58 protein-coding genes and 3 tRNA genes (1 of these 61 cut by a window edge) are annotated in these 55,574 nt (G+C 64.6%); 29 read left to right on the top strand and 32 right to left on the bottom strand.

Annotated features, from left to right (window positions below):
- Positions 1-679, bottom strand: the 5' portion of a protein-coding gene (locus KF857_05515; protein MBX3111451.1) for a serine hydrolase. It extends 239 nt beyond the left edge of the window; only the first 679 of its 918 coding nucleotides appear in the window; the start codon lies at positions 677-679; its stop codon lies off the left edge, out of view.
- A 124-nt stretch (positions 680-803) separates the two neighbouring features.
- Positions 804-1,706 (bottom strand): hypothetical protein, encoded by a 903-nt coding sequence (locus tag KF857_05520; protein MBX3111452.1) that lies wholly within the window; start codon positions 1,704-1,706, stop codon positions 804-806.
- Positions 1,707-1,804: 98 nt separating this feature from the next.
- Here KF857_05520 and KF857_05525 point away from each other — a divergent pair, with 98 nt between their 5' ends.
- The 4 genes from KF857_05525 to thrB all read left to right on the top strand — a co-directional run bounded on the left by KF857_05525 (position 1,805) and on the right by thrB (position 7,967).
- Positions 1,805-2,878, top strand: coding sequence for a 3-deoxy-7-phosphoheptulonate synthase (locus KF857_05525; GenBank protein MBX3111453.1), 1,074 nt, complete (start codon positions 1,805-1,807; stop codon positions 2,876-2,878).
- Positions 2,879-2,941: 63 nt separating this feature from the next.
- The gene (locus tag KF857_05530) at positions 2,942-5,938 is read left to right on the top strand and encodes a hypothetical protein (protein MBX3111454.1); all 2,997 of its coding nucleotides are present in this window, start codon (positions 2,942-2,944) and stop codon (positions 5,936-5,938) included.
- A gap of 56 nt (positions 5,939-5,994) precedes the next feature.
- On the top strand, positions 5,995-7,053 hold the full coding sequence (locus tag KF857_05535; protein MBX3111455.1) for a threonine synthase: 1,059 nt from the start codon (positions 5,995-5,997) through the stop codon (positions 7,051-7,053).
- Positions 7,050-7,967 (top strand): homoserine kinase, encoded by a 918-nt coding sequence (thrB, locus tag KF857_05540; GenBank protein ID MBX3111456.1) that lies wholly within the window; start codon positions 7,050-7,052, stop codon positions 7,965-7,967. Before KF857_05535 ends, thrB begins: the two co-directional genes overlap by 4 nt.
- Here the strand turns inward: thrB and KF857_05545 are convergent.
- On the bottom strand, positions 7,957-8,829 hold the full coding sequence (locus KF857_05545) for a hypothetical protein (GenBank protein ID MBX3111457.1): 873 nt from the start codon (positions 8,827-8,829) through the stop codon (positions 7,957-7,959). The two genes, thrB and KF857_05545, sit on opposite strands and share 11 nt — an antisense overlap.
- Before the next feature lie 66 nt (positions 8,830-8,895).
- Between KF857_05545 and KF857_05550 the strand changes: the two genes are divergently transcribed.
- Entirely contained in the window at positions 8,896-9,438 is a 543-nt protein-coding gene (locus tag KF857_05550) for an AAA family ATPase (protein ID MBX3111458.1), read from the top strand.
- A 33-nt stretch (positions 9,439-9,471) separates the two neighbouring features.
- Positions 9,472-10,011 carry a TlpA family protein disulfide reductase gene (locus tag KF857_05555; protein MBX3111459.1) on the top strand — a complete coding sequence of 180 codons (540 nt, stop codon included), beginning with the start codon at positions 9,472-9,474 and terminating at the stop codon, positions 10,009-10,011.
- Here KF857_05555 and KF857_05560 read toward each other — a convergent pair.
- Positions 10,008-11,177 (bottom strand): esterase family protein, encoded by a 1,170-nt coding sequence (locus tag KF857_05560; protein MBX3111460.1) that lies wholly within the window; start codon positions 11,175-11,177, stop codon positions 10,008-10,010. The genes KF857_05555 and KF857_05560 overlap by 4 nt on opposite strands.
- A 75-nt stretch (positions 11,178-11,252) precedes the next feature.
- Here KF857_05560 and KF857_05565 point away from each other — a divergent pair, with 75 nt between their 5' ends.
- Together KF857_05565 and KF857_05570 are read left to right on the top strand one after the other, a co-directional pair.
- Positions 11,253-11,936 carry a hypothetical protein gene (locus tag KF857_05565; GenBank protein ID MBX3111461.1) on the top strand — a complete coding sequence of 228 codons (684 nt, stop codon included), beginning with the start codon at positions 11,253-11,255 and terminating at the stop codon, positions 11,934-11,936.
- Between the two features lie 119 nt (positions 11,937-12,055).
- Positions 12,056-13,141, top strand: coding sequence for a DUF2961 domain-containing protein (locus tag KF857_05570; GenBank protein ID MBX3111462.1), 1,086 nt, complete (start codon positions 12,056-12,058; stop codon positions 13,139-13,141).
- Between the two features lie 28 nt (positions 13,142-13,169).
- Here KF857_05570 and KF857_05575 read toward each other — a convergent pair whose 3' ends face one another.
- Genes KF857_05575 through KF857_05590 form a run of 4 tightly spaced genes read right to left on the bottom strand, consistent with a single transcriptional unit; the run spans position 13,170 to position 16,569 of the window.
- Positions 13,170-14,300 carry a DUF4185 domain-containing protein gene (locus tag KF857_05575; GenBank protein MBX3111463.1) on the bottom strand — a complete coding sequence of 377 codons (1,131 nt, stop codon included), beginning with the start codon at positions 14,298-14,300 and terminating at the stop codon, positions 13,170-13,172.
- A 49-nt stretch (positions 14,301-14,349) separates the two neighbouring features.
- A complete protein-coding gene (locus tag KF857_05580) occupies positions 14,350-14,529 on the bottom strand; it encodes a hypothetical protein (protein ID MBX3111464.1) in 180 nt (59 codons plus the stop codon).
- Positions 14,530-14,563: 34 nt separating this feature from the next.
- On the bottom strand, positions 14,564-15,433 hold the full coding sequence (locus KF857_05585) for a prepilin-type N-terminal cleavage/methylation domain-containing protein (GenBank protein MBX3111465.1): 870 nt from the start codon (positions 15,431-15,433) through the stop codon (positions 14,564-14,566).
- A gap of 44 nt (positions 15,434-15,477) precedes the next feature.
- On the bottom strand, positions 15,478-16,569 hold the full coding sequence (locus tag KF857_05590; GenBank protein MBX3111466.1) for a GntR family transcriptional regulator: 1,092 nt from the start codon (positions 16,567-16,569) through the stop codon (positions 15,478-15,480).
- A 121-nt stretch (positions 16,570-16,690) separates the two neighbouring features.
- On the opposite strand from KF857_05590, the gene KF857_05595 reads away from it, so the two are divergent.
- The 6 genes from KF857_05595 to KF857_05620 all read left to right on the top strand — a co-directional run bounded on the left by KF857_05595 (position 16,691) and on the right by KF857_05620 (position 23,379).
- Positions 16,691-18,049 carry a sugar ABC transporter substrate-binding protein gene (locus tag KF857_05595; GenBank protein MBX3111467.1) on the top strand — a complete coding sequence of 453 codons (1,359 nt, stop codon included), beginning with the start codon at positions 16,691-16,693 and terminating at the stop codon, positions 18,047-18,049.
- Entirely contained in the window at positions 18,049-18,930 is an 882-nt protein-coding gene (locus KF857_05600) for a sugar ABC transporter permease (GenBank protein ID MBX3111468.1), read from the top strand. Before KF857_05595 ends, KF857_05600 begins: the two co-directional genes overlap by 1 nt.
- The gene (locus KF857_05605; protein MBX3111469.1) at positions 18,921-19,757 is read left to right on the top strand and encodes a carbohydrate ABC transporter permease; all 837 of its coding nucleotides are present in this window, start codon (positions 18,921-18,923) and stop codon (positions 19,755-19,757) included. The genes KF857_05600 and KF857_05605 overlap by 10 nt, the downstream gene beginning before the upstream one ends.
- A complete protein-coding gene (locus KF857_05610; protein ID MBX3111470.1) occupies positions 19,754-22,000 on the top strand; it encodes a hypothetical protein in 2,247 nt (748 codons plus the stop codon). Before KF857_05605 ends, KF857_05610 begins: the two co-directional genes overlap by 4 nt.
- Before the next feature lie 75 nt (positions 22,001-22,075).
- Positions 22,076-22,873 (top strand): class I SAM-dependent methyltransferase, encoded by a 798-nt coding sequence (locus KF857_05615; GenBank protein MBX3111471.1) that lies wholly within the window; start codon positions 22,076-22,078, stop codon positions 22,871-22,873.
- A 44-nt stretch (positions 22,874-22,917) separates the two neighbouring features.
- Positions 22,918-23,379: a DinB family protein gene (locus tag KF857_05620; GenBank protein ID MBX3111472.1), complete on the top strand. Its 462-nt coding sequence runs from the start codon at positions 22,918-22,920 to the stop codon at positions 23,377-23,379.
- Positions 23,380-23,391: 12 nt separating this feature from the next.
- Here the strand turns inward: KF857_05620 and KF857_05625 are convergent, their stop codons facing one another.
- The 13 genes from KF857_05625 to KF857_05685 all read right to left on the bottom strand — a co-directional run bounded on the left by KF857_05625 (position 23,392) and on the right by KF857_05685 (position 35,330).
- On the bottom strand, positions 23,392-23,904 hold the full coding sequence (locus KF857_05625) for a hypothetical protein (GenBank protein MBX3111473.1): 513 nt from the start codon (positions 23,902-23,904) through the stop codon (positions 23,392-23,394).
- Positions 23,904-24,344: a lytic transglycosylase domain-containing protein gene (locus KF857_05630; protein ID MBX3111474.1), complete on the bottom strand. Its 441-nt coding sequence runs from the start codon at positions 24,342-24,344 to the stop codon at positions 23,904-23,906. Before KF857_05630 ends, KF857_05625 begins: the two co-directional genes overlap by 1 nt.
- Before the next feature lie 182 nt (positions 24,345-24,526).
- Positions 24,527-24,946: a flagellar export protein FliJ gene (fliJ, locus tag KF857_05635; protein ID MBX3111475.1), complete on the bottom strand. Its 420-nt coding sequence runs from the start codon at positions 24,944-24,946 to the stop codon at positions 24,527-24,529.
- Positions 24,939-26,240 (bottom strand): FliI/YscN family ATPase, encoded by a 1,302-nt coding sequence (locus tag KF857_05640; protein ID MBX3111476.1) that lies wholly within the window; start codon positions 26,238-26,240, stop codon positions 24,939-24,941. The genes fliJ and KF857_05640 overlap by 8 nt, the downstream gene beginning before the upstream one ends.
- Positions 26,237-26,905, bottom strand: coding sequence for a hypothetical protein (locus KF857_05645; protein ID MBX3111477.1), 669 nt, complete (start codon positions 26,903-26,905; stop codon positions 26,237-26,239). Before KF857_05645 ends, KF857_05640 begins: the two co-directional genes overlap by 4 nt.
- Entirely contained in the window at positions 26,892-27,902 is a 1,011-nt protein-coding gene (fliG, locus tag KF857_05650; GenBank protein ID MBX3111478.1) for a flagellar motor switch protein FliG, read from the bottom strand. The genes KF857_05645 and fliG overlap by 14 nt, the downstream gene beginning before the upstream one ends.
- Positions 27,899-29,626, bottom strand: coding sequence for a hypothetical protein (locus KF857_05655; GenBank protein MBX3111479.1), 1,728 nt, complete (start codon positions 29,624-29,626; stop codon positions 27,899-27,901). The genes fliG and KF857_05655 overlap by 4 nt, the downstream gene beginning before the upstream one ends.
- Before the next feature lie 34 nt (positions 29,627-29,660).
- Positions 29,661-29,966, bottom strand: a complete 306-nt coding sequence (gene fliE / locus KF857_05660; GenBank protein ID MBX3111480.1) for a flagellar hook-basal body complex protein FliE — start codon at positions 29,964-29,966, stop codon at positions 29,661-29,663.
- 32 nt (positions 29,967-29,998) lie between these two features.
- Positions 29,999-30,388: a flagellar basal body rod protein FlgC gene (flgC, locus tag KF857_05665; GenBank protein MBX3111481.1), complete on the bottom strand. Its 390-nt coding sequence runs from the start codon at positions 30,386-30,388 to the stop codon at positions 29,999-30,001.
- Entirely contained in the window at positions 30,388-30,771 is a 384-nt protein-coding gene (flgB, locus tag KF857_05670; protein ID MBX3111482.1) for a flagellar basal body rod protein FlgB, read from the bottom strand. Before flgB ends, flgC begins: the two co-directional genes overlap by 1 nt.
- A gap of 118 nt (positions 30,772-30,889) precedes the next feature.
- Positions 30,890-32,173, bottom strand: a complete 1,284-nt coding sequence (locus KF857_05675; GenBank protein MBX3111483.1) for a hypothetical protein — start codon at positions 32,171-32,173, stop codon at positions 30,890-30,892.
- Complete coding sequence (locus KF857_05680) at positions 32,170-33,222, bottom strand: LacI family DNA-binding transcriptional regulator (protein ID MBX3111484.1); 1,053 nt, start codon at positions 33,220-33,222, stop codon at positions 32,170-32,172. The genes KF857_05675 and KF857_05680 overlap by 4 nt, the downstream gene beginning before the upstream one ends.
- A gap of 80 nt (positions 33,223-33,302) precedes the next feature.
- A complete protein-coding gene (locus tag KF857_05685) occupies positions 33,303-35,330 on the bottom strand; it encodes a DUF4965 domain-containing protein (GenBank protein ID MBX3111485.1) in 2,028 nt (675 codons plus the stop codon).
- A gap of 181 nt (positions 35,331-35,511) precedes the next feature.
- On the opposite strand from KF857_05685, the gene KF857_05690 reads away from it, so the two are divergent.
- Positions 35,512-36,039, top strand: coding sequence for a hypothetical protein (locus KF857_05690; protein ID MBX3111486.1), 528 nt, complete (start codon positions 35,512-35,514; stop codon positions 36,037-36,039).
- Here the strand turns inward: KF857_05690 and pyrE are convergent.
- The 4 genes from pyrE to KF857_05710 form a co-directional block, all read right to left on the bottom strand.
- Positions 36,036-36,632 carry an orotate phosphoribosyltransferase gene (gene pyrE, locus KF857_05695; protein ID MBX3111487.1) on the bottom strand — a complete coding sequence of 199 codons (597 nt, stop codon included), beginning with the start codon at positions 36,630-36,632 and terminating at the stop codon, positions 36,036-36,038. The genes KF857_05690 and pyrE overlap by 4 nt on opposite strands.
- On the bottom strand, positions 36,607-36,969 hold the full coding sequence (locus tag KF857_05700; protein MBX3111488.1) for an aspartate 1-decarboxylase: 363 nt from the start codon (positions 36,967-36,969) through the stop codon (positions 36,607-36,609). Before KF857_05700 ends, pyrE begins: the two co-directional genes overlap by 26 nt.
- A complete protein-coding gene (gene ccsA, locus KF857_05705) occupies positions 36,911-39,319 on the bottom strand; it encodes a cytochrome c biogenesis protein CcsA (GenBank protein MBX3111489.1) in 2,409 nt (802 codons plus the stop codon). The genes KF857_05700 and ccsA overlap by 59 nt, the downstream gene beginning before the upstream one ends.
- Before the next feature lie 109 nt (positions 39,320-39,428).
- Positions 39,429-39,504: transfer RNA gene (locus KF857_05710), tRNA-Arg, on the bottom strand.
- A gap of 52 nt (positions 39,505-39,556) precedes the next feature.
- Here KF857_05710 and KF857_05715 point away from each other — a divergent pair.
- Entirely contained in the window at positions 39,557-40,318 is a 762-nt protein-coding gene (locus tag KF857_05715) for an alpha/beta hydrolase (GenBank protein ID MBX3111490.1), read from the top strand.
- The gene (locus KF857_05720; GenBank protein ID MBX3111491.1) at positions 40,315-41,331 is read left to right on the top strand and encodes an aminotransferase class I/II-fold pyridoxal phosphate-dependent enzyme; all 1,017 of its coding nucleotides are present in this window, start codon (positions 40,315-40,317) and stop codon (positions 41,329-41,331) included. Before KF857_05715 ends, KF857_05720 begins: the two co-directional genes overlap by 4 nt.
- Here the strand turns inward: KF857_05720 and KF857_05725 are convergent.
- The 3 genes from KF857_05725 to KF857_05735 all read right to left on the bottom strand — a co-directional run bounded on the left by KF857_05725 (position 41,328) and on the right by KF857_05735 (position 43,581).
- Entirely contained in the window at positions 41,328-42,092 is a 765-nt protein-coding gene (locus tag KF857_05725) for a ribonuclease H-like domain-containing protein (protein MBX3111492.1), read from the bottom strand. The genes KF857_05720 and KF857_05725 overlap by 4 nt on opposite strands.
- Positions 42,093-42,101: 9 nt before the next feature.
- On the bottom strand, positions 42,102-42,659 hold the full coding sequence (locus tag KF857_05730) for a hypothetical protein (protein MBX3111493.1): 558 nt from the start codon (positions 42,657-42,659) through the stop codon (positions 42,102-42,104).
- A gap of 64 nt (positions 42,660-42,723) precedes the next feature.
- Positions 42,724-43,581, bottom strand: a complete 858-nt coding sequence (locus KF857_05735; protein MBX3111494.1) for a hypothetical protein — start codon at positions 43,579-43,581, stop codon at positions 42,724-42,726.
- A 50-nt stretch (positions 43,582-43,631) separates the two neighbouring features.
- On the opposite strand from KF857_05735, the gene KF857_05740 reads away from it, so the two are divergent.
- The 7 genes from KF857_05740 (at position 43,632) to KF857_05770 (ending at position 47,212) form a co-directional block, all read left to right on the top strand.
- Complete coding sequence (locus KF857_05740) at positions 43,632-43,940, top strand: hypothetical protein (protein MBX3111495.1); 309 nt, start codon at positions 43,632-43,634, stop codon at positions 43,938-43,940.
- 21 nt (positions 43,941-43,961) lie between these two features.
- Complete coding sequence (locus KF857_05745) at positions 43,962-44,471, top strand: GNAT family N-acetyltransferase (GenBank protein MBX3111496.1); 510 nt, start codon at positions 43,962-43,964, stop codon at positions 44,469-44,471.
- An 8-nt stretch (positions 44,472-44,479) separates the two neighbouring features.
- Positions 44,480-44,932, top strand: a complete 453-nt coding sequence (bcp, locus tag KF857_05750; protein MBX3111497.1) for a thioredoxin-dependent thiol peroxidase — start codon at positions 44,480-44,482, stop codon at positions 44,930-44,932.
- A 23-nt stretch (positions 44,933-44,955) separates the two neighbouring features.
- The gene (panB, locus tag KF857_05755) at positions 44,956-45,729 is read left to right on the top strand and encodes a 3-methyl-2-oxobutanoate hydroxymethyltransferase (protein ID MBX3111498.1); all 774 of its coding nucleotides are present in this window, start codon (positions 44,956-44,958) and stop codon (positions 45,727-45,729) included.
- Positions 45,726-46,556 carry a pantoate--beta-alanine ligase gene (panC, locus tag KF857_05760; protein ID MBX3111499.1) on the top strand — a complete coding sequence of 277 codons (831 nt, stop codon included), beginning with the start codon at positions 45,726-45,728 and terminating at the stop codon, positions 46,554-46,556. Before panB ends, panC begins: the two co-directional genes overlap by 4 nt.
- 101 nt (positions 46,557-46,657) lie before the next feature.
- On the top strand, positions 46,658-47,059 hold the full coding sequence (locus KF857_05765) for a hypothetical protein (protein ID MBX3111500.1): 402 nt from the start codon (positions 46,658-46,660) through the stop codon (positions 47,057-47,059).
- 78 nt (positions 47,060-47,137) lie between these two features.
- A tRNA-Thr gene (locus tag KF857_05770) sits at positions 47,138-47,212 on the top strand.
- On the opposite strand, the gene KF857_05775 is transcribed toward KF857_05770, so the two are convergent.
- A complete protein-coding gene (locus KF857_05775) occupies positions 47,200-48,465 on the bottom strand; it encodes an MFS transporter (GenBank protein MBX3111501.1) in 1,266 nt (421 codons plus the stop codon). The two genes, KF857_05770 and KF857_05775, sit on opposite strands and share 13 nt — an antisense overlap.
- Before the next feature lie 105 nt (positions 48,466-48,570).
- Between KF857_05775 and KF857_05780 the strand changes: the two genes are divergently transcribed.
- Positions 48,571-49,629 carry a glycosyltransferase family 4 protein gene (locus tag KF857_05780; GenBank protein MBX3111502.1) on the top strand — a complete coding sequence of 353 codons (1,059 nt, stop codon included), beginning with the start codon at positions 48,571-48,573 and terminating at the stop codon, positions 49,627-49,629.
- Here KF857_05780 and KF857_05785 read toward each other — a convergent pair.
- Positions 49,626-50,063 carry a hypothetical protein gene (locus tag KF857_05785; GenBank protein ID MBX3111503.1) on the bottom strand — a complete coding sequence of 146 codons (438 nt, stop codon included), beginning with the start codon at positions 50,061-50,063 and terminating at the stop codon, positions 49,626-49,628. The two genes, KF857_05780 and KF857_05785, sit on opposite strands and share 4 nt — an antisense overlap.
- 71 nt (positions 50,064-50,134) lie before the next feature.
- On the bottom strand, positions 50,135-51,142 hold the full coding sequence (locus tag KF857_05790; GenBank protein ID MBX3111504.1) for a deoxyguanosinetriphosphate triphosphohydrolase: 1,008 nt from the start codon (positions 51,140-51,142) through the stop codon (positions 50,135-50,137).
- A gap of 145 nt (positions 51,143-51,287) precedes the next feature.
- On the opposite strand from KF857_05790, the gene KF857_05795 reads away from it, so the two are divergent.
- From KF857_05795 to ppk1, 4 genes are all read left to right on the top strand, one after another.
- Positions 51,288-51,375: transfer RNA gene (locus KF857_05795), tRNA-Ser, on the top strand.
- Positions 51,376-51,384: 9 nt separating this feature from the next.
- A complete protein-coding gene (locus KF857_05800; protein ID MBX3111505.1) occupies positions 51,385-51,783 on the top strand; it encodes a hypothetical protein in 399 nt (132 codons plus the stop codon).
- 2 nt (positions 51,784-51,785) lie between these two features.
- Positions 51,786-52,697 (top strand): hypothetical protein, encoded by a 912-nt coding sequence (locus tag KF857_05805; GenBank protein ID MBX3111506.1) that lies wholly within the window; start codon positions 51,786-51,788, stop codon positions 52,695-52,697.
- A complete protein-coding gene (gene ppk1 / locus KF857_05810; protein MBX3111507.1) occupies positions 52,682-54,775 on the top strand; it encodes a polyphosphate kinase 1 in 2,094 nt (697 codons plus the stop codon). The genes KF857_05805 and ppk1 overlap by 16 nt, the downstream gene beginning before the upstream one ends.
- Here the strand turns inward: ppk1 and surE are convergent, their stop codons facing one another.
- Complete coding sequence (gene surE / locus KF857_05815; GenBank protein MBX3111508.1) at positions 54,776-55,543, bottom strand: 5'/3'-nucleotidase SurE; 768 nt, start codon at positions 55,541-55,543, stop codon at positions 54,776-54,778. It abuts the gene before it with no gap.
- Positions 55,544-55,574: the final 31 nt, after the last annotated feature.

Here is a 55,574-nt window from a genome sequence, read left to right on the forward strand (position 1 = left end):
CTCGCGCCTGGCCGTCGGTGTCGGCCTTGTCGGCGGGCACGTCCCGCTTGAGCACCTTGAGTGCCCATGCCGTGCGCTCCGGGCCGACGATCTTTCCAAGCATCAGTTCCGACATCAGCCGGGCGCAGGCGTTGGGGTTCAAGGAGTTCCGGTTCTCCAGTTTCTCGCCCAGTATCTGCGACTCACGACCGTAAGGCCCCTCGTTGAAGGTGCGGTTGCAGGCGTTGACGCCGGTGTAGTGGAGGCTCTTGTACCAATTGTTCACCGCCTGCCGTTTGGCCACCCACTTCTTGAGTTCGTCGGGGGGCAACTCCGGCCCGGGGGTCGTGCCGCACAGCCAGTCCACGACATAGCCGGTGGCGTCGTTGTTGGAGTCGACGATCATGTCGTGCACGGCCCGGGCCGCCTCGTCGCTAAGCTTGAGCTTGCCCTGCTCCAGCTGATGGGCGGCGAACACCAGGTAGAAGAACTTGATGACGCTCGCCGGGTACATCGAGTCGGCGCCATGGTAGTCCCCGTGGGCCCAAGTCTTGGTTTTCGGGTCCAGGTGGTGGACGGTGACGGCGACGTCACCCTCGGCGAGTTTCTCGTCGGGGAACGCCTTGGCGGCGGCCGCCACCGTTTCTCGGCAGGCCAGGTCTAGGTCGATGCTCTTGGTCTGCAAGACAGTCAGCGTCATGGCGAGGGCCCCTGGGATCACCGGGTCCCCTCCTGCCCCGGTCCGGTGCCATTCATGGAGGTCTCAGTCTGTCTCATCAAGTCCAGTTTGGCCGGACCGGAGCCGGATTGAGCGCTTGGGGCGGTCAATCCTCGTCGAGGGCCTCCACCTTCTTGGCCCAGTCGGGGCCCAAGAGGCGGCTAAGGGCGCGGTCGGCAAGGACCTTGCCGCCGCACTGGCACGTCGGACAGTAGTTCGTCTCGTTGTCGGCGTAGCGGATGCGCTCGATCTTGTCGCCGCAGACCGGGCATGGACACCCAAACTTGCCGTGGGCGGCGAAGTCGGGTCGGAACGCGGTGACCTGGCCCCGGCCGGGAAACTTTCCCTTCCGTTCGGCACGGAGTTTGTCGCGCCAGTAGACGAGGGTGGACTGAGTCGCCAAGTGCAGGTCGACCCATTCGGCGTCCGTCATCTGCCGCGTCTGGCGGACCGGGGAGACCCGGGCGGCATGGAGGATCTCGTCAGAGTAGGCGTTGCCAATGCCCGCCACGTAGCGCGGGTTGGTCAAAGCCCGTTTGACGGTGTGGTTCTCGGGGGTCAGGGCAGCCCGGAACTCCTCCAGCGTCGCAGTGAGCGGCTCGACGCCCCCGGGGTCAAGAGAACTCAGTTCAGACGTTCTGACGACGTGGACGGACGCCCGGCGCTTGCTCCCCGCTTCGGTGAGCAGAAGGTGTCCCGCCGGGAACTGGAACAGCGCCAGCGTGTTCCGACCGCCCGGTTGACGGACCTTCGGTTCGCCTGCCGCCCACAAGAAGCGTCCGGCGACCATCAGGTGCACGACCAAACAGAGACCACCCTCGACGTGGATGACCACCCGTTTGCCCAGCCGGCCGATTTCGGTGACCTCCTTCCCCGACAGTTCGGCCGCCTTCGGCGTCACCGTGCGCAAAACGAACGGGTTGAAGAACTTGGTCTCGACAAGCGGCGACCCGACCACACGCTCGGCGATCGCGTCGCGGTAGAGCTCGATGTCGGGCAACTCCGGCATAGAGAGGACGATATCTGGTCGTCCCCGTCAATGTCCTGGTTTGTCGCGAAGAACCGGGACGCCTAAGTTCAAACCGGTACACTTTGAACCTGGCTGAAATGGACCATCGGAGCGCGACCAGGGGCAAGCAGACCAACCGTGTCGACGACGTGCGGATCGACGCGACCCGCCCGCTCGTGTCGCCGGCGATCCTGATGGAAGAGGTGCCGAACAGCGAGTCGAACACCGCGTTCCTCGCCCAAAGCCGCGAAACGGCCCGCGCCATCGTCTCGGGCGAAGACCGCCGTCTCTTGGTCGTCGTCGGCCCGTGCAGCATCCACGACCCGGTGGCCGCCCGCGACTACGCCGAGTGGCTCAAGGAGCGGGCCGACCGGTACGCCGACAAGCTGTTCGTCGTCATGCGGACGTACTTTGAGAAGCCGAGGTCCACGGTAGGTTGGAAAGGGTTCATCAACGACCCGGAACTGGACGGTAGCCACCGGATCAACAGAGGCCTGCGTGAGGCCCGGACCCTGCTCCGCGACGTGGCCGACCTTGGCCTGCCCTGTGCGACCGAGTTCCTGGACATGATCGCCCCGCAATACATCGCGGACTTCGTGACGTGGGGCGCCATCGGGGCCCGGACGGTCGAGTCCCAGCCCCACCGCGAACTGGCCAGTGGCCTTTCGATGCCGGTGGGGTTTAAGAACGGGACAGACGGAAGGATCTCGTCGGCAGTCGAGGGTGTCATCGCGGCCCGAGAGCCGCATTGGTTTGCGTCCGCCACCAAGGACGGTGTCGCCGCCCACTTCCGCAGCACCGGCAACGACACGTGCCACATCATCCTCCGCGGCGGCAGCAAGACCGGCCCGAACTACGGGGCTTCCCACGTCGCCGACGCCTGCCGGGCGCTGGGCAAGGCTGGTTTGGCCGAGCGGGTGATGATCGACTGCTCCCACGCCAATTCGGGCAAGGACCCCGCCAGGCAGCCCGAAGTGCTGGCCGACGTGGTCGGTCAAATCAAGTCCGGCTCACGGGCCGTCCTCGGGGTCATGGTCGAAAGCAACCTTGTCGCCGGCCGCCAAGACGTCGTCGAGGGCCAGACCCTCGTCTATGGCCAAAGCATCACCGACGGGTGCGTCGGGCTCGACACCACCGACGCGATGCTGGAGTCCCTTGCTTCGGCCAAGTGACGGACAATATCTCGCCCGACCGCTAGCAATCTTGCCGGGGGCGACGGACATACTGGTCGCGCCATGACGATTCCCGCACTCGTGCTCGTCGCGCTCATGCCGGGGCTGGGGACCCCGCATGTCCAAGACCGGGGACAACAAGTCACCGAACAACAAAGGGAGATTGACGAGGAACTCCGCCGCGAGGCTGAAGAACGCGAACAGTACCGTGACGGCACCAATGCCAAGGAGCAGCGGGCCAAACTCCACAAGACGGTCATTGGCAGCCCGGCGAGCCTCCGGGCCAAGGCCTGGGCGCAGCGCCAAGAGATGGTCCTCGACACACAGACCCGGGGCGTCACTTGGCAGCAGATCGGACCCGTGAACCAGGGGGGCCGGATCATCCACATCGAGGTCCCCGCCAAGACCCCAGACACCGTCTTGGTCGCCTACGCGACCGGCGGTCTTTGGCGGACCGACGCGGCGGGCCTGAACTGGACGCCGATCTTCGACGACCAGAGTTCCTATGGCATCGGTGCGTTTGACGTGACCGCCGACGGCAAGACGATTTGGGTCGGTACCGGCGAGGTGAACAGCCAGCGCACCAGCTACGCCGGGACCGGGATGTTCGTCAGCCGTGACGGGGGCAAGACGTGGCGGCACTCCGGCCTGGACGAGAGCCACCACATCGGCAAGGTCATCATCGACCCCAAGCACCCGGACACCGTTTGGGTCGCCGTCTTGGGGCACCTCTACAGCCAGAACTCCGAACGCGGGGTCTACAAGACCACTGACGGTGGCAAGACTTGGCAGCACGTGCTCAAGGTCGATGACTGGACCGGCGTCCACGACATGGCGATGGACCCGCGCAACCCCAAAGTCGTCTATGCCTGCGCATGGGACCGCGACCGGCGCGCCTGGGACATCAGCGAGTCTGGGCCGGGTTCGGCGGTCTATAAGACGACCAACGGCGGCAAGTCGTGGGACAAGGTCACCGGTGTGCCGAGCGGTTGGGACGGCGGCCGCTACAGCATCGCCGTCGCCCCGAGCAAGCCGGACCGGGTGTACGTGTTCATGGAGAACATGGGCTCGGACCCCGAGACCGACAAAATCGACGAGTTCACGCCTCCGGGCCGCTTGACCATCCAGCGGTACCTCCGGACGCCCTGGGACGTGGTCAAGCAAGTCCCCGACGCGACCCTCAAGACGTTCCTCCAACGCTACCTACCGAGGACGGAGAAGCCGGACGACGTCATCAAGAAAGTCAAAGACGGTTCCCTCAGCCAAGAGGCCCTGAACGAACTGTTCTTGAAGGCCAACAAGAAAGTCTTCGACCTGGCTGAGGCGGGATCACAAGTGTGGCGCTCCGACGACGGCGGCAAGAAGTGGACCAAGATGACCGCCAACGTCGGGGTCCTCGGCGGCTACTACTTCAACAGCACCGTCGTCGACCCGAACGACCCGGACACCCTCTATGCGACGGGCACGTTGCTCTACAAGTCAAAGGACGGCGGCAAGACATGGGAGACGACGGCACGCACGGTCCACGTCGATTTCCATGCCCTGTGGATCGACCCCAAGGACTCCAAGCGGCAGTATGTCGGCGAGGACGGCGGTTTCGGCATGAGCATGGACGGCGGCGATACCTGGACGGCGGTCAACCGTGTCCCGGTCGGCCAATTCACCACCATCGCGGTCGACAACAAGACGCCGTACAACGTCATCGGGGGTCTTCAGGACAACGGCACCCTGATGGGGCCGAGCACCCACCGCACCGGGATCAGCGACCCCGACCAATGGAAGTCGATCGGCGGCGGGGACGGGAGCCAGGTGGCCGTCGACCCGCGTGGCGACGGTGACACTCTCTACACCGCCTCCCAGTTCGGGGCCTTCTCGCGGTTGGAACTGGGTTCGGGCTCGCGACGGGGCGCGTTCATCCAGCCGCGCCCCCGCCAAGGCGAGACCCTGCGGTGGAACTGGCTGGCCCCGATCATCATCTCGCCGTTCCACCCCGACGTCATCTACGTCGGGTCGCAGAAACTGCACCGGTCGTGGAACCAAGGCCGGAGCTGGGAGACCCTGAGCGGCGACCTGACCAAAGACTTGCCGAACGGGAACGTGCCGTTCTCGACCCTCACCCAGATTAGCGAAAGCAAGTTCCACTTCGGACGCCTCTACGTCGGGGCTGACGACGGGACAGTCAAGACGACGCCGGACGGGGGGATCACCTGGCAGGACATCTCGACCCCGGCCAAGGACAAGTGGGTGACGCGGCTCACCGCCAGCGTCCATGTCGACGGGCGCCTGTACTGCAGCCAAAACGGCTACCGCGACGACGACTGGACGCCTTACGTGTGGGTCAGCGAAGACAATGGCAAGTCTTGGAAGTCCATCGCCGACGGACTTCCCTCCATGCCGGTCAACACCGTCCGCGAGGACCCCGACCACGCCGACGTCCTGTACGTCGGTAACGACGACGGCGTCTACGTCTCCATCGACCGGGGCATGTCGTGGCAGTTCCTCGGCTCGGGCCTGCCCAACACGCCTGTTCACGACTTGGCGGTCCAGTCCCGGGAACGGGAGATCGTCATCGCCAGCCATGCCCGGAGCGTTTACAAGCTCGAGCTCAAATGGCTGGACGAGATCGTCAAAGGGACCTTCAAAGACAAGGGCCTGACCATCTATGAGGCGGGGAACCTGTCCGGCCAGAAGGACTGGCCGTACTCCCGTTACCCGGCCTACAGCGCGGGAACGCCTAACGAACACGACCTTAACGTCACGGTGTGGTCGACTGCCCGCGGCGAAGGGACCCTTGAGTTGGTGGACAAGGACGGTAAGGCCGTCGCGAGTAAGAAGGTCGAAGTCAACAACGGCATCAACTTCTTCGCCGTCTCGACCCTGGTCAAGGCGGGCGACCGGTTTGCCCCGTTCACGGCCCCGGAGAAACCGACCTCACCGGACGAGGCGCTACAGGACCCCTACGCCGCCCGTCGCCCGACGTACGTGCCGGCCGGGGAGTACAAAGTCGTCCTGACCGTCAATGGCCAGAAGGCGGAGAAGTCCGTCAAGGTGAACGCGTAGATTCCCCATAATCCACTTGTCGGGCCCGACGTCGCGCCTGCAGAGAGGACGCGGATATGGCCTGGAAAGGGATTGTCGAAGAGTTCCGCCCGCGCCTGGACTTGGCTCCAGGCGCGGCGGCGGTCACCTTGCTTGAAGGCCAGACTCCACTGGTCCCCTTGCCCAAGATCGCCCGGCTCATGGGGGGCGGTTTCAACTTGTATGCCAAGTTCGAAGGCCTCAATCCGAGCGGTTCGTTCAAAGACCGGGGGATGACCGTCGCCGTCACTCAGGCTGTCCACGAGGGGGCGGCGACCGTCGTCTGCGCCAGCACGGGCAACACCGCCGCGTCGGCGGCGGCCTACGCCGCGCGGGCCGGGTTGAAGTGCGCCGTCGTGATCCCCGAAGGCAAAGTCGCCTTGGGCAAACTCGCCGGGGCCATCGCCTATGGGGCGCAGGTCGTCCAGATCCGAGGGTCGTTCGACGACGCCCTCCGCATTGTGCGCGAGGCGTCGGACCGGGCTCCGCTTTGCCTGGTTAACTCCGTGAACCCCGCCCGCATCGAAGGGCAAAAGACGGCGGCGTTCGAGGTCGTCGACCAACTGGGTGACGCGCCAGACGTCCTCTGCCTACCCGTCGGCAACGCGGGAAACACGACCGCGTATTGGAAGGGGTTCCGCGAAGACTTCGCCGCGGCCCGGTCCACTAGACTCCCGGTGGTCGTCGGCGTCCAGGCGGCCGGGTCGGCCCCCATGGTGGTCGGCCACGTGGTCGACGACCCTCAGACCGTGGCCACCGCGATACGCATCGGCAACCCCGCGCGCTGGTCCGAAGCCGCCGAGGCGTTCCGCGAATCTGGCGGCCACGTCCGGTCGGTCAGTGACGAGGCGATCCTCGGGATGGCCCGGACATTGGCCGAACATGAGGGTGTGTTCTGCGAACCTTCGTCCGCGACCGGACTGGCCGGGTTCGCCGCCGCTGTGGCCGAGGGTTCCCTCGATGTCCACGGCAAGTCGGTCGTCACCGTCTTGACCGGCCACGGGATGAAGGACCCTGACAACGCGATGACGGGCCGGGCCGCACCGGTCACCGTCGACGCCTCCACCGACGCCTTCTTGCGCGAGGTCACGGGATGATCAGGGTCAGGGTGCCGGCCACCACCGCGAACCTCGGCCCGGGGTTCGACTGCATGGGAATGGCCCTGGACCTGTGGAACACTTTCACCGTCGAGGAGACCGGGCCGCGCGGCGAAGTCGTGGTCGAGAACACGGGCGAAGGCGCCGACCGACTGCCCACCGACCGGACGAACCTGGTCGCCGAGACGACCCTGGCTTTGTTGGGGAAGCGTTACGACGACCTTAAGCGCGGACTAAAGTTCACCAGCCACGCCGAGGTGCCGTGCGGGAGCGGGCTGGGCTCCAGTTCGACCGCCGTCGTCGCCGGGGTCACGTTCGCCGAAGCCCTTTTGGGCGACATCGACCGCGACCGGATCCTCCGCCGCTCGGTGCAGATCGAGGGCCACGGCGACAACGTCGGCCCGGCGATCGTCGGCGGCTTACTGCTCATCATGCCCCACGACGGCGGCGTTGTCGTGCGCAGCGTCCTCACTGAACCGATGCGCGTGGTCGTGTGCGTGCCCGACTTTGACTTCCCGACCTCGGTCGCCCGCGCCGCGTTGCCCCAAGAGGTGCCGCTCAAGGACGCGATCTTCAACCTGGGCCGGGCCATGTTCGCCCTCCAAGCGTTCCGCAACGGTGACGACGACCTCCTCAGCATCGCCCTCGAAGACCGTATCCACCAGCCCTACCGGCTCGGCCACATTCCCGGCGCCGCCGACGCCATCGAGGCGGCGCGCCAGCAGGGGGCGGTCGGCAGTTGTCTCAGCGGAGCCGGGCCGGGGATCATCGCCTTTGCCCGGAAAGACCACGGGCTGATCGGGCAGGCGATGGTCGAGGCCTATGCGCAGGCCGGCCTCCAGGCTCGTGCATGGGTCCTGGACACCACCCAGGAAGGCGTCTCGTTCGAACGCTCGGTCAGCGTCACTTCTTGACGCCAAGGACGAACACCGTCCACGCGTCGTCCGGGGTACCGGTCGTGAAACCCGTGCGGAGGGTCGTCTGCCTGTTCTCGCCCGACTTCACCACGAGTTCGAACGAGTACTCGGTCTTGGACTTCAAGGGCCGGGCCGGCATACACACGACCTCGCCGGGGCGTAGCTCATTGTCGTTCCCGGGGTGGTTGACCAACATGTCGACCACTTCCCCCTTCCGCGTCGTCAGGCGCGCCCCCACAAACGCAAACGAAGTCAGCCCGTAGAACTGGACGGTGATCGGCATCCCCACCAGCTTTCCTGCGCCCGGGTGCAACCTCAGCGGGTCGGGCATCTCGTTCACGACCACGGCGGGCGGCACACCTTCTTGGCCGTCGAACGGAAATACGATGGGGTTGGCCGGGAGAGTCTTGGCCTTCCCCGGCGAATAGTCAATGACGAGGAACCCCTTGCCCGGGCCAGTGCCCATCACCAGGGGGCCCGGTGAGAACAGCGGCATCCGATGGTAGGGCTGCAGGAGGAGCCGGACAAGACCCGACTGGTAGGCCTCGCTCCCCTTGCCGTCGATGGTCGTGACGACTTCGCCCAGGGGCTTCACAAAGCCCTTCTGCCGGGCCCGGTCGCGAGGCGTGGCGCCAAGGAAACCGGTGACTTCGCGGGATTCGCTGTGCGAAACCCGACCCGTCCCGTCCAGATACCGGGCGTGGGACGTCGCCGCGTCGTCGAGACGGTCGTCGGGCAGTGCGGGCTCAAGGCCCAGCCGCTGCCGGAAGGCGTTCAGGACGATGACCGTCTCGGCCCGGAAACGCGTCAGGTCACCGTCGGCCGGCTTGGTCTGCCCCAATCCCAAAGCAACTGCCATCGCCCACATGGCCGACTCATAGTACCGGCACCCACCCGCCGGACTTCGCGGGTATGGTCACCGACCATGACCAGAGGCCCGATCGTCTTCGTCACCGGATCCCCGGCGGCGGGCAAGACGACCTTATGCGCCGCCCTTGCCAGGCAGTTCGACCGGACGATGGTCGTCCCGGTGGACGACATGCGGGACAGTTGGGTGGTCCAGGGGCATGCGGGGTCGGTGGACTGGGGCGACGAGACAGAGCGCCAGTTCCAGCTTGCCGAGCACGCGACGTGCGCCGTAGCGAAAGTCTATTCAGAGGGCGGGTTCACTGTCTTCATCGACCACTGCCGTAACCTGGCGAGGCTCGACCAAGTCGTCGCCGAGCACCTTGCCGGTTGGCCCGTCCTCAAGGTCTGCCTCCAGGTGCCCACCGACGTCGCCCTTGACCGCAACGCGAAGCGGACCAACAAGTCGTTCGACACCCAGGCCCTCGTCCCGATCATCCACCACGTGACGGCCCAACACTTTGCCGCGTCAAGCCGAGACGGCTGGCTTGTCCACGACAACTCGGGTGGCGACGTCCAGGTGGCCGTCCGAGCCGTGGTCGCTGCGATCGAGGCCCTTTGATGCAAACGTCGAAACTCTTGGTAATCTAATGATATGAAACGCCTCGCCCTCGTCAGCGTCGCGCTGGTCGCCGGACTGGCCTGCACCTGGTCGGACGGTGACTATCCGCCCGTGGTCAAGAAGACCCTCTATGCGAGCAACGACCTGCGGGGGAAGGCCGCTCCCAAGTTCGAGTTTGGCAAGTGGGTGAAGAACGGCGACCCGGACCTCAAAGGGAAAGTCGTCCTCATCGACTTTTGGGCGACGTGGTGCGGACCGTGCCGCAAGACGATCCCCGAACTCAACGAATGGGCCAAGAAGTTCTCTGGTGACCTGGTTGTGATCGGCGTCAGTGACGAACCAGTGGACACGATCAAGAAGTTCATGGAGAAGACGCCGATGGACTACAGCGTCGCAAGCGACGCGGCAAAAACAATGTCCAAGCAGGTCGGGGTCATTGGCATTCCCCACGTCCTCGTGGTCACCCCCGACGGAGTGGTCCGGTGGCAAGGGTTCCCCAGCCAGGCGGAGGACAAGCTGACCACAGAAAAGCTCGGCCAGATCATCGCGGCCAGCAAGAAGCACGGGGCCTAGTCCACGAAGCCGACCTGGATGGGCTTCGTGTGATGAAGCCACCAGACCAACGCTTGGTCAAAGACCCGGCGGGCGTGCTTGGTGCTGTGGAACCCGTTCCCGGGCGCCCAGACGTAATCGTAGCCCTTCCAGCGAAGGGCCGCCATCATCTGTTGGTTGCAGATCCACCAGCTTCCGTGGACGTTGTCCAGGTCATTCGCCCCGTCCTGGAGGAAGACGCGGACCGGCTTGACCTCGGACTTGCGGACAAGGAACGGATAGTTGTGCCCGCCCTCCACCAGGGTCGGGCCGCTGGCGATGTCGGCGAAGCTCCCGATGAAGCTGATCGCCGTGCCGAAGAGGTCGGGACGCTCCCAACACGCGGTGAACGAACAGATGCCCCCGCTGCTGTTGCCCGTAAGCGCCCGCCGGGCGGGATCGTGGCTCAGCCCGACCAGCTTCTCCACTTCGGGAAGGACTTCCCTTTCCAGGAAGGTCACGTACTTGTTGTCGAGGGCGTCGTACTCACGGCTGCGGTCGCTGTAGTTCCCCGGCTTGTCTTGGCCAGGCTCGACGAACACGCCCACCACGGGCGGAATCTTGCCCGCGGCGGCTAAGTTGTCAAGGAACGCCGACTGCCACTGCCTGTCCCACTGGGCGTCCTGGCACACCAGAAGGGGGTAGCCAGTCGCCTTGTCGTAGCCTGGGGGCAGGTAAACGTACCACCGCCTGGTCGTGCCCGGGTACGTCTTGCTCCTGAGCTCACCCATGTCGCGGAGTTCGCCCTTGAGCCCAGACTTGGGGACAGACTGGTAGGGGTTTGCCCGGTAACCCTCCACCTGGATCCCGGTGCGAAGGGGCTTGCCGTCCACTTCGATCTGGGCGGGAAAGGCCTGCCCGTCGTCCAGGTGGACGGCCCCGATGTGGAGCCCACCCCCCACGTTGGTGAGGGTCACCACCGCCTTGCCACGACTGGTGACGGTGACCGACCGGCCAGACGTCTGCACCGCGAAGACATAGTCGAGGAAGTCGTCGGCGACGGCGCCCTTCGCGAGGTCTTGGGTGCTGAACCGCCGACGGACGGCCTCGGCGGCCTGGAACGGTTCGCGGGCGATCAGCGACCGGATGTCGGCGATAGAGGGCGGTTCCTGGTGACTCATGGCGACCATCGCGAGGGCGGCAAGCATTTTCCAACCATACCGCCCACAAAACGACACGACGACATCTGTCGAAGCGAGTGCCCAACGGGTAGAACACCGCCCATGCCCCGGCCGACCATGGCGACGTTACACCAGTTCCCCAATGCCGCCACGACTCCGGTGGACCGCCTTGACGACCTCGGGTGGGAGGAACGGCATGTCTTATGCGTGGGCCGCACCATCAACGGCCCGCACGGGGTCGCGTTCATCGGCGACTCGATCACCGAGGGTTGGGACTCGACCGGCCGCGCCGCCTGGGACGCCTACTTCGCCCCGTTGGGCGCGGCCAACTTCGGCATCGGAGGTGACGGGACGTACAACGTCCTGTGGCGGTTTGACAACGGCGAAGTCCTCGGTGTGCCGTGGAAGGCGTTCGTCGTCCTTATCGGGACGAACAACGTGGGCTGGGGCATTTGCGACGGGGAGCAGACCTACCAAGGGGTGGTGGCGGTCGTCGAAAGACTTCTTTCCGCCCAGCATGACGCCCCGGTGCTCCTTCACGAGATACTGCCGCGAGACCACGAACCGGACGGCAAGATGCGCGTCCAAGTCGACCGGTGCAACGAGTTGCTCCGCCGCCACGACTTCGGCCCACGGGTGAGGCTCCTCGACTTTTCGGGGCTGTTCCTGCGGCCTGACGGGACCCTGCCCGTCGACGCGGCCCCGGACTTCCTGCACCTGTCTCCAGGATCGTACGAGGTCTGGGCAGCCGCCCTCCATCCGGAAGTCATCGCCGCCATCGGCTGACAGCAAACTGGCCTGCTGACGCGCAAAATTGCGGGAATGACCGGGGGTAAACCCCTATTCCCTACACAATAGAGGAAACCCTGGCATATTCGTGGCGCCACCGGCCAGAATGGGAGGTGATGTCTGGATTCAACGGACTCGGATTGCATTTGGGGAACCTCTCTCGGCTGTCCGACGCCAAAACACGGAGTATCAGCCCGGAGAACTTCACGGGGGGCAAGGGCGAGGGGGGCAAGTCGACGGACGGGCCGGCGGCCGGGTGCGCCCGCGACCTCGGCGTCGGCTGGAAGCTTTCACCGTTTGTCCGGATCGAACCGAAGTCCGAACATGTGATGGCGGACATCGAGGGGCCGGGGGCGGTCCAACAAATTTGGCTCACGCCGACCGGCAATTGGCGCTACACGATCATCCGCATCTATTGGGACGGGCAGGAACACCCCTCCGTCGAATGCCCGATCGGAGACTTCTTTGCCTGCGGCTGGGGAGAGTACGCCCAAGTGACCTCGTTGCCCGTTTGTGTCAACCCGGGCAGTGCCTTTAACTGCTACTGGGAAATGCCCTTCCGCAAGCGGTGCCGGATCACGGTCACCAACCTCGCCGACGAGCAGATGACCCTGTACTACCAGGTCAACTACACCCTGACCGAGGTCCCCGAAGACTGCGCTTACTTCCACGCCCAGTTCCGCCGCACGAACCCCCTGCCTTACAAGGAGGTCTACACCATCCTGGAAGGCGTCAAGGGGCGGGGCCACTACGTGGGCACCTACATGGCCTGGCAGGTCAACAACAACCAGTGGTGGGGTGAGGGCGAGATCAAGTTCTTCATGGACGGGGACAAGGAATTCCCCACGATCTGCGGCACGGGCACAGAAGACTACTTCTGCGGGTCGTACAACTTCGACTTAGGCATCGAAAGGGGCGGGTACCGCGAGTTCACCACTCCCTACGCCGGATTGCCCCAGGTCATCCGGCCGGACGGCCTTTACCGGGCCAACACCCGGTTCGGCATGTACCGATGGCACATCATGGACCCGGTGCGCTTCGAAGAAGACCTGCGGGTGACGATCCAAGCCCTGGGATGGCGGAGCGGCGGCCGCTACCTTCCTCTTCAGGACGACATCGCCAGCGTCGCCTACTGGTACCAGACCCTGCCGACCGCCCCGTTCCCCGAACTGCCGAGCCGCGACTACCTCGAGATCATCTGATTCCGAGGGCGTCGCGGCCCGGCGGGGCTCAGCGGCTCAGTCGGGCCCTCATGAGGACGACGTTGTACGGGTTCCACGTCGACATAAGGAAGTAGACCGTGGCGTTCTTCTGGGTTCCCTTGAAGAACTTCGGGATCATGTAGGGCCCGTACTCTCCGCCATAGTCGTTCTCCCGGCCCGGGTCATGCACCGAGTCGGCTTTCTTGACCTTCCAACTGATGTGCATGAACTTGCCGTAGCCGTCGCGGTCGGGGTCGAAGACGATGGTCGGGTCTGACCATGGCCCCCACGGGGTCTTGGCCGAGCGCAACGTGATGCCCCTGGGCTTGTCGCTGTTGTAGAGCATGATGTAGCGGCCCAACTGCGGGTTCCACGCCACAGACAACTCCCCGACCACGGGATGGTCGAACAACGCCTTGGCGTTGTCTTCCGACGGGCTCCATCCGTTGCCGTCCCAATAGCGATAGGCGCTCTTTTTGTCGACGTCCTTGAGCGGCACGTAGGCCAGTCTGGGTGAGCTCCGCCGGTACTCGGCCCCGCTCGCCCACATGAAAAGGACCTTCCCCTGTTTCACCGGAAAGCCCTTGAGCTTTGAGGCGTCGACGATCTGGGGGGAGACGTTGACGAAGTGGTTGCTGGAGAGGTCCAGCACCTTGACCCAGTTCAGGCCGTCCTTCGACCGGGCAAGGACGCTCCGGCCCATCACGACGCCCCGTTGTTCAAACCGGTGGGCCGTCGTGTAGAAGCCGTACATGTAACCGGCGTGGCTGAAGCCGCCGTTTGGCACTTCGAAACCGGCAAGACTGACCCCCGGGATCTTGACGGTGCCGTACTTGCCGTCCGGTGCGGTGATGAAGTCGAGCTTTAGACCATTGTCGGGGTTGGTGTCGCTGGAGTAAGCGATGGAGTCGCCGTCCACCGGACGGTCTGGCGTGTTCGGGCCTGTCGGCCACGTGTCACCAAAGAGGAAGACGAGTTTGCCGTTATGTTCAAAGGAGGCGCCCAAGTCGGTGCCGCGCAGTCCGAACCGGCTCTCGGTCTGGCTGTCGGTGGGTTTTTGGCGTTGCCGGTCGGTCTGACCGGTCACTTGAGAGACTTTGTCAACGGCGAGGACTTTGATCTCAGCCGCAAATGTGGTGAGGATGGCAGTGAGGAACATGGGGGAGAAAAGGACGCCGGCCAGGCGAGCTGGCCGGCGTCTGGTGCCATTACCGTTGACCCGGGTTCTGGCTTTGCGACGTGGGGGATTTTCCGTCAGAAACCCCGTAAGCGGCTTTCAACTGGGGCGGCAAGGTGTTCTTGTCGCCGATCGTGGTTTCGCCGCCACCACCCTTGACGAGCATAGCCGCGAGCACCCCGACGATGATGACCGCCACAATGACGATCACGGGTGTTGGGAGAGGTTTCTTGATGGTCTTCTCCTTAGCCTCGGCAAGCCTGGATCGGATCGTCGGCCTTGTCGTCCTGGATCGTCCAGTCCGTCACACAGCCCGCGAACTTCTTCCGCGACTTGGCGTGGGTGTCCGTGTACGTGATGTTGATCTGGCCGTTGAACGCGCCGCCCTTGATCGGGTCGGTGGTCGTCGAGTCGAAGTAACCGATGACGGTGAAGCCGCACGGCAGTGCGCCGTTGACGACGACGTCCTTCGAGTCGACCGCCCACAGGTCGTGGAAGATGGCGTTCGTGAACAGGATGGTGTCCGCCGGGAGGGCGACCGCCGTCGCGTTCGTGTTGATGCCGTCGGGGCGGCTCACGCCATAGTGGCCCTTACCAAACGACCCGTCGCCCCAATCCGAGAGGACGCCGCCGCACTGGTCATGCCACAGCGAGGTGCCGGCCGTGTAGCCGCGGTCCTCGGTGTTGTTGATACCGTAGGAGATGTCGATGGTGTAACCGCTGTTGGTCTGCTTGGCAAGGCCTTCCTTGACCATCAGGTCCCAGTTCCAGTTCCACCGCCAGTCAAGGTTGTCCCAGCGCTGCGCATAAGCGGGCGAGAGGAACATCTGGACGTTCTTGGTGTACGGCTTGATCATCAAGTACCACAGCGTGGTCTGCGGGCCGTTGGGCGTCGGCGAGTTGTAGTGCGCGGGCGCATGATAGACGTCGTCGTAGTCCGACAGGTACAGGGCTTCGGCAATGCCGAGTTGCTTCAGGTTGCTGAGGTCTTGGGTCTTCTTTGCCGCCGTCTTCGCCTGGGCGAAAACAGGGAAAAGGATCGCCGCGAGGATCGCGATGATCGCGATGACGACGAGCAGTTCGATAAGCGTGAAGGCTCTTCTGGTTTGGTGCATCTTTGCTACTTCCAATTGAGGATGACGTGAGAACAGGGCTGGGGTCAGCTGGACGACGAGAGTCGAGACACAGTCTCGTGGGCTTCAATAAACTGGGCAGGGATGCGGAGCGGGCCGCGTTCGATCTTCTCTCCGCGCATCAGCGCGTTCAAGCGGTTGACCGCGGAGATGCTCATCAGGTCCATCTGCTGGATGATCCGATGGAAGCGCCAGTGCTGGCGAAGGAACACGTGGCCGTAGTCGTTGAACGTGGCCACTTCGAAATCTCGACCGATCTGCAGGTTGAGTTGTTCGCAGGCCTCGTTGATCCCCATGGCCAAGCGGTCGTGGACGCAGAAGGCGGCGGTGGGCGGCTCGTCGGACACCCGCATGGCGACGAGCGCGTCGATCACCGACTGGAACATCGTCTCCGGGTCATAGTCGAGGGCCAACTGGATCCACCGCTCAAGCGATTTGCGCGGCTTGTCGGCCTCCGCGATCGCGGCGGAATAGCCCAAAAAGCGTTCGCGGACGCTTTGGGCGTGGTCGTTGTTACTGCCGAAGAACGCGATGCGACGGTGGCCGCGGCTGACGAGTTTCTTCACCGCCAGGCGGCTCGCTTCGACGTTGTCGGTCAGGACGACCAAGTGCTCGCAACCGCGCGGGGCACGGTCGATGAGCACCAGGGGGTACCCGGTGTCGCTCAATTCGTTGAAAAGACCCGCGTTGGTGTCGCCGTCCGCGGGGTAACAGATGATGCCGTCGACTTCGCCCGCCAGACGCCGTAGGTTCTCGGCCTCACGCTCGGGGTCACCCTTGGAAGTCGAGACGACCAGCCTCGCGTCTTCGTCCAAGGCGTGTTCGATGTGCATCATCAAGTCGCCCTGGAACCTGACGTTCGCATAGTCGACGATGTAGGCGACGCGGTTGGACTTGCGCGGGGCCTGGCTTGCCACGACGCTTCCCCACCGTCGCTGGCGGGTGATCAGACCCTGGCCCTGCAACTCGTGCAGGGCCCGATGGGCGGTGTGCCGGCTCACTCTCAGCCTGACCGCCAAGGCCTCCTCCGTCTCGACCCGGTCACCCGGCAACAGAGCACCACTCGTGATCTGCGCCGCGATCTCGTCCGCGATCTTTTGCCAGGTTGCCCTCTGCACGGAAGTCATTTTACGACAAAAACTCAGGAAACGCAAATATTCCCTGTGCAAAATAGAATCTCAGGCTATCATACGGGAACCTCAAAATCGAGTATCACCCCGACAGGAGGCTTGCTGACCAATGCTAAGGGCAATCACCGTCGCCGCACTCGCCCTGCTCGTCTTCCGGCTCGTCATGCCGGAGCGGGCCGCGCCTAAACATGACGCCTCGTCCCCCGTCGAGGTGGAGATGTGCGTCTGGGGCATGCCTTTCGAAAACGACCTCTACACCAAGGTCTACATCCCCGAGTTTGAGCGGCAGAACCCCGGCATCAAGGTTCGGTTCCACCACTTCGAAGACTATCCCAACCGCGTCTTGCTGTCCTACGCCGGAGGGATTTCACCCGACGTGATCCGCGAGAACACCGCGGGCAACATGCCCTGGATCCGGCGCGGGCTCGACCTGCCCCTGAACAAGTACATCGACGGCCCCGATGGGATCGACCGGAAAGACTTCATCCCGATCCTGTGGGACGCCCTCCAGTACGACGGCGAGACCTACGGTGTCCCCCAGGACATCAACATCCTCGGCCTCTTCTATAACAAAGACCTCTTTGACAAGGCCGGGATGGCGTACCCCGACGAGAACTGGACGTGGGACGATCTCAGCAAGGCCGCCGAAAAGCTGACCAAAGACACGGACGGCGACGGGCATCCCGAGATCATCGGCCTGAACATGGGCTGGAACGACGCCACCTTCCAACCATTTGTCTTCCAGGCCGGAGGCAAGATCTGGTCCGACGACGGCGAGAAGGTCGTCATCGACAGCCCTGAAGCGGCAGGCGCCCTCAAGTTCTACAAGAGTCTGATGCACTCCTACACCCTCAGCCAGTCGAGCGACCAGCGCGGCGGCCTCGGCCCTGACAAGTTTTTTGAGGCCGGCAAGGTCGCCCTCTTCATCGACGGCAGTTGGCGGACTCCGTCACTCAAGAAGAACGCGCCGAACCTCCGGTTTGGCGTCGCCCCGCTTCCCCGCGGCAAATACCCCATGTCGGTCAGCGGCTCCTGCTTCTGGGGGATCAGCGCCCAGACAAAGCACCCCGACGAGGCTTGGAAGTTGGTCAAGTTCCTGAGCAGCAAGGAAGCCCTGATCGAGTATTGGCGCTATCTGTGGGTCGCGCCGCCGGCCCGCTGGTCGGCCCTTCGCTCCCCCGAGTTCCGTGACGTGACCGGCGCCAAGGGGATCATTCCCGGCATCGACAGCCAGGAAGAGTTCGACGAGAAGTGCGGGTGGATACCGACCGTGCTGCAGAACAACTGGACCACGATCAAGCAGTCCAGCCAGCACTCCGACGTCCTCGGGATGTTCCTCCGCGAGGCGGTGGACCGCGTCCTCCTGCAAAACGCCGACCCGATGGAGTCGCTCAAGGACGCGGCACGCCGGGCGAACCAGCAGATCGCCGAGTCCAAGCGGGTTGAGAAGATGAGGGTGGGACCCTGATGAAACCGAGACGCTCCAAAGACAACTGGGGGTGGGAGTTCATCGCGCCCGCCCTGCTCCTCATCACCTTGTTCGTCATTGTGCCGTGCGCCTGGGGGATCGGCCTCAGCTTCACCGCCTTCGACGGGATCAGCAAGCCGTACTTCGTCGGGTTTGAGAACTACGCCCGCCTGAAGGACGACCCGCTGGTGTGGACCACCCTCACCAACACGGCGGTTTTTGTCCTCTTCACCTTACCGACCGGCCTGGCCCTGTCACTCGCCGTCGCGATGGCCCTGGACCAGAAGTGGTTCCGGGGCCGGTCGGCGATGCGGGCGATGTACTTCTTGCCCAACGTGACCAGCCTGGCCGCCGTCGCCTTCGTCTGGCAATGGCTGCTCAATCCCGAGTTCGGCTTGTTCAATGCCCTTCTTCGATCGTTCGGACTTCCCACCCCGGGCTGGCTAGGAGACCCCAACCTCGCGATGCCGACCGTCGCCGCCGTCAGCGTGTGGCACGGGCTGGGCTTCAGTGTCCTCATTTACATCTCCGGGCTCAAGTCGATCCCCGACGAAGTCTTGGAGGCGGCCAAGATCGACGGCGCGAGTTTCTGGCAGAGCTTCCGCCACGTCACCTGGCCCTTGCTCACCCCGACCACCATGTTCCTCACGATCATGGGTGTCATCGGAGGCTTCCAAGTCTTCCAAAGCGTGTACATCATGACCGGCGGCGGACCGCTCGATAAGACCAGGGTTTATCTGTTCTACTTGTGGCAAACTGCGTTCCAAAGTTTAGACTTTGGTTATGCGTCAGCGATGGCCGTCCTCCTCTTCGCCATCGTCCTTGTCTTGACAGTCCTCCAACGGCAATACTACAACCGGAGGTTGCAGACATGGCAGTGAAGCCGCTCACGCGGATTGTCCGGGGGTCGGTGTGGACCATCGTCACGTTGGTGGGCCTGGCCATGCTCGTGCCGTTCCTGTGGATGGTCCTCACCTCCCTGCGCACCGACGCCGACGCCTTCGCTTTCCCGCCGAAGTTCTTGCCCCTGCCCCTGCGGTTCGAAAACTACGTGGCGGCGTGGAAAATCGCGCCGTTTGCCCGGTTCTTCTTCAACAGCATCGTCGTCAGCGTGACGATCACCGTCGGCAGCCTGCTCATTAACTCCATGGCGGCGTTCGGTTTTGCCAAGTATGATTTCAAGGGCCGGAACGTCTTGTTCCTCGGGCTTCTCGCCACCCTGATGATCCCGTTCCAAGTGAACATGATCCCGACCTTCTTGTTGCTCAAGCAATTGCGATGGTTGGACAGTTTCCCTGGCCTGATCGTCCCCGGCCTGGCCGGTGCGTTCGGCATCTTCTTCCTCCGCCAGTACATGATCACGATCCCGGACGACTATCTCGACGCCGCCCGCATCGACGGGGCCAGCGAGTACCGGATCTATGCCCGGATCATCATGCCCTTGGCTAAACCCGCCGTCGCGACGTTGGCGCTCTTCACGTTCCTTGGTGCGTGGAACGACTTCCTCGGCCCCTTGATCGTCGTCAAGAGCGACGAGATGCGCACCTTGCCCCTCGCGATCTCCGCCCTCTCTGCCGGCCACTACGTGATGAGTTGGCCCTTGCTGATGGCGGGGGCGACCTTTGTCGTCGTGCCGGTGCTGATCGTCTACCTCTTCAGCCAGCGCTACGTCGTCGAAGGCATCGCGCTCGGGGGGCTCAAAGGTTGAGCCTGTCCCTGTCGTTTCTCCTCGCTCTGACCGGGGCCGTGTCGGCCCGCGGTCCGGTGGTCCATCGCGTGCAGCAAAGCCTCCATTCCCAAGAGACCGCCGTCGGCCACGGCGTGTCCCTCGTCATCAAGAGTTCCGCCCCACTCCCGAAGGTGACGCACAGTCGCACGGAGACGACCCTCGACTTTGTCGACCAATTGCCGGAGAAGGGTTCGGGGCCTGGGGCGGTGTGGCGCTTGCGGCACAACATCCAGTCCCCGACGTCGATTTGGCTTCCCCACGTCTCGCCCTACGGCGACACCGTCATCGGGGACCACTCCTTGCGCTCCCCGGTCGTCCTGCTCGCCGACGGTGGCCGGGTCATGGCCCTTGTCATCGACAAAGACGACATTGAAGCGGCCCACCGCCACGGCTGGATGGTCTGGCTGGACTACGACCACCCCGCCCACACCGTCAGCGTCGCGGCCGGTGCGTACAAGGTCGATAAGTTCCACGTCGCCTACGTGCCGACCGACGTGCAGTACACGGGGCAGAAGGCACGGGTGCGTGTCCACGTCTTGACCAGCGACAGCCCGGAGGACCTTGCCAACCCATACGGCTTTGCCTCACGTGAGCTTTGGCGACGGTGGGGACGGAGCGGCTACCTCAAGGGAGGCAGCCAACGCGCCACCTTTCTGACCTACTCCGGCCATGTCGCGAACTGGGCGTTCGCCCATGAGCCCAAGGGCTGGGGAGACACGGTATGGCAAGAGTTCACCGTCGACGGGAGGCCCTGCGGCGCGCCCGCGTTCATCGTCGACGTCGCCCAGCACCCCAGCGTCCCGATGGACCAGAGGAAATGGCGCGAGCAACGCTCGGTGTGGAACCAAGCTTGGTTCTCAAACCAGCGGACGGCCAACGGCCTTCTGCGATATGCCCGGCGCACCGGGTCGGGGGATCTAGAGCGTCGGGCCAAACTGATGACCAACCTGGCCTTGGCCGCCCCGCAGACCGACGGCCTCTTCCCCGCCGTCTACACGACCGGGAACGGCCAGTGGTACCAGCTCTACAAGGACACGGTGGGTTGGGACAAGGCCCGGTGGACGAATTCCGACCGCCGGCCGCCCGGTGTTTCGGAGAAGGCCGTCCACATCCTTGACGCCGCCTTCACCGCCCGTCTCCTTCTGGAATGGGCCGACATGAATCCTGGGTCGGCGGACGCCGACACTTACGTGGCCAAGTTCGCCGACCGCCTGTGCAAGCTCCAGGCCGCCGACGGGAGCTTCCCCGGCTGGGTCGAGCCCGACGGCTCAGTCTGCCCGGTGCTCAGGGCCGGGCCGGAATCGGCGATGGGCGCTTCCTTGCTCATCGACCTGGTCCGACGGCACCCCGACCGGGACGACTACCGCCAAGCGGCCCGACGTGCCCTCGACTACCTCGCCGACGGCCCCGTCAAGGAGAGTCGGTGGGAGGACTTCGAGACCTACTTCTCGTGCAGCCGTTGGGGTGACGACCTGATCGGCAAGCGCATCGCCCGCAACGGTGTCTATAAGTCCAACACCCTCTCGATCTTCTGGTGCGCCGAGGCGTTCCTGAAGGCCGACGAAGTGTTTGGCCAAGGTAAGTACCTGGCCCTGGGCCGTCGGTGCCTCGACGAGCTCAGCCTGTACCAACAGGTTTGGGAGCCGTCCAACATCCCCGCCCCGACCCACGGCGGCTTTGGCGTGATGAACGCCGACGGTGAATGGGACGACGCCCGCCAGAGCCTCTTCGCTCCTCTCTACCTCGACTATTACCGGAGGACGGGCCACCCCGAGTACTTCGAGCGGGGCGTCTCCGCCCTCCGCGCCTCCTTTGCGATGATGTATTGCCCGGAGAACAAGGAGGTCAAGGCGGCTTACGAGGCCAAGTACCCCTTCTTTGGCCCGGAAAGCTACGGCTTCATGATGGAGAACATCGCCCACGGTGGCCCCGGGCCGGCGGTCGACCAGATCGGCCCGTTCAACATCTATTCGTGGGGCAACGGCGCGGCCTTGGCCGCGGCCGCCACCGTCTTCGATGGCTACGGTGACGCCTATGTCGACGTCAGCCGCCGGGAGGCCTTCGGGATCGACGGGCTGACCGCCCAAGTCGACGGGGACGAGGTCGTCCTCTCCGACCGCTACGACCGGGCCGAGGCGGTCGTCGTCTCCTCCACGGGCAAGCGGAACAAGGTCACGCTCACCGACCACAAGGGCCGCGTCTCCTTGGCTCGCCTCAAGTAGGCGCCGGGCCCCGACGGACCGGACCTTGACACGGCCTTGATACAGGGCTTGGGCCGGTCCATGTATATTTCTGGCATGTCCGATGACCCCTTTGCCGCTTTCAAAGCCGCACAGCGGGAGGTCTGGGCTCTGTTCGTCCCGGTCGAGACGTTCACGACCCCGCCTGCCGCCGCCCTAGTCCGTCATGCGGGGATCAAAGCCGGAGACCGTGTCCTGGACGTTTGTTGCGGCACCGGTGTCGTGACGGTCACGGCAGCACGCAAAGGTGCGCGTGCCAAGGGTTTGGACCTCTGCCCGCCATTGCTCGAAAGGGCGCGTTGGAACGCCCGCATGGCCGAAGTCGACATTGAGTTCATCGAAGGAGATGTGGAGGCGTTGCCGTTTGATGACGGCCAGTTCGACATCGTGACCAGCCAATTTGGCCACATTTTCGCGCCACGCCCTGCCTTGGCGGTGTCGGAGATGCTCCGGGTCTTGCGGCCTGGAGGCACGGTCGCGTTTTCCACTTGGCCGCCCGAAATGGTCATGGGCCGCATGTTCCAGCTCGTCGGACGCTACTCGCCGCCGATGGAAGGCGTGCCCCACCCGGCCCAGTGGGGCTCCGCCGAGACCGTCCGTGAGCGGCTGGGTGCGGCCGTCAAGGACATTGTGTTTGAGCGCGAACTGACGACGACCCCGGCATTGAGCCCCCAACACTTCCGCCACTTCATGGAGGTGACCGCCGCACCCTTGATCAAGATCGTCGCGAGCACGCAGGACGATCCGGCCCGCTTGGCGGAGTTCCGGGCTGAACTCGACGCCCTGCTCGCGGAGTACATCCAGGACAACCAACTCCGCCAGCATTACCTGGTCACCCGCGCGACCAAGGCCTGACTTGGCCCGTCCCGCCGCCCTCCCTGAGGACGGTAGGATGGGCCATGGACCTCACCCGTGCCGCCGTCGGCCCGCTCAAATCGGCCCTCAAGATCTTCCGTCAGGACCTTGAAGCCATTCCCGAATCGGCGTTCGCCCAGTCGTTCGGAGGCAAGAGCCGGACGGTGGCCGACATCGTCTACGAGGTCAATATGGTCAACGACGATGTCGCGAGGTGCCTTCGCGGCGAGCCGATGGTGGACTGGCCCGAGGGCTGGCTGACCGCCCCCGACGGACTACGGGACAAGGCGTCTGCCCTCGCGTCGTTCGACGCCTCGTCAGCAGCGGTGATGGCCACGGTAAGCCCATTCACCGAGGCCGACTTGGAGACCAAGGTGACCACCGAGTACGGTGAGACCACCAAGTTCGAACGGTGTCGGTTCATGACCCTGCACCTTTGGTATCACAGCGGCCAATTGAACTTCATCCAGACCCTGCTTGGCGACGACGCCAAGCACTGGGCCTGAGCCGTCCCGTGGTCAGAGGGCCTTGGACGGCGCCCCGGCGATCTTCGCCATCTCTTGGCTGAGTTTGGCCGCGGTGGCGGGGTCCAAGCCGGCGAGGAGCTCGGCCGCCTTCTCCGCTTCCATCCGGGTCAAGATCAGCGGAAGTTCGGCCTGGGGATACGCCTTGGCGATTTTCACAAGGTCAGCGGTCTCCATGTTGTTCCAGACCGAGGCGATCTTCTTGGCCCCCTTCACGGGATCAGGCGGCTCGACGGCAGCGACCGGCTTCTTGGCCGGAGCGTCCGGCTTCGTACCGGCCGGGTCGGCGGTGGTGGCGGCAGGCTTCGCCTCGGCCGTGTGCTCAGTCAAGGGCTTCGCCTTCGACGGCTCCTTGCCTTCTCCGTACGTGACCGGGGGGGTCTTGCCCTTTTTGGCGAGGAACGGCACCTTGCCCATCGCCGCCATCGCGGCGAAGCCACCCCCGCCAAGCACGAGCAGGCCCACCACGATCCCGATGACCAGACCCTTCCCCTTCTTTCCAGCCATTAGAGCCCTCCGCCAGCCCGGATGCGCTCAGCGTAGCCAAGCACCTTGCGCACGTAGTCTTGGGTCTCGGGGATCTCCGGGATGCCCTTGGCCCTGGCCACCGCGCCAGGCCCCGCGTTGTAGGCGGCGAGGGCCAGCTTCACGTCACCAAACTGCTTGAGCATCTGGCTGAGGTACTTGGCCCCGCCTTCGAGGTTTTGGCGCGGGTCGAACGGATCGTCGACACCCAGGGCCCGGGCCGTGGCCGGCATCAACTGGGCCAAGCCCATCGCCCCGGCCGAGCTGACGAGACGGGAGTTGAAGTCGCTTTCTTGCTGGACGAGACCCTGGAACAGGGCGGTGTCCACCCCGTACTTGGCCGCCGCCTCGCGGACCATGTCCAACAACGCGGCCCGGGCCGTGCTCGGCACCCTTCCCAGTCCAAACGCCATCGGGTCCATCGGGGCGAGAGACCCGCCTGGACCCGGCTTGATCTTGCCCGCGAGTGTAGCGGCGAAGCTGCCTGGACTCGCCGTCGGTTGCGGGCTGACGTCGGCCCCCAGCTTTCCCGAGATGCTCGCGATCTGGTTTTCGATCTCTTGGATGCGGGCCAGGACGCCCTCCGGACCCTTCATTTGGATCGTCATGCCACCCTCCTCATCGACACCCACTCGTCGAGTTCCTTTTGCTCCTCCCTCTCTTCGAACTTCTTCCAGTCGGCGGCAGCTTGCTCACGCAGGGTCTCTAGGGCGTGGGCTTCCTGACGGGCGGCCAACCAGGCCCGCCTCGCCTCTTCCTCCTCGTCCAAGAGGATCGCGACCAGCGCCTCGTGGGCCCGCTCTTGGTCGTCGAGGCGGTCAAGGTACCGCTCCAAGGCCTGGTGGTCAGCGAGGGTCAAGGGTTTGGACTCGAGCATGCCGGCGCGTTCAACCTGCACCGCCTCGATGTCGCGCTCGACGTCGATCCGTCGGCGCTGGGCGTCGGCCCATGCGTCTTTGGCCCACTTCTCCTGCAGGCGACGGTAGTCCAGTAGCTTCTGAAGCCGAAATCGGAATCTAGGCATCGATGATCTCCCTGAGTCGCTCGCGCGTCACTTCGAACTCGGAGCGTTCTGACTTGTCTTGTCGCAAGAATTCGTTGACCGCCGGCATCTTGGCGATGGCGGTGTCCGACCGGGGTTGGGTGCCCGGCTTGTAGGCGCCGACGCTCACGAGGTCTTCGACGTCGGCGTAGTCGGCCATGAGCTCGCGCATGCCGTTGGCCTGGCTCACTTGGTCAGGGCCGACGACCATCGGCATGGTCCGGCTCAGGCTGTTCTGCACGTCGATCGGCGGGTAGTGGCCCCGGCTGGTGAGCTTACGGCTCAGCACGATGTGGCCGTCAAGGATCGCCCGAGTCGCGTCGGCGACGGGCTCGTTCGTGTCGTCGCCGTCGACCAAGACGGTGTAGATCGCCGTCACCGCCCCTTTGGCGGCGCACCCGGCCCGCTCCAACAGACGAGGGAGCAGCGCGAAAACGCTCGGCGTGTACCCCTTGGTGCTCGGCGGCTCGCCCACGGCGAGGCCCACTTCGCGTTGGGCCATGGCGAAGCGGGTGACCGAGTCCATCATCAGGAGCACGTCGTGCCCTTGGTCACGGAAAGACTCGGCCACGGCGGTGGCGGTGAGTGCCGCTTTGATGCGGACAAGGGCCGGTTCGTCGCTCGTGGCGACGACGACGACGCTGCGCGCGAGGCCGTCCGGGCCAAGGTCGTTCTCGATGAACTCCCGCACTTCGCGGCCCCGCTCGCCGACGAGGGCGATGACGTTGACATCGGCCCGCCCGTACCGGGCGATCATGCCCAGGAGCGTGCTCTTTCCCACGCCAGAACCGGCGAAGACGCCCATGCGCTGCCCGACCCCCATCGTCAGCATCCCGTCGATGGCCCGGACGCCGGTGGCAAAGGGACGGTCGATCATCTGCCGTTCCATCGGGTTGGGCGGTGCGGCGATGTTGGGGACGGTGCCGGTTATGTCCAACGGCCCCTTCCCGTCAATGGGGCGGCCCAAGCCGTCGAGCACCCGTCCAAGCAAGCCGTTGCCCGACGGCACACGCAGGCAAGAACCGGTCGAACGGACCAGGCTGCCCGGCTGGACCCCGGTCATTTCGCCGAGGGGCATGAGCAGGACACGCTCGCCCCGGAACCCGACCACCTCGCAGGTCACCTGCCCAGCGCCGCCACTTGTCTCGACGACGCAAACGTCGCCGATCCTTGAGGTGGGGCCGTCTGACTCGGCGACCAGGCCGACGACTTGGGCGACGCGGCCAAGCACGACGTGGCGCGCCGTGCGGCGCGACGCCTCAAGGATCTTGGTCATGCCGACCGCGCCTCCTGGGCGATGCGGTCAAGGAAAGTCTCCACCCTGGCGTCCACCAGGCCAAACTCCGACTCGACCTGACAACCGGCGGCCACGCTCTCGTCGGCGACGATCTCGACGTCCTTGATGCCCGCCACCGCCTGCATGATCATCGCCCGGTTGGTCGCGACCATCTCGGCGTCGCCCGGGTTGACCCTCAAGCGCACCGTCGTACCGTGGCGGAGTTCGGCAAGGGCCTCTTTCGCAAGCTCCAGCACCGACTCCCGGCTCAGCTGGAGCTCTGCCCCGATGGCTCGACGGGCGATCTCCAGCGCCACTCCGGCGTAGTGCTCCGCGGCGGCGGCGTGCCATTCGTCCACCGACCGCTCGGCGACCGCGACAATCTGGCCCAGTCGCTCGCGTACCGCAGCGACCTCAGTCTCGTAGCTTCCCTTGGCGATGTCATAGCCTTCAGACCGGCCCACGTCGAAGCCGTCTTGGTAGCCGTCGCTGTAACCCGCGGCGCGCCCCTCGTTCACCGCGTTCTCGCGGAGTTGGCTGATTTCCAACTCAAGCCTCGAGACCCGCCCGACGTGCCCCCCGAGGATGCCGATGGGCTTGAGAGCGTCCACAAACTTCGGTAGCTCGCCCGCCCCGCGCAAGATCCTCGGGCTAGATGAGGACATCTGCTTCTCCGCGGCCGATGGTGATGTCGCCGGACTCCTCCAGGCGCCGGATCACGGCGACGATGCGCTGCTGCGACTCCTCGACCAACCTCAGCTTGATCGGCCCCATGAAGTCCATGTCCTCCTTCAGCATGTTCATCGCCCGCTCGGACATGTTGCTGAAGACCTTCTGCTGCACCTCGTGGCCGACGCCCTTGAGAGCCGTGGCCAGATCCTTGCCGTCCACTTCCTTAAGCACCGCTTGGATGGCGCGGTCTTCCAAGACCACGATGTCCTCGAAGACGAACATCATGTTCTTGACCTCTTCGGCAAGCTCGGGGTTGTTCTCGCTCAGGTTTTCGATGATCAGTCGTTCGGTGGCGCGGTCGACACGGTTGAGCAGGTCGACAAGGGCCTTGGGGCCGCCGGCCTTGGTCATCTCGGTGTTCAAGATGTTGTGCATCTTGCGTTCAAGGACCTTTTCGACACCTCGGATGACTTCCGGCGGGGTCTGGTCCATCGCCGCGATGCGCTCTGCCACTTCGGCGCGTAGTTGCTCGGGCAGGCGGGTCAAGATCATCGCGGCCTGGTTCACCGGCATGTAGGCCAGGATGAGCGCGACGGTCTGGGGGTGTTCGTCTTGGATGAACCCAAGAAGCTGTTGGGGGTCGGCCCTCTTCAGGAACTCGAACGGCACGACCTGCATCGCGGTCAGCACCTTGCGGACCATCCCTGCGGCCCTCTCTTCACCAAACGCGGCCTCAAGCACCTTGCGGGCGTTGTCGATGCCCCCCTCGGCGATGAAGTCCTGAGCCTGGGCGATCTGGTGGAACTCTTCGATGATCTGGGCGCGCTGCTCGTGCCCGATCTTTTCCATCCGGGCGACTTCGAGCGAAAGGGCCTCGACCTGGTCGTCGGTGAGGTGGCGCACCACCCCGGCGGCCAGCTCGGGCCCGAGGACGGTGAGGATGACCGCGGCCTTGCGCCGCGGGGTCATTTCCGACGGGATCTTCCTCATCGCAGGCTGGGCCCCTCTTCCATCAGCCAACTCTTCAGCAACATCGCGACAATCTCAGGCCTCTTCTTCGCCATCTTCTTGATCTGTTCCAGCGGCACGTTGATCTTTGCTTTGATCGCGCTCACATCGACGCTGGAGTCCTCTTCGTCGATGCCGAGTGCGGCCATGACTTGGGCGGTCCGCTCTGTCTCGCGCATGGCTTCCTCCGCGGCCTCCTTCGCCTGCACTTCCTCAGGCGTCGACTCTCCCTCAAGGGCCTGGAGGGCGTTAGCCGACTCGGCGCTCATCCGGACGCCGTCCGGCCCGATCTGGACCATGTTGCCGGGTAGTGCCCCACCGCCTTCGATGGCCAGGCTGGGAGCGGTCACCTGGCCGGTCACGGACCCGAGATGCTTGCCCAAGGCACGGACCACCATGAACCCCGCGACGATCAGGGCGACGGCGGGAAGGGCCTGGATGATCTGGGCCGTGCGCTGAGCGCTGGCGTTTTCCGCCACCATCTTCTCGGTCGCCTTCGCCTGCTCCTGGCTGAACTCGGTCTCGACAACGGTCGCGGTGAATCCGGGCTCGCCAAACTTGTCACCCAGCTTGCCTTCTACAAGTTTCTTCAGGGCCGGGATGTCTTTCACCGCCCCCTTGTTGGCAAGCACCGAATAGGTGATGCCGGCGATGTCGCCGCGCGCCTTCGTCTCCTTCTTGTTGACCACGCTCACCGCGTACGTCGCGCTCTTGACGTTGCTGTCGTACTTCTGTCCGTTCGTGCCGACCGACGTCGTGTTCGCCCCGTTCTGCGGGATGTTGGCGTCGAGGCCACCGACCCCTGTCGGTGTCGCCGTGCTTGCGTTGAGCTTCTCGACCCCCGTGTCGATTCGCGCGGGAGTCTCGCTCGGCGTCTCTTGATGCGTCACGACCTCGGTCGGGTCCATGTTCAGGGTCACCTGGACGTCGGCGATCGTGTTGCCCTTGCCGAAGGCCATGTCGAGTTCGCGTTGCAGGGCCTCGGTGCGGGTCTTTGATTGGGCCCTCTCCGCCTCAAGCTTGGTGTTGGCGATGGCGCTGTCCGATTCCTGCTCGGCCCCGTCGTAGAGAGTCTTGCCGCTGGAGAGGACCACCTTGACGCCCTTGCTGTCCAGGCCGGTGACCGCCCCTTGGATCAGGTTGGCGATCGACTTGCCCTCGACCTTGCCCAGCTTGCCGGGCTGCGACTCCATGATGTTGACGGTGGCGGTGGGGTTCACCTTCTCGTCCACAACGGCCGACTCACGGCCGGGGGCGATGTGGACCCGGGAAGACTGCACGCCGTCCAGGGTGTTGATGGACTCAGAGAGTTCGTTCTCCAACATCGCGAGCAACTTCTGCTTCTCGACGTTGGGGGTGTCAAAGGCGCCGACGGTGGTGGAGAACCCGCTGCTGCCTCCGCGAGGCAACTTGCCGGCACCGGCAAGGGTCATCTTGGCCCGCGCGACGTCCTTCTCGGGGACGACGACGTTTCCGGCCTGGTTGACCTCGACGCGATAGCCCTTCTTCTGAAGTTCGTCAAGCATGCCTTGCTTTTCGACTTCGGTCGCGCCGATGGCGACGGGCTGCATCGTCGGCGCGCTGGCCATGATGACCGTCACCGCCACGACGGCAGCGAACAGCGCGACGCCCACGACACTGACCACACGCTGGGTGCGGTCGGCGGCGTCCCACCAGTCCCTGACTTTCTGAAAAATTGAACCCATTTCGGCCTCGGACACAGACCGGCCGGGTCGAGGGCTACACGTTCATCCTGCTGATCTCCTGGTAGGCCTCCAGCACCTTGTTGCGCACTTGCAGCGTCAGCTGCATGGCGGTGCTGGCCTTCTCCATCGCGATCATCAGATCGTGGGTCTCCACCGGCCGATTCGCCATAAAGTCGTTCTGCAAGCGCTGGCTCTCCACCTGCGTCTTGTTCACTTCCTTCAGGGCGTCCATCAGCATGTGGCCGAAGTCCTCGGACGGTTCTTCGACCGTCGTCGGGGTGGCCAGTTCCGGTGTCTGCGTCAACTGGGCAGGCGCGGCGATCACGTTGTCGATGCGCATAGTGTCGATACTCCCTTACTTCCCTGGCCTGGTCACACCTTGCCGATTTGCATCGCGGCGCGGATCATGCCTTTGACTGAGTTGAACGCGGCGATATTGGCCTCGTACGACCGGTTGGCCGTCATGAGGTTCACCATTTCGGTGACCGGTTCGACGTTCGAGTAGTACACGTAACCTTTGTCGTCGGCAAAGGGGTTGGAGGGGTCGGGCACGGCCCGCAGCGAGCCCATGTCCTTCTGGATGCCGCTGACCCGTACGCCTTGGTCGGACCCCGTGAGCACGACCGATTGGCGCCGGTAGGCGTCTTGGTCGGGGGTCTTCATGCTGTTCGCGTTGGCGATGTTCGCGCTGATCACGTCCATCCGCGTGCGCTCGGCCACCATGCCGGAGCCGCTGTACCGCAATGCTTGGTTGAGTGTCATCACTTACCTTCCCGGATCACGTTCTTGAGACCGCTGAAGAACCGCCCCGTCATTTCGGTGAGCATGTCGTAACGAAGCTCGGTCTCCGAAATCGCGGTGACCTCTTTCTCCAGGTCGACGCTGTTGCCGTCGACGCGGACTTTGGCGCGTTCGGTGGTCACACCGTGCATGCCCAGCTTTTGCTGGATCGACTTGAGCTTGGCCCCGGGTTTGCTGGTCTCACCTTCGAGCACAGTGCTGAAATCGACGTCGCGCCGACGGTAGTTCGGCACGTTGACGTTGGCGAGGTTGTTGTTGAGCACCGACTGACGCATGGACGCCCGAGTCATGGAGTGGCTCAGGTTCCTCACGTTCGGCCCAAACAGGGTTTCCAGTATCTGCACGGTCGTCTCCTTCCGCGCTTCCGTTCGCGGTCAGGCAACCTGGTCCATGGTCGCCTGGTCCGGCGCTAGTCCGGCCCATCTGGATTTTCGGTGTTTTTACTGGGGAACCTTAGGGGTGCTACTTCTTGAGAGGACGGGTCTCCAACGGCCCTTCGTCGGTCTTGACCAAGCCGATCTTGGCAAAGGCGGCCTGTACCCTCGGGTCGGCCATGACCGCCTTGTGGAGCGCGCCGTCCCGGGCGTTCTCAATATTGAGCATCATTTGCCCGATGTCGATGCCGATCACGTCGGGTGACTGCCACTTGCGCGACGGATTGAAGCCGGTGGTGAAGCCGTAAATGCCGTATGTCTGGGGATACCGGCGGACGATCGCCTCGGTGGCGGCCAGGCTTTCCTTCGGTGTGAAAAGCACGCTTGCCGTCGCACACGCGGGAGCCAGCGTGCCGTTGTCCGTCACCCACACCGGAGCGCCGTTGGCGTTGTAGCCGTCGGGGTTGTCGCAGGCGGAGAGGCCCCAGATTTGGTCCGAATAGCCCGCAAACTTACCGGGGTTGGCCTTGCAGTAAGCGATCTGGGCAAGGGTGGCCTCCCGACTGTCGACCCAGTAGTCATAACCCAGTCGGTCGCGGCGGCCCGACAAGTCGTAGAACCCCTGCGACATTTGGTGCAGGAACAGCGGTCCGCCCGCGAACAAACGGTGACCTGCATACTCGACCACGGGCCGCTTCCAAGTCTCCCAACTCTTCACCGGCATTTCGGGCCACAACGAGTAAGCGATCAGTTCCAAGTGGATCAACTCGTTAAAACTGTCCCACCTCGCCTCGATGAAGCCGTTTTCCGGCCTCCATCCCATCGAGAAGTGGACGGAGTCTGGCTTCGCCCCACCGTCGGTCAGCATCCATTTCCAGTCGATCCGGTCGGTGATCCGCTTCAAGAGCGCGTCGAACTCCTTGTCTTTGAAGTAGGTCTGCGCCACCAACGCCCCGTTCAGGAACAGCGACGTGTCGATCGAACTGACTTCGCTGTTCCATACCCTCTTACCGGTCTGCCAGTCGATGAAGTGATAGAACCAGCCGTGGTCGTGCTGAGACTTGGCGTACACCTGGCGCAAGGTCTCTCGCACCCGTTCGAGGGCCTCGCCTTTGCGGAGCCAACCTCGGTGCACCCCCACCGCACAGGCCGCCAAAGCGTATCCGGTCGAGGCGATGCTGCTGACCTCCCCGTTACTCGTCGGCGAGTCGTCAAAGTTGGGTGCGCGGTCCAGGGAAAAGTGGGTCCGGGGATTAGGCGTCTCCCAAAAGAACTTGACCGCCCGGCGCGACAAGTCGTCGAGCAGGGCCTGGCCTCTGAGGGGAGTCTGCGCGGAAAGGGTTGCGACGGCGGCGACGAGGGCAAGGCTCATGGACGGGTGAGGTGTGATGGCGTGGGGCGGACGGCTTGCGTCGATGCCCGGACGTCGAGTTCCAACGGGAAGACGATTTGCCGGCCTTCTGCCGGAGCATCGCCACGAAGGATGCGGGCGAGCAACTTTGTCGCTGCGCGGGCCATTTCGGCCACTGGTTGGTTGACACTGGTGAGGGGCGGCGAGACCCGGTCGCAGGCGGCCGAACTGTCGAAGCCGACGACGCTGACGTCACCGGGCACGTCGAGCCCAAGTCCGCCGAGAAGACGCAGGCACTCGAACGCGACGTCGTCCGACCAGACGAACAAGCCAGTCGGGCGGTCGGGGAGCCTCATCAATTCGACAAAGGGCCGGGGGTCGTCGTCGGCCGACGCAAACGGCCGCACGAGGCCGGGATCGTAGGCGATCCCGTGCCTTTCAAGGGCGGCGCGGTACCCCGCCCCACGCTCTACCGAGTCCACGCTCTTGACCGACCCGTGCAGAAACCCGATCCGCCGGTGTCCGAGGCTGATGAGGTGTTCCGTCGCGAGCATGCCGCCGGAATGGTTGTCGCAGTCCACGAAGGGCACGCCCTCTTGTGTCGTCCTCGTGAAGAACAGCACGGTCGGAAACCGTCGTCCCAGCACCGCGTTCAACGTCGGGTCGTCGGCGTCGCGGAGCATCAGCACCCCGTCGACGCGCCCGTCGGTGAGGGCCCCCGCCTCCGCGGTCGGGTCGCTGGCCGGCTTGGTGTGCAAGAGGACGTCCAGGCCTTCCTCCACGCATGCCTCGCAGACACCGCGCATGACCTCGTTGATGAACGAGCTGGAAGCGCTGAAGTAGTCCGCATACTGGAACACGACGGCCACCGTGTCCGTACGCTGGCGGCTAAGGGCCCGGGCAAGCCCGTTGGGACGGTAGTCCAGTTCCCGGGCGGCGGCGAAGACACGCTCGGCTGTCTCCGCGCTGATCCGTGCTTGGTCGGCGCGCCCGTTGAGCACATAGCTCACCGTCACTTTGCCCACGCCCGCCAAACGGGCGACATCGTCGATCGTGGTCCTTCTCGTCATTGCTGAACGCCTTCAGCAATTGCATTTTACGCCACTTTTGGCCGTTTCCGCTCAATGTGCGGGGCGACCGCTGGTGAATCTCACCAACGGCCGCGCAGCAGGGGCATGAACACACCGCCGACCACCGACCGGGCTTGGAAGCCCACCATCCGGCCCGTCTTGGTGTCGAACCAGTCGGTCATCGGCACCCGGCTTGGTGTCTCACGCAAGAACTTGACCATCGGCCGGCAAAGATCCTGCACGTCTTCCTTCTTGCCGGTCAAGGTCGACGTCCACACCACCCAATCGAGTTTGGTGTAGTCCTTCCGGCTGTCCAATGGAAGCCCGTACTTATTGAGTTTCTTCTTATAGAGGGCCATCTCGCTGGACTTGAGGCTGGCGGGAAACAGTCCGAGTCCCAACACGTCGTCCCAGGCGATGTTGTACTTCTGGCTCCAGGTGCCGGGGCGGTCGAAGGTCAGCTTCGTCGCGTCACCGTCCTTTGCCATCTCCATCCACTTCGCCGCGTAGTCTTTCGCCACCTTCGCGTACTTGTCCGCCTCGTCGGCATGGCCCAGGTCACGGGCCAACTGGGCGTAAGCCCCTAGGGCGACGATCGCCTTGGCGGAGAGGTTGATGTTGTGGGCGAGGTGTCCGGCAAAGTCGTCGGTGCAAAGCTGGTTCTCGGGGTCGAGTCCCTTCGCCTCAAGGTACGCGGCCCATTTCTTAAGTTCAGACCAATACTCTTGGGCGAGCGACGGGGACTTCTCTGCCTTGGCCAAGGCGGCACAGAGGAGGATCATGTTCGCACTCTCCTCGACGGGCATTTGGTTTTCCTCCGTCTTCTCGCCGCCTCCGTACACCTGGCCGGTCGCCAAGGGATACGTGCCGATGTCGTGAGGCGCGAACGGGAACTTCCACCGGTCGGTGGATGCGTATTCCAGCACGGGCAGGAGCATGGCCCGGCACAGTTCCGGCTGGAACGCCAGGAGTTGGGGGGCCATCGGATAGATGACGTCCACCGTGGCGATACAACCGTTGCTGAAGTTCTCCTTCGGGAAGAGCATCGGACGGCCCTGCTTGTCGAGCGTGACCTTGCTCGCCGCCAGGCACTGTCGGTAGGCGAGGACACCGAGTGTCTTCAACTCTTCTCCGCCTTTGGCGACGCACTCCTCCGCCAGTTTGGCGTCAAACGCTTGTGCTTCCTTGGCCAGCTTGCTCTCTTCGACCATCGCTTTGCGGAGGATGCTGTTGACGTCCTCGCTATGCCGCCAAACCGCCTGTTGGTGGTCGCCGAGGAAGTTGATCGACTCGATGTCGTCGTATGCCAGGTAGGCGGTCCAACTCTTGGAGGTCTGACCGACCGTCCCCAGGTCGGCGACCAGCGACACCGACGGCCAACCGTCCTGCACTTCACGCGGGAACTCGCTGGCCGCCATCGGCGTGGGGGTCTGTCCCCGGTCAAACTCGGCCCGGGCCAGGTCACCCGAGACAACCGCCGAGTTCACGCGGGGCGACTTCTTTGCGGCCAGATAGAGGTAGCCCCAGTCGATGCGCAGGTCGTCACCCTTGCGGCCAAGGACCTTCTGGTCCTTAGTGCCGACCCGGGACGCGACCATCCCGTCAACGGCGTAGCGCTCGCCGACCACCTGCTGGTTAGGCCGGTCCACCGCCAACTCGGCGGTGGCGTCCAAGTAAATCTTCACCGGCCGCTTGGTGCCGTCGGTGGTCCGCACGGCGTACCGGAGATAGGTGACCGGCCGGGTCAGGCGGGCGAGGTCGCCGGGGTGGACGGGCGACAAAAACTCCAGCTTGACCTCGATCCCCGAGCCCCGGAACAGGTAGCGGGTCGCCGTCGCCGTCACTTCGCGGTCAACCTGCTTGAGCGTCGGCAACGCCGAGGGTGCCGCCCCCATCAAGCGGTAGGTCCGCCCGTCGACCCGGACCATGCTCTGCAGGGCATGGACGGCGCCGGTCCAGTGGCGCGGCCAGTCGGCGTAGAGCTCGTCTGTCTCGCTCCAGATGCTGAAATAGGGGTCGTGGGCGACGAGGGGGACGGCGGGAAGCCGGCCGCTGATTGACGGGGAGTCCACTCCGACGGCGACGGCAAATGCCGCGAGACCAAGCATAGGCCCCATTTTACGCGGCATCTCACGATCGGGGCTTGCCCGAGGCACCGGGTCGTCTTGCCTGGTTCCCGAGCATCTGGTCTCAAGTTTCTGTCCCCCACTGAACGGCGGGCCGCCTTGACCGTCACCAGGGACAAGCCCGGATCAAACGGGCTGGGTAACCAGACAGGAGACCAACAGAATGAAGACACTCACTTTGACCGCTGCGTGCTTGATCCTCGCCGTGACGTCGGCCAACGTCGCCCTGGCCCAACGGGCCCCGGGCCATGCCAACCCCAAGGCCGACCACCACCGGGTGGACCCCAGTGACGCCCTGATGCGCCAGGCCGCCAAGGAAATCCAGAAAGCCCACGGGATCCTCCAACACGCCCTGCCGATTTACAGCGGGCACCGCGTGAACGCGATGGTGGACTGCGTCGAGGCGGACAAACAGATCGCCCTCGGCTTGCGCTACGACCGACGCCACAACGAAGGCCAAGCTCCGGCCAACACCCCGGACAACGCCTCGCCAAGCCGCTACACGAAGGAGCAAGTGGCCAAGAGCAACAACATGCTCAAGAAGGCCGCCGAGGTCCTGGCCCATGCCAAGGAGAAGCTCTCGAAGGGCAACAACGAGTACGGCGGGCACCGGGTCGAGGCGATCAAGCAGGTCGACCAGGCATTGGCCCAGATCCGCCAGGCCCTTGCCTCCCTGGACCACCGCCCCTAAGCCGGGGCCGCACCGGGACGGGTCCCGGGCTTGGTGACCGGCACCGCCGCCAGCCAGTCCGGGACATCGTCCGGAGCATACGACTCGGCCTCGACCCTATACGCCGCATAGGTCGGCGCCCCGAACCCTGGGTCGGCCGTCGAACGGTCGATCAGGACACCGACCCCGACGCACACGCCACCCGCAGACCGCACCACTTCGATCGTCTCACGGACAGAGAGACCCGTCGTCAGGACGTCGTCGACGACAAGTGTCTTGGCACCCGGGGCCACCGTCGCGCCCCGACGGACCACCTTTCTGCCCTCCACACTCTCGACGTACAGGGCCGGGACACCCAGTTGACGGGCGACCTCAAAGGCGATGATGATCCCCCCCGTGGTCGGGCCGGCGACCAGCTCGATCCCGGCCGTGCGGAAGTGGTCGGCGACCGCCGTGCAGAGGGCCGAGAGCACGTCTGGACGCTCCAACACTCGGAACTTCTCAAAGTAGACGTCGCTATGCCGGCCGCTCGTCAGCAGGAAATGCCCGTGGAGGACGGCCCCACTCGATTCCAGCAGGGCACCGAGGTCAACCGACGGTGGAGTAGGGGGCAATGTCTCGGACAATGTTGTTCTCTTCGTCCAACAGGACGACCTGAGGGGTCACCGGCTCGTCACTCAGGCAGAAGGACGCGACGACGATCCGGTCGCCGGGCTGGAAGAAGTGGGCTGCCCCGCCGTTAAGCCCGACACAACCCTTGGGGCCGGAAAAGACATAGGTTTCGATCCGCGACTTGTGGTCGACGGCCCAGACGTGGACCGCCTCGCCCTCCATCAGGCCGACGGCCTTCATGAGTTCGCCGTCGATCTGGATGCTGCCGACGTACTCGGGGTCAGCGTACGTGACCCGCGCGTGGTGCAGTTTCGACTTCAGGAGTTGGTTCAGACGCATCGACTTCGGCTTCGGGCTCTTGGTCGTCGTCGGTGGGGCGCTTGCGGTCGGACCGACGTCCCCAAGCGGCGACCAGCCCGCCGAGGGTCATGATACCGACCCCACCCCAAACCGCCCGGACCAACGGTTTATAGAAGACTTCGACCGGATACGCCGGGCTCCGGAACATGATCTGCACCATGGCGGACTTGTCTTTGGCGTCCATGCCCACCAGCCGAAGGGCGTACCGCTCACTGATCGGGACGTCGACGTAGCTGAAACCACCCTCTCCCTTCAGCATCAGGCTGGGCGACCCCTTCGACTCGCCTTCGGGCGTCAGGATGTTGAAGTCGGCGTAAAAGGTAGAGCCTGCCTGCCCGACCGGGCCCTCGTGGCGCATACCCGTGTACCGGAAGCCTAGGTCGTGGAACGTGCCGACCTGCCCTTTCTGGAGGCGGAGCGGGTCCGACGCTTCAAGGCTGGGTTCGTGGATCGTGAAGTAGAGGTCGTGCAGCCAAAAGCTCTCGACCCACGGCCAAGTCATCGGGGTCGGCTTGTCGTTCATCATCGTCAAGTACATGCCCGGCTTGGCCTGGAACTTCCCTTCCGGGCCGGTGACGTCGATGACGACACGGTTGTGGCGGTCGGCAAAACTCCCCGTCGGGCCGACAAGGCGCATCGTCCGTCCGAAGAAATTGGCGTCCGTCACCCGGTCGACCATGACGACCTCCTTCTTCTCGAAGCCACGCGAGAAAACGAGCCCGAGGAGCGCGGTCGCGAGACCGACATGGGTCAGGTAACCCCCCGCCGACTTCCAGGAACCCCGGAACGACTCGACAAGCCTCCAGACGTTGGCGACGAGGGCGAACAGACAAAGGAACGACAGGAAGACGACCCATGGCGTCGCGGGCACCGAGAAGCCGGGCGTGAACGCGATCGTCCTGGACTCGTCGGCGAGGAAGCCCTGGTCACCTCGCTTGACCCACAAGAGCAGACAACCCGACAGGCCGACCGCGACCGCCAAAGAGTTCGACAGCTTGGCGAAAACGGCCTTGAACCCGGTTCCCCGCCAGGTGAGGAACGGGGCGACCGCGATCATCAGCATGATCGGCACAAAGGGGTAGCTCAGGACCTGGTGGTACAGGTGCTCTTCCACCACCTTGGGCTTTTGCCCGGCCAGGCTCTGGAACAACGGCACGCTCATGCCCACCGCCGCGATCACGCCGAACGTGCACAAGAGCCAGATGCCGACTTGGTAGAAAGTGTCCCTCGTCCAGAAGGCCGGCTTGGTGGCCAGTTCGCCGGCCGCCGCGGCCAGCCCACGGTAGTTCCTCGCGAAGATGACGCCGAACGCCACCGCGGCCAGACTGCCGACGCTGACGAGGATCCACAACGCCGACCTGTCCATCTCGGCGAAGCTGTGGACGCTGGTGTCACCCAGGAACCCGCTTCGGGTCAAAAAGGTGCCGTACACGAAGCTGACGAACGGCAGGGCGCCGCCGATCAGGTTGGTCAGGTGGCCACGGCGCTTCGCCGCCTGCAGGAACGCCCCGTGGACAAAAGCGGCCACCGCGACCCAGGGGACAAAGCTCGTGTTCTCGACCGGGTCCCACATCCAGAACCCGCCCCAGCCGAGGGTCTCGTAAGCCCAAAAACCGCCCATGCAGAGACCCAGCCCCAGCAAGGACAGGCTGACCAGCGCCCACGGACGGACCAGGGGCAACCAACTGTGAGGGTCTCGGCGGACCGTGGCGGCGGTCGCCCAGGCGAAGAGGGCGGCCAGCGAACCAAAGCCCAGAAAGATCGTCGGCGGGTGGATGACCACCCAGTAGTTGAGAAGGGACGGGGCGAGGCCGCGCCCGTCGGGCGGCACCAGCCACTTACCGTCGATCAAGTCGATAGGCTTGAACGGCGACTCGAAAGCGAGAATGCCGACCAGAGCGGCGAGAAACAGCGTGTAGACGATGCTGAACCAGCGCCGGTCCACCCCGGTGCGTGGCCCGACGAGCAGGAAGAACACCGCCGACGTCACCGCCCACAGGAGGAACGACCCCTCCTGACCACTCCAGATCCCCGCGATCTTGTACTGGAGCTCATGGTCACGGGCCGCATGGGCGAACACGTACTGGAACTGGAACTGGTCGGTGACAAAGAGGACGCCGACGCACGCGAAAGCGGCAAAGAGTGCCACCGCCCCGAAGAGTCCTGCCCACCGGGCCGACCTCTCCCGGTCAGGGTGCTGCGACGACGTCCACCAGAGGAAGGCCGCGGCGACGAACGCGACCACCGAGAGCAACACGGCCCCTTGACCCGTCTGCGCCACCGCCGCAGCCCAGGCAGGCGCTTCCTTCAGGTCGGCAAAGTCTTGCATGCGCTACGTTCCAGAGGCCCTGCCCCGCTCCCCCAATTCTACGCCACCCGGTCCGGGGGCCGACCTTGCCAGGGACTACTTGGCCAAGGAACTCTGCTGACCAAGGGATTGGCCCGGGCGGAGGGATTCGAACCCCCGACACCCAGTTCCGAAGACTGGTGCTCTATCCACTGAGCTACGCCCGGCCGCGCGGAGGATACCCGTGGCAGGCAGGCTGAACCAGGTAGAACCGTCCCCGTGACAGCCCTGCGCGAGCGACTGGCCGTCCCTGGGCGGGCCGACCTGCCCTTCGACTTCACCCGCCCCGAATCGGCGACGCCCCTCCCCTTGGTCGTCTACGTCCATGGGGGCGGTTGGATCACGGGCGACCTGACGATGTTCGCCGAGGAGGCGGTGTGGGCGGCTGGCAACGGCCTCGCCGCCGCCTGCGTCAGCTACCGCCTCGCCCCGCTCCACACCTTCCCTGCCGCCGTCGCCGACATCCAGGCGTTTGTCCGCCATGCCCGCACCGACGCCGACCGGCTCGGTGTCGACCGGGGCCGGATCATCGTCGTCGGCAATTCGGCGGGCGGCTACCTGGCGGCCATGGCCGGACTCTGCGCGACCGACTTCGGCACCGGAGGCCCGGCGGAACGGGCCGACGCGGTGGTCAGCCTTTCCGGCATCAGCGACATCCGCGACCCCGAGATGACCGCCGAGCCGATCGCGATGTCGTTTGTCGAGCAGTTCCTCGGCGGCCCTTATGCCGCCCTGCCGGAGTCGTACACCCAGGCCAGCCCGGTGACCCATGTCGGGCCTGGCGCACCGCCATTCCTCGTCGTCCACGGCGACGACGACGAGATCGTCCCGGTCCAGCAGTCCCGTCACCTGGTGGAGAGGCTGCGGGAAGCGGGTGCATCAGTCGACTACCACGAACTGCCCGGCGAGGGTCATGCCTACACCTTGCCGGCGTGGCTCGGAATCCGTGAAATGGTCCTGGAGTTTGTGAGGTCACGATGACCGTCGACCTGCGCAGCGACACGGTGACCCGTCCGACACCGGAGATGATGGCGGCGATCGCCACGGCTCCGGTCGGCGACGACGTCTTGGGCGACGACCCGACCGTGACCCGGCTCGAAGAAGTGGCCGCCCAGATGACCGCCAAGGAGGCCGCAGTCTTCGTCCCCAGCGGCACGATGGGCAACCAGATCGCCCTGGCCAGCTGGACCAAGCCAGGGGACAGCGTCCTCATCGACGACGACGCCCACGTCCTTTACTACGAGTGCGGCGCACCGGCCGTCCTGTCGGGCGTCGTCCTCCGGGGCGTGACTTCGACGGACGGACGGATGAGGGTCGAGGACCTGGAAGCCAAGCGGCTTCGGCCCGACATCCACACGCCGGGGACGACGCTCCTGTGTCTGGAGAACACCCACATGAGGTCGGGTGGCGTGCCCCAGACCGTCGAGACCCACCGGGCTTACCGGGCGTTCGCCGTCGAGCACGGCCTTCGCGTCCACCTCGACGGGGCCCGCGTCTGTAACGCCGCCGTGGCCCTCGGCGTGCCCTTGTCGGCGATCACCGCGCATGTCGACTCGGTCACGGTCTGCCTGAGCAAGGGCTTGGCGTCGCCGGTCGGCACCGTCCTGTGCGGCCCGGCCGACTTTATCGGTCGCGCGCGGCAGTGGCGGAAGCGGTTGGGCGGAGGCATGCGCCAGGCGGGGATCCTCGCCGCCTGCGGCATCGTCTCGCTGACGAAAATGGTGGACCGCCTGGCCGAAGACCATGCCCGGGCGAGGCGGCTCGCGTCTCTTTTGACCAGCCTACCCGGACTCGCGCCGCTCGACCCCCCCACCAACATCCTCATGGTGGACACCGAGGCACCCGCCGCCGGTTGGGGGGAGAAACTCCGCGAAAGCGGTGTCCTCTGCCTTCCGGTCGGCCCGAACCGGCTCAGGCTGGTCTTTCACAACGACGTGGGCGACGAGGCGGTCGACAAGGCCGCCGACGTGTTCCGCCGATTGGCGTCGCCCTAGAGGGCGGCCAGGCCTGCCGCCGCGACCAGGCCCCGCTTTGACCGGTCGTAAGCGATCCGGGCCAGGGCCTTCATGTTGACGACGTCCTCTTTGTTGTAGGCGGTCAAGACGCGCAGGGCCTCTTCGTCACCCCGGTTGTGCATACGCCAAAGGCGGATCGCGTCCCTCCCCGTCAGGCCGTCGGTGTCGTCACTGCGACAGATGCCCATCTGGCGCTCGATCTTTTTGAGCCCGCCCCGGACACCCAGGTTCTTGAACAGGGGGCAGAGGTCCAAGTGGATCTGGTCGTAGGCAAGTTGGGGGAACGCCTTCCGAAGCACGGGGACGTCGAAGCCTGCCCCGAAAAAGGTCACCAGCATGCCGCACTCCGCCATCATCTCCGGGAACCGCTCAAGGTCCCTTCCCTGCACCAGGCAGGTGAAGTCGTACCCGTCGTAGAGGCCGACCATGGTGATGGACGCGCCGCTGTTGCCTCCGTCGGTCTCGATGTCCAGATAGAGGGTGCGGTCCTGGAACTCCTCCCACGCCCGCCAGGCGTTGGTCAGGCCCAGGGCCTCGGAGAAGAACCGGTGGTCACGCTTGGCCAAGGCTTCGGCCGACCATGTGACGACGTCGCGGACCAAGCCCCGGTCGGCGGTGCCGACCCGGTAAGCACCTGGATCGGCCAAGTAGGCGTCCCACGTGGTGCATCCTTGCTGCCACAGAGAAGCCTCCGTCGTCGAGCCGATACCCGGGACATGGCAGAAGGTGCTCCGGAGCACCTCGCCCGCCTATCCTCCGCCCTTCTTTCGCTCGCGCGGGACGGCCGTCTGGTTGCCCTGGAAGTCGGGCTTGGGCAAGTACACGGTCAGGACGCTCGTGGCCGGGAACGCCTGCTTTTCTTCAGCGTTGTCGTACCAGTAGTCCCCCGTCTTGAAGTTGCGGTCGAATTCACCGGCCAGTCGGATCGCGCCGCTGCCGTACCACACCGCGGACATGTTCTTGCCGAACCACTGGAAGCCGCGCCACTCGCCGCTGGCGACGATGCGGCCGGTGCCGGTGAAGAGGGTCCGTCCGTTCTTGTCGTACTCCTTGCGGACCTTGCCGCTGACTTGGAGTTCTTTGCCGTTGTACTTCGTCACGAGGACGGTTCCGGTGAAGGTGACGTCGATCCGGCCCTTGCCGTCGATCACCTTGAAACTGCCGAGGTTGGTCTGGAGGTGCATGACAGCCATCCCGGGCTTGCCGGCAAAGTCGCCCATTTGCTCCGGCGTGGCGGCTTGGGCATGGGCCGACCCTGCCACCGCGACCGCAGCCACCACCAGAGAACTCACCTTGAAAATCTTCATGCTTCAGTCCGTCTCTCGACCCACGATTATAGACCGGTCGGCCATGTCGGCTGCGGTCGGGCGATCACTCTAACCCGTTTGGGGCGCCGAAAGTTCCGGACACGACCCGGAGCACCTCATACCGTGCGACGTCCCAGAGCGGGGTGCCGGGCAAAGGGTCGACGGCCAACCGGAACTGGGGAGGCAGACCGGCCGGGAGCCCGAACCACGACCACGCCCACCGGGCGTCCCGGGCGCCACGCATCGCTTGCCACGTCCCGGCCAGTACACCGTCCACATACACCCGGGCACGCTGCAGCCCATGGAACCGGTCGTACAGTTTGGCCAAGACCAGCGGCTCGCCGGTATGGTCGACGACATGCCACTCGGCCGGTCCCAGGTGCTGGACGTGGGTCTCGGTGAGCGTGTCGCCGTTGTCGCAGCCGCTGGCGAGGACCGACGGCTTCGAAGATGACCGCACCGAGCCATCATGCGCGGCCAGGTCGGCACCGTCCTTCATGTCGACCACCGTCGTCCGAAGCAGGGATTGACCGGTGGGGAACACGCCCGCCCGACGGAACCGTGCGCCGGTCCAGACGGGCACCATCGGCAGGTCAACGGACGGCAGCGGGCGGCCGTCCAGTTCAGCCAGACCCTCCACGTCGACGAGCCAACCCGTCCCCGAGAAGGAGCGCGCCGCACTCGTCAGGGGCCCGACCTTTGGCGTCGGGCCAGGCAACGCCCAGGCCGTCGCCGGGCCTTCGTCAGCGGCGAGCACGAGGGCGTCATCCACTTCGCCGACCCGGAACACCCCGGCCGACCCGCCCCATACGGCGCCAGGGTCCGCGACATCCAGCACGATCCGCCTTCCCGCCGGGTCGGTGTAGAGCCGGTCTCCGGTGCGCCACACCAAAACCTCAAGCAAGTTCCGAGGGTCGAGCATTTTGACCCCGTAATGTTAGCAAGGTGGCGAACCGATTTTTGCTATGGACAATGCCCCTACGACGAGTCACCCCCACGACCTTCTTGGTCATCAAGCGGCGCATGGCGACAGAGAACTTCGTGGTCTGCCCGTTGTGTGGAGCCCTCAACGTCATTGAAAACGAAGAGTGCTTCGTCTGCGCATGGCACGGAGCGTTTGACGACGACCCGTCCCTCGTCGAGAGCCAACTAGACGAGATCGTCCGCCGTTGCCCCGGGCTCGTCCGAACTCAACCGAACGTTGCGCCCGCACGCTTTTTCCATACACTTATCCACAGGCTCCGCGCCCTGTTCCGGAGGCCGCTCAACATCGAGGCCTGAGAAACGGGCCAGACTGGCAGAATGCTGCCCGTCTCGACCATCAGGCCTGCCCGACCTGACGATGTCCCCGTACTTTTGAACCTGATCAAGGGGTTGGCAGAGTACGAAAGGCTCCTTGACCAAGCGGTTGGCACCCCCGAACATTTACGGGGCCATCTCTTTGGCGAACACCCTAAAGCCTTTGCCGCCCTTGTCGAAGAAGACGGCGTTCCCGTCGGCTACGCCCTCTGGTTTTTCAACTTTTCCACATTCAGGTGCCAACCGGGCGTATACCTTGAAGACCTTTTCGTGCTTCCCGGACACCGGGGCCGTGGGCACGGTAAGGCGTTGATCGCTCATGTCGCCCGGTTCGCCGTGGAGAATGGATGCGCACGGTTTGAATGGTCGGTACTGGACTGGAACGAACCGTCCATCGCCTTCTACCGGTCCTTGGGAGCGGAACCGATGGATGAGTGGACGGTTTTCCGCTTGACCGGCGAGAATTTGCACCGTTTGGCCCACAGTGCTGAACTTCAGAGGCCAATATCCTAGGCTAACCGATGCTCCAAGTTGGCGACCCGTTCCCTGACTTTTCCTTGCAAGACCAGGACGGCCAGACCCATACGCTGGCGGGACTGCGAGGCACAAGGTTTGTCGTCTACTTCTATCCCAAGGACGACACGCCCGGTTGCACGACCGAGTCCTGCGAGTTCCGCGACCTGGCGTCGTCCTTCTCGGGGTCGCCGGTCTTTGGTGTCAGCCCCGACGGCGTGAAGAGCCATAAGAAGTTCGCGGACAAATTCTCCTTACCCTTCACCTTGCTTGCCGACACTGACCGGTCGCTTTGCGAAGCCTGCGGCGTCTGGGTCGAGAAGTCCATGTACGGCAAGAAGTACATGGGCGTCGCTCGGACGACATTTGTGGTCGGCCCCGACGGCACCGTGACCCACGTTTGGGAAAAAGTCAAACCCGAGGGGCATGCCGCGCAAGTGGCCGCCGCGTTGGGCTCATGAGCGGCAGGCCGACTCAGGCAAAGGTGACAGCTCCGGCCATCAGGGCGAGGAAGGGGTCGGGGCACAAGATCGTCTGCCTGACCGCCTATGACTTCCCCTCGGCCCGGATCGCCGAGGCCGCCGGAGTGGACGTCGTCTTGGTCGGCGACTCTCTCGGCAACACTGTCCTCGGCTACGACTCGACCATTCCCGTGACAATGGACGAGGTCGCCCACCACCTGCGGGCAGTCCGTCGGGGTCTGGAAAAGCCCTTGCTCGTCGCCGACCTCCCGTTCGGATCATACAACGCGTCGGTCGCTGCCGGCGTCGACGCCGCCGTCCGGTTCATGAAGGACGGCGCCGAGGCGGTCAAGCTGGAAGGCGACTACCCCGAGGTCATTGCGGCCATGGTGAAGGCGGGCGTCCCGGTCATGGGCCACGTGGGGTTCACCCCTCAGTCGGTCCACCGTTTCGGCGGCCACCGTGTCCAGGGCAAGGGTGACGAGGCCGAGGCGGTCGTCGCCACGGCGCGACGGATCCAGGACGCTGGGGCCTTTTCCATCGTCGTCGAGCTCGTGCCGGCGGCCTTGGCCCGCGAACTGACCACTGAATTGTCCATCCCCACGGTCGGGATCGGCGCCGGCCCCGACTGCGACGGAGAGATCCAAGTGTTCCACGACGTGATGGGCCTGTCCGAAAGGGTGTATCGTCACGCAAAGGCATACACCAAGGGGTTGTCTGCGTTCAGCCGGGCGGCCAAGGCTTATGCTCAAGAGGTCCGTGACGGCACTTTCCCAGGCCCAGAAAACAGCGTGTGAAAGTAGTCCATACCATATCCGAGCTTCGCCGCGAACTTGCGGGCCAATCAGACATCGGTTTTGTCCCGACGATGGGGGCCCTTCACGCTGGCCACGCTTCCCTTCTGAAGCGGGCCCAGGCGGAACGCCAGTGCGTAGTCTTGTCCATCTTTGTCAATCCCACCCAGTTTGGGCCGAGTGAAGACCTCAGCAAATACCCGAGGCCGTTGGACGCTGACCTCGCAGTGGCGAAAGCGGACGGCGTCGATGTGGTCTTTCTCCCGTCCGTGGAAGAAATGTACAAACGTCAAGACGTCGTGGTCCATGTCGAGGGGCCTAGCCAGCAGTGGGAAGGGGCGTTTCGCCCCGGACACTTTGACGGTGTCGCCACGGTCGTCGCGAAACTCTTCCTGGCGGTAGGACCGTGTCGGGCGTACTTTGGCCTGAAGGACTTGCAGCAGTGCGCGGTTGTCCGCGCCTTAGTCGAAGGGCTGGGGATTCCCGTGGAACTGGTGTTTTGTGAAACAGTCCGCGAGACGAACGGACTGGCCATGTCCAGCCGCAACGCATACCTTTCATTAGAAGACCGGGATGGCGCGGCTCAGATTTATCAGTTTCTGTCGCAACTATCATCACGCATCAAGATTGGCTACGATATCTCACAGATAGACATATGTCTATCGCAAACAAAACAGCAACTGCAGGACGCGGGGTTTCAGGTTGACTATCTTGCATTGGTCGACCCCAGTTCGATGGCGTCCAGCACGGTAGCCTCGGACTCAGACCGCATCATTGTGGCCGTCAGGTGGAAGGGCGTCCGCCTCATTGACAACGTCCCAATCACATAGGCCCGACGAGACCTTGCGAAAATAAACTCACTAGTGCCAACATAGCCTCATTGGCCGCTGGAGAGCCGGTCTTTGACACACTCTGAAGCGGAAACAACAATATGGCTAAATCACTGGAAAAAACTAAGGCTGGGCTTAAGCTCCGCACCTCGCCCAAGGGTTCGCTAGTCCTTAACTTGGGGCGAGGCAAGAAGTACACCCTTCCCTTCGAAGCCCGCCTCCTCCAATCCGAAGGCTACGTCTTCATCCATATTCCGCCCAGCGCGGAGATTTTCTCGGTCGCCAACAAGGAGTTCCGGTTGGTGACGGACGACGCCGAGGCCGAGAAGGCGGCGGGTAGTTTCCGCCGCAGTCGAAAGGGTTCGGCCCGGTCGGCCAAGTCCACCGAACTCCCCGCCGATCTCAAGGCCGCCCTCAGCAAGATCCCGGCAGGCCACAAGATCGCCTACACCCCAAGCGGCGACCCGAAGCTTGTCAAGACCCGCCGCCGCCGCAAGGCCTGAGGCACCGGCAAACAGCCAAGGAGTCCGGGCCACATCGGCCCGGACTCCTTCTCATTGCGACAAGTACACTGTCGCCACGCCGAGTTAGCTCAGTGGTAGAGCAACCGCCTTGTAAGCGGTAGGTCATCGGTTCGAATCCGTTACTCGGCTCCAGCATTCCCGGTCAGGGGCTCTTTCACCGCCCCGCGCGCGGCATACGCCGCGACCGACACCGCCGCCATCGCCACGGCGCACCACCGCGTCGCCACCGGCAACGACGTGAGCTTGGCGAGCCATCCAAAAAGCCAAGTGCCGATCGGGGCGAGTCCGGCCAAAGCCCAAAAGTGCATCGAGAGGACGCGCCCCCGCAAGTTCGGTGGTGAAAGGAGTTGAAACAGGGTGTTGGTCGTGTTGAACTGCATGATCGCCGCCGCCCCCGTCACCGCCAAGGCGGCAAACGTCAGGGGGACGCTGGTGCTGAACGACAAGACAGCCAGGCCGACGCTGAAACAGGCCAAGGACGCGCGAAGGACCAGCGCCTTGTGCGGCAGGTGGGCGATCGACTGGAGCAAGAGCAGACCGACCAGCGCGCCGACGCCGACCGCGCTGTATGCGGCACCGAGGAGCCGCTGGTCACCGTGCAGGATGTCCGTCACCAGCGCGGGCATCTGAACCATGTAGGGCATACCGACGAGCGATGTCGCCGACTCCATGAAGAAGATGGCTCGCAAGGACGGTTCACGAAACGTGTAGAGGACACCCTCCAGGATCAGGTCCTTGACCGGTTGCCCAAAGCCCTCCCCCTTCCGGGGGACGGGCTTCACCGCAAACGCGGCCCAGACCAGCGCGACGAACGAGGCCGCGTTCGCGTAGAAGCAGGCGGCAGTACCCAAGGCCCCGGCCAGGACGCCGCCGACCGCCGGCCCGACGACCCGGGCGAAGTTGAACGTCATGGACTGGAGCGGGATCGCCTTGGGCAAGTCCTCGTCGCCGACCGCGTCGCGGAACATGCCTTGGCGGGCGGGCATCTCGGTCGTCTGCGCGATCCCGGCGACCAAAGAGACCAACGCGACCGCCACGAAACTGAGGGTGTTGTTGGAGGCGGTCACCGCCAAGTACAGGGCCCCGACGCCCATGACGAGGTTTGATGCCGCGAGGACGTAACGCTGGTCAAAGAGGTCGACGACAATACCGATAAACGGAAAGAGAAACGTGCCCGGGATCAGGCTACAAAAGGTGACAAAGGCCAACTTTTCGTTGTCGTGGGTCAATCGCCACACAAAATCGCCTTGCACGACCGTCTGAATCTGTGAACCCGTGAAGGAGATGAACGCCGCCACCCACAAGACACGGAAGTCTCGGTGCCGCAAGACGGAAAACCCGGGCAAGACCCGGTCCGCGACCGAAGCCGACCATCCCCGGGCCATGACCCAGTCTAGTCGGACGCACGGGATGCTGTCGAGGACCCCGGTATACTTTCCGAAGCATTTGGTGAACCTGTGACATCGCCACGTCTTCGCGTCCTTCAAGTGGTGTCAAGTTCGGCCACTTCTGGCGCGGAGCGTCAGACGATTGTCGTCAGCAAGAGACTGGCCCGCGACGGCCACCACGTCGAGGTGGTCTGTCCGCAAATCGACTGGATGCTCCGGGAACTGGAAGAAGCCGGCATCACCTGCCATCCCGTCGACATGCGGGTCAAGTGGGGTGCCTCGGCGATCGCCCATATCGCCAAAGTGGTCGGTCGGAAGAAGTTCGACGTCATCCACGCCCACCTCAGCCGGGCGACATACCTGGGGCTCGTCGTCGGCACGCTGAAAGGCGTCCCCCTCGTCTCGACCGTCCACGTGGAGACCCGAGAGCCGGTCTACAAGTTTTGCGCCCACCGCCACAACCGTTTGGTCGCCGTCAGCAACTTCATCCGTGGCGTCCTGCGCGGACAGGGCGTCCAAGACAGGTACATCGACGTCGTCTATAACGGGACCGATTTCAGCGACGTCCCGTTCGTCTCGGGAGACCCTGTGCACGAGGAGTTTGGTCTGCCGCCCGAACGGCAGTTGGTCGGCCTCGTCGGCCGGGTCGCCGAAGAGAAGGGGCACGGGATCGCGGTCGCCGCGATGCCCCGGGTGCTCGACCGCCACCCTGAGGCCCACCTCCTCTTCGTCGGGCGCCAGGTCGGCGACTACCCCAAGATTGTCCAGGACGAGGTCGCCCGGCTTGGGATTGAGAGCCGAGTCACCTTCACGGGAAACCGTGAGGACGTCCCCCGACTGTTTGACGCGATGCACTTTTCCATCCTGCCCAGCGTCATGGAGTCATTCGGACTGGCCGTCATCGAATGCATGGCCCGGGGGCGCCCGGTGGTCGCCAGCAACGTCGGTGCCTTGGGCGAGCTCATCATCCCCCACGAGACCGGCCTCCTCGTCGACAACACCCCAGAGAGCCTCTACAAGGGAATGGATTTCATGCTCACCCACGACGACGAGCGCCGTCGGATGGGGGCGAACGCCGAACAACTGATCCGCGAAAAGTTCACGCTCGACCAAATGGTCGAGCGTCTGGAAGCGGTCTATTGCAAGGCGGCCGGCCTTTAGTCTTCGAAACCGTCGAAGTCGGCCGGCGCCGACGCCTTCAGCTCGCGCAACTGCCTGCGGGCGACCTCAAGCGATGCCTCGACCTTCGCACGGGCCTCGTCGGGCACCATGGCGACAATGTCTTCCATGGGGAACTCATGGCCGCGCTTCGCGGACGTGCTCCTCAACTTCACCGTAGGCTGGACATACCGGACAACCACGACAGGCTCGGGAGCCGGCGCAGAATAGGCGACCAGCATGTTAGAAACGGGCAGGGCGGCCAAGGCACCGTTCAGGTTCGGCAGAAGCGAAGGGGGCTTGGCGGCCAGAGGACTGCTTGCCGCCACGGTCTGAGGGGCGGGCGCGACCGTCGTCGGCGTGTCCATACTGCCACCTCCCAGGTGGCTGGACAGCGACGCCAGCATCATTGCCAGAAAGTTCAGGATCGCCCTCATGACACTGAGTACAACGTCGGGACGCCCTGATAGTTTCGTAGTGTTCCGTGTCTAGGGCCAAATTCCACCGTTCAGCAGACGACGGCCACGATGTCGCTGAACTCGGTGGGGACAAAGAGCCGGACATAAGTCGAGATCGCGAACCGGTCGGTCATTCCGGCGACGTAGTCCAGCGCCCCCTGGACCCCTTCGAAACCCGCGGGGAGTGCCCCGGGCCGAAGGTAGTGCAGTAGCAGGTCCCTCACCATTCTCTGGGCCTTAGCGATTTGGTCGGCCGGGTGCGGCTTCAGGAGATAGACGTTCTCGTAGAGCCATTCCTTGAGGGAGTTCATCTGCCCGGCCATGTCGTCGCTGAGCCGCACGGCCGGTTGGTCGAGTGAGTTGTCAATGAGGTCGAAGACCATCGACGAGACCCGTTTGCCGTGCGACGTGCCCAAGCGCAAGAACTCGGCGGGCACCGACGACACCAGACCGCTCCGGAGAGCGTCGTCAAGGTCATGGTTAAGGTAGGCGATCCGGTCGCAGATCCGGACGACCGCCGCCTCCAGAGTCGATGTCGGCTCGCCGTCGCTCGGCTCCAAGTCCTTCCGTCCCTTGCTGTGCCCGCCGATCCCCGCCCGCGTCTCATAGGTCAGGTTGAGGTCGGCCAAGACGTCCACCACCCGCAAGGAATGTACGTCGTGCCGGAATCCTGGATGCCCGGGGACGGCCTCCCTGATCGTCTCGTCCAGGGCGTGCTCGCCGGCGTGGCCAAACGGGGGGTGCCCGACGTCGTGGGCGAGGGCGACCGCCTCGATCAAGTCCTCGTTGAGGCGGAGCGCCCGCCCCACTGTCCGCGAAATCTGGGCCACCTCCAACGAGTGGGTGAGCCGGGTGCGGTAGTGGTCGCCACGGGGCTCGATGAACACTTGGGTCTTGTGTTTGAGCCGTCGGAAGGGCTTGGAGTGGAGCACGCGGTCCCGGTCGCGCTGAAAGGCGGTGCGGACCGGGTCCGGCTCCTCCTCCCGCGGTCGACCGGCGCTGTCACCGGCACAGGTGGCGAAAGGCGAAAGGTATTCGCGCTCGCGCGCCTCCACCATTTGCCGAATACTTCCCGCCACGACGCTTCAAGAGACGCTGGCGGGCCGGCATTTGACGCTCGGCGACAGGCGAAACAGGCCCGGGCATCCGGGAAGGTCTGGTCGCGACCCCGCCCGACCGACCATAATCGTCAGGCAGACACGGGGAGCGGTGTCCGAGTGGTCGAAGGAGCACGATTGGAAATCGTGTATACGGCAACGTATCGTGGGTTCGAATCCCACCCGCTCCGCCAGAAAACGTGATGTCTTTCAATCCCGACGGTGAAGACGTTGCCCGGCGCGACGAGGTCGTCGCCGCCCTCCTTGCGGCCGTCCGAAACCTGGAGACGGTGAAGCTCCCTGCGTTCGATCCAGAACTCTCCGTACCCGAAGAACACGCCGCCCTTCTCGCCGTGGGGTCGGAACCCAATCCCTTTGGCGGGCACGCCGGCGAGTTCCGCTACCAGTTGGAAGGCGAAGACGACTTGCTCCACCTCATCGTCAGCCGGATCGACGGCGGTGAAGTCCCCGTCGAAGACGCCCAGGCCGTCGCCGCGTTCGTCTGGCCAGACGTCCCCCGCGGCCTCGTCTGGGCGAAGCCGGGCACCCGTTCGCACCACTTCTACATCGGCCATGACGTCCTGCTTGAGGCCCGGGGCTAGACGTGGGGACACTGGTCGCGGCCGCTGACATCGGGAGTAACACCGCCCACCTGCTGGTCGCCGACGTCACCCCGACCGGGCTACGACGCATTGTCAACGAGTCGGAGTGGCTTTCGCTCGGCGAGGTCGTCAAACGCGAGGGGCATATCCCGAAGAAGGACGCCGACCGCCTGATTGCGACCCTCAGGGCGTTCAAGGAGACGGCGAACAACTACCGGGTCAAGGTGTTCTACGTCTTCGCGACCGAGGCGATGCGCCGGGCGGCCAACCATGACAGTCTGCTTGCCGCGATCAAAACCAAGCTCGGCATCGAAGTCGATGTCGTGTCGCCGTCCCGTGAGGCCGAACTGAGCCTAAGGGGGGCGTCGGTGGACAGCCCGGTCGACGGCCACGTCGTCCTCGTCGAGACCGGAGGGGGCAGCGTCCAGGTCGCCGACTGCCGGGACGGAAAGATCGTCGCTGAGAAGAGTCTGCCCATCGGCACCGGCACGCTGATCGCGGCGAGCCAGATCGGTCAACCGGCCGACCCTGCCCATATCGGGCGGGTCAAGGAATTGGTCGCCGACGCCCTCCGCGAGGTCACCGACTTTGCCCGTCCGGACCGGATCGTCGCCTGCGGCGGGGTGGCCCGAGGTGTGTGGCGCGCCCTCCATCCCGACGGTCACCCAGAGTTGGACGCCGAGGAGATCCGCTACCTCGCCTGGGACACGGCACGCCTGGCCACCGCCACGATCTCGGCCCGGTACAGCGTGAAACTGAAGCGGGCCCAGACTCTGCTGCCGGGGTCACTGGTCTACCTGGGGGTGTTGGACACGTTCGGCCAGACCAAGATGTACGTGAGCGAGTACGGCGTGCGCGAAGGTGCGGTGCTCGAACTTGCCGACGACCAGGAAGGACGATGGCGGAAACGATAGGCACCGAAGACCTGCGGATCTCGCCCGCCCGGTTCATCAACCGGGAAGCCAGTTGGCTTGAGTTCAACGCGCGGGTCCTTGCCGAAGGCGAGAACCAGGCCAACCCATTGCTCGAGCGGGCCAAGTTCCTTTCCATCTTCGAATCCAACCTGGACGAGTTCTACATGGTGCGGGTCAGTGGCCTGATCGAGCAGGAGGCCACCGGCATCCTCGAGCGCACGCCGGACGGTATGACCGCCACCGAGCAACTCGACCTCGTCTCGGTCCGGGCCAGCGAGCTTCGACGGAGGTGCGGCGTGGCTTGGGAAGAGGGTCTTCGTCCGGCCCTGGACAAAGCCGGCATCAAGATCGTTTCTTTCTCCGACCTGTCGTCGAAGGAACAGGCCGCCTTGGCCTCTTACTTCGCGCGCGACGTCTTCCCCCTTTGCACGCCGCTCATGGTGGAGCCGGCTGTCACCTTCCCCTTTATGAGCAACCGCTCGCTGAACCTCGCGGTGGTGCTCAAGGACGCCGACGGGCTGAAGCTGGCCCGGGTGAAGGTGCCGACCGTCGTCCCGCGCACCGTCCGGGTACCGGGCAAGACAGCGGCCTTCGTCATGCTGGAGGACCTGATGGCCTCCCAGGCGGGCACCCTGTTCCCCGGCGTCGAGGTCGTCGGTTGCCATCCGTTCCGCGTCATCCGTGACGCCGACATCGAAATCCGCCAACTGGAGGCCGCCGACCTGATCACCATGGTCGAGCAGTCCCTGCGGCTACGACGGTTCGGCGACCCCGTCCTCCTCCAGGTCTCGTCGTCACTCAGCGACGATTGGCTTGGCGTGCTGACCACCGGCCTCCACCTCGACCCCGAGGACGTCATGCGCCTGGACGGGGCCCTTGGGCTTGAGTTCCTCTGGGACCTTGCCGCCCTGGACCGGCCCGCCCTCAAGTTTCCGCCCCACACCCCGGCGACCAGCGAGCGTCTGGCGGACGCCCCTCTGCTGTTCGAGGCCGTCCGCAAGGGCGACGTCCTGCTTCACCACCCGTACGACAGCTTCGCCCCGGTCGAGACGTTCGTCCGGTCCGCCGTCGTCGACCGGGACGTGATCGGGGTCAAGCAGACCCTTTACCGGGTCGGACAGGAGTCGCCCATCGTCGAAAGCTTGCTCCAGAGCGCGGAAGAAGGCAAGCAGGTCGCCGTCATGGTCGAGCTCAAGGCCCGCTTTGACGAGAGCAACAACCTGGTGTGGTCAAAGGCCCTGGAGCGGGCCGGCGTCCATGTCAGTTACGGAGTGCCGGAGATCAAGGTCCATTGCAAGCTCTGCATGGTCGTCCGCAAAGACCCCGGGGGCATCCGCACCTACGTCCACATCGGCACGGGCAACTACAACCCGGCCACAGCCCGCGTCTACACCGACCTCGGCCTCTTCACCTGCGACCCGGACATCGCCCAAGACGTCACCGAACTCTTTAACGTCCTCACGGGATACAGCAAGCAGACCGAGTACCGGCGCCTGCTCGTCGCACCGCATAACCTCCGTGAGGGCATCATCGAACGGATCGAGCGGGAAGAAGCCCACGCCAGGCGGACGGGCAAGGGGCGGATCGAGATCAAAGTCAACAGCCTCGTCGACCCCGAAGTCATCGACGCCCTCTATTCTGCCAGCCAAGCCGGAGTGGACGTCAACCTTGTCGTGCGTGGCGTTTGTTGCCTCAGGCCGGGCGTCCCCGGCCTCAGCGAAAGGATCCGCGTCGTCTCTGTCGTGGGCCGGTTCCTCGAACACAGCCGGGTCTACTCCTTTGACAACGACGGCGAGCCCGAGGCCTTGGTCGGTAGCGCAGACATGATGCGCCGCAACCTCGACCGGCGGACCGAGGTGCTCGTCCCCTTGCGCGAGCCCGCCCACATCAAGTACGTCCGCGACATGGTCGTCGACTATGCCCTGCGCGACAACACCAACGCCTGGGAACTAGGCGCCGACGGAAGCTACGTCCGCTTGAGCCCCGAAGGCGGGCAAGAGTTCTCGTCCCAGACCGCGCTTTGCGACATGCCGGCGACCCGGCTCCTCGTCGAGCCACCCCGGAAGCGGGGCAAGTGACTAGACCGTCGCGGCGACGGAGGCGGCGAGCCGGTCTAGGGTCGCCTCGTCGGTCCAGTCGATGCGAACCGGCGTGATGCTCACGTAGCCTTCCGCGACTGCCTTGACGTCGGTACCTTCCTCTTCGGGACGAAGCATCGTGGCCCCACCTTGCCAAAAGTACGACCGCCCCCAAGGGTCGCTCCGCTCCTCGACCCGGTCCTCCCAAATACGCTTGCCCATCCGGGTGAACCGGTGTCCATGGACTTCGGGCAAGGCGACGGCGGGAACATTGACGTTGAGGAACGTCCCTTCGGGCAGCTCCGCGCCGGTGACGAGGCCCCAGTTGGCCTCCAGCCACGCCGCCCCGGTCTCGTAGTGCATGGGGGCGTCTTCCAAAGCCGCGACCATGCTGAGACTGAGCGACCGGATGCCGTTGATCGTCCCCTCCATCGCTCCGGCGACCGTTCCCGAGTAGGTCACGTCGAACCCCAGGTTGGGCCCGTTGTTGAACCCGCTCATGACCAGGTCGCATCCGTCGGGCCAGCACAGGGTCAGGGCGACATTGACGCAGTCCACCGGGACCCCGTTCACCACCATCGCCTCCAACCCGTCGTACTCCACCGTCTTCGCCCGCAGGGGGTCGCGGATCGTCATCGCATGGCCGCAGGCGCTTCGCTCCCGGTCCGGAGCGACCACCTTCACCTCACCGAACTTCCGGGCTACAGCGGCCAGGGCCCGGAGTCCCGGCGCGTCGATACCGTCGTCGTTAGTGAGGAGGATGCGCATACCAGAATGCTACCGCTGGTCCAAAATCAAC

The sequence above is a fragment of the Fimbriimonadaceae bacterium genome (assembly GCA_019638795.1).
Lineage (GTDB): Bacteria > Armatimonadota > Fimbriimonadia > Fimbriimonadales > Fimbriimonadaceae > JAHBTB01.

Bases quoted from the DNA above. Each gene is read 5' to 3' on its own strand.
- KF857_05520 (MBX3111452.1), bottom strand. From the start codon at position 1,706: ATGCCGGAGTTGCCCGACATCGAGCTCTACCGCGACGCGATCGCCGAG.
- KF857_05525 (MBX3111453.1), top strand. From the start codon at position 1,805: ATGGACCATCGGAGCGCGACCAGGGGCAAGCAGACCAACCGTGTCGAC.
- KF857_05530 (MBX3111454.1), top strand. From the start codon at position 2,942: ATGACGATTCCCGCACTCGTGCTCGTCGCGCTCATGCCGGGGCTGGGG.
- KF857_05535 (MBX3111455.1), top strand. From the start codon at position 5,995: ATGGCCTGGAAAGGGATTGTCGAAGAGTTCCGCCCGCGCCTGGACTTG.
- thrB (MBX3111456.1), top strand. From the start codon at position 7,050: ATGATCAGGGTCAGGGTGCCGGCCACCACCGCGAACCTCGGCCCGGGG.
- KF857_05545 (MBX3111457.1), bottom strand. From the start codon at position 8,829: ATGGCAGTTGCTTTGGGATTGGGGCAGACCAAGCCGGCCGACGGTGAC.
- KF857_05550 (MBX3111458.1), top strand. From the start codon at position 8,896: ATGACCAGAGGCCCGATCGTCTTCGTCACCGGATCCCCGGCGGCGGGC.
- KF857_05555 (MBX3111459.1), top strand. From the start codon at position 9,472: ATGAAACGCCTCGCCCTCGTCAGCGTCGCGCTGGTCGCCGGACTGGCC.
- KF857_05560 (MBX3111460.1), bottom strand. From the start codon at position 11,177: ATGCTTGCCGCCCTCGCGATGGTCGCCATGAGTCACCAGGAACCGCCC.
- KF857_05565 (MBX3111461.1), top strand. From the start codon at position 11,253: ATGCCCCGGCCGACCATGGCGACGTTACACCAGTTCCCCAATGCCGCC.
- KF857_05570 (MBX3111462.1), top strand. From the start codon at position 12,056: ATGTCTGGATTCAACGGACTCGGATTGCATTTGGGGAACCTCTCTCGG.
- KF857_05575 (MBX3111463.1), bottom strand. From the start codon at position 14,300: ATGTTCCTCACTGCCATCCTCACCACATTTGCGGCTGAGATCAAAGTC.
- KF857_05585 (MBX3111465.1), bottom strand. From the start codon at position 15,433: ATGCACCAAACCAGAAGAGCCTTCACGCTTATCGAACTGCTCGTCGTC.
- KF857_05595 (MBX3111467.1), top strand. From the start codon at position 16,691: ATGCTAAGGGCAATCACCGTCGCCGCACTCGCCCTGCTCGTCTTCCGG.
- KF857_05600 (MBX3111468.1), top strand. From the start codon at position 18,049: ATGAAACCGAGACGCTCCAAAGACAACTGGGGGTGGGAGTTCATCGCG.
- KF857_05605 (MBX3111469.1), top strand. From the start codon at position 18,921: ATGGCAGTGAAGCCGCTCACGCGGATTGTCCGGGGGTCGGTGTGGACC.
- KF857_05615 (MBX3111471.1), top strand. From the start codon at position 22,076: ATGTCCGATGACCCCTTTGCCGCTTTCAAAGCCGCACAGCGGGAGGTC.
- KF857_05620 (MBX3111472.1), top strand. From the start codon at position 22,918: ATGGACCTCACCCGTGCCGCCGTCGGCCCGCTCAAATCGGCCCTCAAG.
- KF857_05625 (MBX3111473.1), bottom strand. From the start codon at position 23,904: ATGGCTGGAAAGAAGGGGAAGGGTCTGGTCATCGGGATCGTGGTGGGC.
- KF857_05630 (MBX3111474.1), bottom strand. From the start codon at position 24,344: ATGGACCCGATGGCGTTTGGACTGGGAAGGGTGCCGAGCACGGCCCGG.
- fliJ (MBX3111475.1), bottom strand. From the start codon at position 24,946: ATGCCTAGATTCCGATTTCGGCTTCAGAAGCTACTGGACTACCGTCGC.
- KF857_05640 (MBX3111476.1), bottom strand. From the start codon at position 26,240: ATGACCAAGATCCTTGAGGCGTCGCGCCGCACGGCGCGCCACGTCGTG.
- KF857_05645 (MBX3111477.1), bottom strand. From the start codon at position 26,905: ATGTCCTCATCTAGCCCGAGGATCTTGCGCGGGGCGGGCGAGCTACCG.
- fliG (MBX3111478.1), bottom strand. From the start codon at position 27,902: ATGAGGAAGATCCCGTCGGAAATGACCCCGCGGCGCAAGGCCGCGGTC.
- KF857_05655 (MBX3111479.1), bottom strand. From the start codon at position 29,626: ATGGGTTCAATTTTTCAGAAAGTCAGGGACTGGTGGGACGCCGCCGAC.
- fliE (MBX3111480.1), bottom strand. From the start codon at position 29,966: ATGCGCATCGACAACGTGATCGCCGCGCCTGCCCAGTTGACGCAGACA.
- flgC (MBX3111481.1), bottom strand. From the start codon at position 30,388: ATGACACTCAACCAAGCATTGCGGTACAGCGGCTCCGGCATGGTGGCC.
- KF857_05675 (MBX3111483.1), bottom strand. From the start codon at position 32,173: ATGAGCCTTGCCCTCGTCGCCGCCGTCGCAACCCTTTCCGCGCAGACT.
- KF857_05680 (MBX3111484.1), bottom strand. From the start codon at position 33,222: ATGACGAGAAGGACCACGATCGACGATGTCGCCCGTTTGGCGGGCGTG.
- KF857_05685 (MBX3111485.1), bottom strand. From the start codon at position 35,330: ATGCTTGGTCTCGCGGCATTTGCCGTCGCCGTCGGAGTGGACTCCCCG.
- KF857_05690 (MBX3111486.1), top strand. From the start codon at position 35,512: ATGAAGACACTCACTTTGACCGCTGCGTGCTTGATCCTCGCCGTGACG.
- KF857_05700 (MBX3111488.1), bottom strand. From the start codon at position 36,969: ATGCGTCTGAACCAACTCCTGAAGTCGAAACTGCACCACGCGCGGGTC.
- ccsA (MBX3111489.1), bottom strand. From the start codon at position 39,319: ATGCAAGACTTTGCCGACCTGAAGGAAGCGCCTGCCTGGGCTGCGGCG.
- KF857_05720 (MBX3111491.1), top strand. From the start codon at position 40,315: ATGACCGTCGACCTGCGCAGCGACACGGTGACCCGTCCGACACCGGAG.
- KF857_05730 (MBX3111493.1), bottom strand. From the start codon at position 42,659: ATGAAGATTTTCAAGGTGAGTTCTCTGGTGGTGGCTGCGGTCGCGGTG.
- KF857_05735 (MBX3111494.1), bottom strand. From the start codon at position 43,581: ATGCTCGACCCTCGGAACTTGCTTGAGGTTTTGGTGTGGCGCACCGGA.
- KF857_05740 (MBX3111495.1), top strand. From the start codon at position 43,632: ATGCCCCTACGACGAGTCACCCCCACGACCTTCTTGGTCATCAAGCGG.
- KF857_05745 (MBX3111496.1), top strand. From the start codon at position 43,962: ATGCTGCCCGTCTCGACCATCAGGCCTGCCCGACCTGACGATGTCCCC.
- bcp (MBX3111497.1), top strand. From the start codon at position 44,480: ATGCTCCAAGTTGGCGACCCGTTCCCTGACTTTTCCTTGCAAGACCAG.
- KF857_05765 (MBX3111500.1), top strand. From the start codon at position 46,658: ATGGCTAAATCACTGGAAAAAACTAAGGCTGGGCTTAAGCTCCGCACC.
- KF857_05775 (MBX3111501.1), bottom strand. From the start codon at position 48,465: ATGGCCCGGGGATGGTCGGCTTCGGTCGCGGACCGGGTCTTGCCCGGG.
- KF857_05785 (MBX3111503.1), bottom strand. From the start codon at position 50,063: ATGAGGGCGATCCTGAACTTTCTGGCAATGATGCTGGCGTCGCTGTCC.
- KF857_05790 (MBX3111504.1), bottom strand. From the start codon at position 51,142: ATGGTGGAGGCGCGCGAGCGCGAATACCTTTCGCCTTTCGCCACCTGT.
- KF857_05800 (MBX3111505.1), top strand. From the start codon at position 51,385: ATGTCTTTCAATCCCGACGGTGAAGACGTTGCCCGGCGCGACGAGGTC.
- ppk1 (MBX3111507.1), top strand. From the start codon at position 52,682: ATGGCGGAAACGATAGGCACCGAAGACCTGCGGATCTCGCCCGCCCGG.
- surE (MBX3111508.1), bottom strand. From the start codon at position 55,543: ATGCGCATCCTCCTCACTAACGACGACGGTATCGACGCGCCGGGACTC.